Genomic DNA, 43,969 nt, shown 5'->3' with positions numbered 1-43,969 from the left:
GTCGCTTATATTAGCCAACTATATTTTCATCATTAACAGGACGTTATTTCCCAGGAGAATAAGTGGACTATTCAAGTTACTCAACCCCAGAATTACAAGAAAGTTTAAGCAACATTGATAAGCATGCCTACCCCGATAGATATAAAAAACTGCTTAATGAGTTGGAAGTAAGAAAAGAAGATGTAGAACAATACCAACAAGACGAAGAAGACAAGTTCCATATCACAGTACATAGCCGCTTAAACATTCTTGCTTGGCTTCAAATCTTCACTTGCATCGGGTTTTTATATGTTGGTGCTGCTAGTTTATTTGAGCAAGTGACATTATTGAATGTCGCAATCCTCCTAGCGGCCTCAATACTCAATGGGTTAGCGGGTTATTTGCTGCTAAAGAGGAAAAAGTCAGGGTTTCATTTGTCTTTGTTCAACCAAGTTGCTCAGTTGCTCTCATTGAATTTGGGCTTCATCTATTACTCATATTCAGGCCTTGGATACCTAGCGGTTGTTTTACAAGATGGAATATCACTGAAAGCTTCATTATTTGATCCCTCACTTCATTTGTTATGGGGGAGTCATTTAGGTTTTGGCGTTGGTTTAGACTTGGTTTCATTATTTTTTGTGGGTCTATTATGTAGCTGTAAGAATGAACAAGACACCTGGAAAAAATAACAAACTCTAACGTTCACTCGTAAACTCACAGGAACAACTACCTACCGGCTCGGTGCATAGCGCAAATATCGTCAACGAGCGATTCCCCAAAAAGAAGCGTCGGTACATCATGTCAAATTTAACGCTGTCATTTAGCAGTTATTTCAAAAAGATAAGGATATATTGTGGTTAAAAATCATTCCCTTTCAATCATATTTTGTGCGGTACTAGCCGGTTGTGGTGGTTCAAGCGATAAAGCCGAACAACAAGAAACAGTAAACGTACCACTAGATAGTAAATTTTACGGAGTATGGTCAACTGGTCCGTTGGTTCACGTGGCTATTTCAAAAGACTCTATAACAACCTTTGCCTTAGATGAAGAGCGGGGTTGTTATGAATCTGGGCTATTTCAGGTAAATAGCAGTACTGAATCATCATTAACTGCAACCGACATACAGTCAGGCGAACGAGCAACATCTAATTTTCAGTTACAAGGTTCGGATTTAATTATCGAAGAAGATGGATATATGCTCTCTTTTTCAAAAGCCAATTCCTTTAATCCGTACCCTGGGTGTGAAAATTTCTACGGTGTAGAAAATGTTGAGGTCAAGCTAGAACTTTCATATTTACCCTCTTATATAACGATTAACCGAAATGCCCAAAAATATGGGTATGTCGAATATGACTATGGAATTAATTTTGATATCAATGAAAATGGTGTGTTGGACTCTGGTGATATCTCTATAAACGTCAAGCACTACAAGGGAGCGGGTGACTATACAGATAACCATGAAATTTCGATTGCTGAATTAGGGGGTAAAATTTGGACTCTCTTACCACAGCACCAGACAGATTCTATACAGTCCACCACTGATAGTAACGAAGATAATAATACTGTGCAGTTAACTCAAACAGGTAACAGCTTAATTTTAAATTTTGATACTAACCAAAGTTCCTTGTTGGCTCACATAAGTGAGGATACTCCTGTGCAGGTAAGTACATACCTTAGTTATCCACAACCTGAGCCCGAAGTGTTAGATGGTTGGCAAGACGGACCTTGGAACTGGTCAAGTAAAACCCATCGAGATTTCCTTCCAGAGCAAGGGTTCACGCAACCTAGCCTTTACCCTGAAATGGTCATTGATGATGCAACCACAGATTTAACCGAAGGAGAGTCCATGTGGATCGACATTAAATCAGTTCAGTTTAAATTTACAAAATAACTAACGAAAGTGTGAAGGCAAAGGAGCGAATAGTGAAATCTGTAACTTTCTTAATTGTTTCATTAACCATTTGCCTTCCCGTATTTGGGAAAAACCTCTGCGAATATGACGATAAAATAGTCTTTTCTTGTGAGGTAGAGGCAAAAAACATTTCTGTGTGCTTAACCTCTACTGGCTCAGTTAAGTACCTTTTTGGAACTCGGGATAACATTGAACGCCAATTGAGTTCTCCTATTTTCAGTAGCGCGGCTTGCTCCGGAGGGGCTGTTAGTAGGGTAAGGTTTAAAACCGGAAATACCAGTTACGTTGTTTATGATGTTATGTGTAACTCATATCGGATCAACGATACCCTCTGGAGCAAATCAGAATCCGCAGGAGTGATGGTGCTCAATGGGGATAAAGTCCAAGTTAAAACTGTTTGCACTGACTTTGATGATAGTTTGTTTGGCATTAATACGGCTCTATTGCCTAAGACTATTGAAAAAGAGGACTTTGACCATGAATTTCCATAGCGCTTAAAAGCGTGCGCAATGTAAGCTCCCTTTGGTAGAAGGGTATTAAGTTTGTGGAGAGTATTGGGTTACGGTTCGCGCACTTGGGGAGCCGAAAAATGGCTTTACCGAACAGTTATTGCTACGCTCGGCTTTTATCGCCCTACTCTCCTCACCCCTTATAGCTCAGTGCTCGCAAGTATCTAAAATATCATCCACTTTACAGTGCCTGTGCTCAGAAGTTCTTTGTGTAATGCAACAATTGAAGAATACGGTCTCTAACTATACTTGCCCGATAACCACCACGAGAAATCGCTGCAGAGCTACCAAAGCTTTTACGGTTCCAAGTATTCTTAATAAACTCAAATTCCGCATCACGATACTTTACCCAATTCAGCTGTGCAGCCGTCAACTCTGAACGTCTATTATATGGCAATTTAGACGTCATTTCTTGCGCAGCTTTCTCAAGCTCTTTATTCAAGAAGTTTAGGTAATCGTTATACGCAACAAGATAGTCACCTGTACTATTTTTAGGGTTTTCAATCGCTAACAAATAGCTAGCCTCGCGTTTTACAAACTCTCCAATTAAGTCTGGTGCATCCGGATTATCGATTGCATGTGCCTTTACAACCCCCATAAACAGCCAAAATGCCAGAGCAAATTTATAAACTATTCCTTTTTTGATTTTTATCATTTTGCATAAACTCCTTTACTGTAACTTTACCATTGTACCTATCTTGTGCTTTTCAAGCCACGGTTAACTTCCCTTGATATTGATACTCGGCTTTTAAAACAATCTCTACTTTTTATAAAGCTTTCTGATAAAAATTATTCATATTCAGCCTGTTAGGCACTGCTTTATCACCTTTAATCACAACTTTGTCACTCAATTTCTCGTCTTTATCACTTTTATCTACGCTCATTCGCGCATCATCCAATGGTGTTTTACAACGAGAAGAAAAGATGAAAGACGCTCTAACCATTCAACGCTACTTTGTTAAGTTACTCATATTATTTATTTGCTTAATAGGTGCGCCAGTACAGGCAAAGTGGCAACAATTCACCCAAACCGATACGCCCATTCCCAACTTAAAAAATAAACCCAAAATCGATGGCAAATTCGCTGCGGGTGAGTGGCGAAATGCAAAACGCATAGAGGACTTTGTCGTTTTTCGCCCAAATATAGGCGAGCGCCCCGATTATCCGGTACAAGCTTATATCAGCTACGATAGCGAGTTCTTTTACGTAGCGGCGAAGATCAGCCAGCCTGAGCAAACTCTCACCGACAGGGTGCTCACTCAAGGTGAGTACATGTGGCATGAAGATTACTTCGGTTTGGTGTTAGATACCAACTTCGATAAATCTGATGCCTATCTTTTTCATGTCACCCCCTCCGGTGTAAAAGAAGACGGCCTAGTCGATGGCACCCGCTATATTGGCGAGTGGAAGACCCTTTGGTATGCCAAAACCAGCATTGAGGCACAAAGTTGGTATGTGGAAATTGCTATTCCCATGCAGTCCATCTCATTTGAAAAAGATGCCGAAAACTGGGGGCTACAGCTTCGCCATAGGGTTGCGAGCCCGAACACTCAGGTGTACTGGAACCTCAACAACCCCAGCAATTATGCCTGGCATACTAATCAATTGGCGCCCATTAGCGGTTTAACGGGCTTAAAGCAGGGACTTGGAATTGAAGCAAAGCCGAGCTTGGCCTATAAACGTAACCAAAGTGAGAGCGACTTAGCGCCATCATTAGATCTACTCTATAAACTGACCCCAAGCCTCTCGGGAATGTTAACCCTCAACACCGATTTTTCCGGCACAGAAGTGGACGAAGTGCCGCTTAATACCACGCGCTTTAGCCAGTATTTTACTGAAAAGCGCGATTTTTTCTTGCAGGATAGTCAGATCTTTCGCTTTGGCGGTATGGATGATAACTACGCGAACGGTATGGCGTTTTACTCCCGGCGCATCGGACAAGGTAAAGAGTCGAACTTACTGGATATCAATTGGGGGACCAAGCTCACAGGGCAAATCGGCGACACTCGTTTGGGGGTATTAAGCGTCAATCAAGATAGCGATACTTCGCGAGCACAACAAACGCAACTAAGTGTAGCGCGATTAACTCATCAAGTTGCCCCTGCGCATCAGCTTGGCGCCATTTTAACTCATGGTAGCCCAGATGATTCGGGGGATAGAACCCTAATAGGTGCCGATTACCGCTACCAAAGTACACTGTTTAATGACTATCCTCTAGTTGCCCATGCCTTCTACCAGCAAGCGGAGCTGGCAGATAAAGTGCAGCCTAACGATGCTGATAAAGCATCATATGGCGCCTCGCTGAGGCTGCTAAACGACGCTTTTTATTTACGCGGGCGCTTTCAATATATAGGTAAAGACTTTAACCCTGCTTTGGGGTTTGTGAATCGCAGAGATTTACGCTACTACGAGAGCGTGAGTCATTATAGGATACGGCCGAAATCGGGTTGGTTAGCTCAGCATATTAATTATTATCAGTTCACTGGTTTTTATTATCTAAGGGAGAACACTGAGGGGCACCGCCAGGGGCAAAGCGTATTTATAAGGCCGCTTCAGGTTGAAACCAAAGGTGATAACTTCTTTTTTCTCAGTCACAACCGCTATCAAAAAATACTCGAGCGACCATTTAACTTTACCGATAAATTGACCTTCACAGCCGGAGAGTATAACTACAGCCACAATGAGCTCTATTTTAGAACCGCGAACAGTAAACCTTTTTACGTCACCGCCAGACTCGCAAAAGGGATGTTTTACGATGCCGACTTTGAACGAGTCAGCACCACCCTCAATTACCGCCCAAATAGACATTTGTTTTTGGAACTGAGCCGCGATATGTATTATTACGATACCGATACCGCCGCTGATAAGCTCTTCAACACTCAATTACGCGTAAATATCGCCTTTAACACTGAATGGTCGTGGAATAATTTGCTGCAGCATAACACCCAAGCTGACAGTTTTTCGGTATTCAGTCGAGTGCGTTATGAGCCATCGCCAGACGCGGTGTACTTGCTTAGCCTTAACCGGGGCTACGATTTGCAGCAGGGCTGGCACCAACGGGAGCAAGTGTTTGACGAAACTGCTATAAAAATGGCCTACACCTACAGATGGTAGCGCCACGAAGCTAACAGCTCACCCCCTCTTAAGCCATAACCTGTTATTGCGCGTGTGTTGTATACAGATCACTGCTAAACGCACGCGTACCACCATAGACAATTTGCCCATTTTCAACATCAAAGCCATAGTAAGCATCAAGCGGTTGCTGAGTTAACAGCTGCAAAGAAGTTGGATTTATCTTGTAGGAGGAAAGTTGCGCCTCTTTATAGTTATTTAAATACAACACCCCATTATCAATAATGGCATTCGCATAGTTTGCCACTTCTCCTATCGGCTCAGCCTCGGGCAGCTGGCCATCGAGAATCTCGGAAAAGGAAAAACGATACAACTCATTGCTTTGATTTATGAGGTAAGCAAATTGTGGCTCGCTGTTATCGACGAGAATGCGTACCCAAGGAGCTTCAAGCTCAGCCAATAACTGCATCTGTCGGTTGTAAATCCTCACTCGGCGCTGATGCTGATTTTTCACCGTTAAAGAAAACAACGTCGAGTTAAGCCAAGACAGTGCAAAGCCATAGCCGTCTATGTATGCTCGTTTGGTTATACCGTGCTCTACAATATCCATCAGCCAGAGCTGACGATTATCATGATTAACCACGGCCAGTCTATCGTCTGGTGAGACCGCCAGCTCATTTAATACCATATGCTCGGACATAGGCACTATTTGCTGTGCTCTTTGTCCTGGGGCCTGAAAATAAATATGGTCGCTGCCAGCACGATTGGAAACGAAGTAAATACCGGGTTGAGTGTGAGCGAATGCCGGCAATCGCTCATTGCCATTACTGTTGTCCAGCTCAAATCCAGGGTTTTGCCAGCGAATATCTATATTTTTATCGTAGGTTGAGTAGATGTAATCTTTCTCATTGGGGTGGCGCGCCAGCGCGCAACATAGTCTATCGCCTAAACTGGCGATTACCTGAGACTCACCGCTTTGAATATTCAGCATTTGTAGTTGTGCGGGTTTTGATGCGGAAACAAAAATAAGCTGATGCTGCGCATGGCCCCAAATAGCTTGATTCAACTGCTGCGCAACATCAATCAAAGGCTCTGCCGCCCCGGTAGCAAGGTCAACCTGGTAAAGTCGACTTTGCCCTTCACTATTATTGGCAACCAATAACAAATTTTTGGCTCCAGGCTTTAAATCAAGATCAACTAAATGCCATTGCTCGGGCAACTCAACTGCCACCGGCTCAAGGCCTTGGTTAAGATTGATTCGATAGAGCCTATTTCTATGCTCATGGTTGCGGGCATGACCAAGCAGCCAAACCGACTCGGTTTGTGTATCAAAAGTGTATCGGTGCGATATTAAGCTCTCGCAATCAAGTACTTGTGCACTTGGTGCAGTCAGCGCTGCACTTTCACGACTAAACGGCACCTTGAACCAGCCACATTGGTCTTGGTAGTAGCCTTTAACAATCAGTGCGTTGGCGGTTTGGGCAATAAGGGAGTCAAAGTAATAATCTTTACTTTCAATAACCGCACCAACATCGTCATTGTTGTTGTCCAAGCGCTTGTGCCATAACTCATTACCATTGGCATAGGTATTATTGATAAAGGTTACAGTGTTCCCTTTTGGCGCCACCACTAGGCTTCTTTTAGCCCCGTCAACGCGGGTTAGTACGATATTTTCACCGTAATTTAGGCCGCCGTTCTCGCCGTTTTGCCAAAGTAATAACAATACAACCACCGCACAAATTAGTACGGGCAACGCAGCTTTAACGGCAAGGTTGCGGCTTTTGGGCCGGGTGTTGGTGTTAATTTCATCCACATGCCCGTTTGTGTTGAGACTATCTTGAGTGTGTACAGTGGCAATAAAGCGGTAGCCCTGCTTTGGCACAGTTTGAATATAACGCGGCGATTTAGGATCATCGGCCAATGTTTTTCGCAAGCTGGCAACAAGCTTATTAATAGCGTTATCGGTGACTATCACCCCCTGCCAGATGGCTTGTTGCAATTCGTCTCGGCTAATAATTCTATTTGGGTTGGCAAGAAAAAACCGCAACAGCGCAACCATTCTTGGGTCTAAGGAAACGGAATATTCTTGGTTCTTTAATTCATGGGTGCTGGTATCAAACCGATACTCGCCAAAGAAAATACATTCCATTGATGGCTCGAATTGTTCTTTTTATTGCTCCCTAGTCTATAAGGAAGGCGGTTCAATGCAAGCTTAGGTTGTAACAAAATCCTCGGTGTAATCACGCGCTTAGGTTTCAGAACTGAGAATCACGCTTTGGCCTGAAATAAGCGTGGTTACAAGCTTTAATCAGCATTGCGGCAAGGCTTTTGCTCATGGCAGTAGGGAGTTATATTGGTTTTTTAAAGTAATTAAACCCTAGCTTATTGCGATTCTTGGGTTGGTAAGTAGATAACTCCTATTTCTTTATTCCTCTCAGCAACAAGATCTTAGACCAAAATATAACCATTCCCACGAGAACTATTTACTGTTAATGTAAATAAAAAGATAACAACAAGGAATGTATAATGAAAATATGGACATATTTAGCTAAGTACTTATTCGCGACGAGCACACTTTTGGCAAGCTCACATGCGATAGCAGCGTTAACAGAGGCATATGCCTGTTCGCGCTGCGATTTAGAGACAGCCAAAAAAATAGCGATACAAGAAGCCCCTGAAAACAAGTGCGATGCTCATAATCATGCTTCGTCCTCTGCTGTTTGCGAGCCTAATAGTAAAGAAGTAATCGTTCTCTCACACAGCGATAAACGTGCTTACAAATTTATAGTGACTACCGAGCTCGACTTTAACAACCAACCCAAAGTGGTCGCAGGTAGGGAGTCTCTCACTCCAAGCGAAGAACTGGCTGCAAAAGACTATTTCACATTTCAGAAAGACTTTGCGTCAACAACAGTCAACCTCAATGAATCTAACCTTCAAGAATATAAGGAGCATACACTTCAATACAAAGATGCTGTAGACGAAATTGAAAACTCTTCGTGCATTGATCATCCCATTAATTTTTTCAGAGGTAACGCTCAGAAGAGACAAGTTAAGATGGAGTTAGCAGCCGAGCTCAATAAATTTGCAGTAGGAAAAAACTGGCAACAAGTTAAAATCGATGCAAGCGGCGATGGCATTACATTAAACAAAGCAAATAACGGCGTTGCAGTTGTCTTAAAATATTTTGAAGAAAATTTTGTAATCTCTAAGTTTTATGATGCATCAAACTATCTAGCATTTGATGTATACATGAAAACGCCAATAATCATTGACGGTCCTACTCAAATAATAGCCGACTTCAGCTTAAACAAAGGGCAGTCTAGAATCGATGGCTTTACTGTAAATGAGTTATTCCAACCTGATAATGGTGAATTCAAATTAGGCAATACGAAAATGTCTAAATGCTGGGACGATTTTATCAGCGATAAAGCAGAAGATATCACTTATTATATAGGCAAAAACTAAAGCTCAGGGACGTAATTAATGCTTTTAGGATGAGCCTAACAGGTATGGTAACCTTTCCCCCAAATTAACACCTCCCATTACACGGAAAGTATCAATGTTAGAACAGATAACCCAATGGATAGAGCATACCAACAATGAGTTTACACCGCAGAGGCAGAGTTGTTATCAGTTAATGGATAACTTTGCTGATTTTTATCCTGCGGCCTTTCTGCATAATGCCTATTTTGTTGTCGTCGATACCCTTCCTAAACCCGACTTCCCAGAGCTTCGCCAACTTGGGCTTGGCACTTTTATCGATATGGATGCCGCTGGTATCACTTATAACAACACCTATTACTTGCAGCCTCATGTGGCAAAAAACCTCCGTGTTCATTTTCACGAGTTAGTACATGTCGCCCAATGGCAGCACCTTGGTATGGCGCAATTTATTGCTCGCTATATGCAGGAAATTCAAAGTGTCGGGTATATGGATGCGCCATTAGAAAAAATGGCCTACGCCTTAGATAATCACTTTAGCCTAGATGGTGCCCCTTTCGATGTGCCGCGCTATGTAGCCCAGCACCTGTAGTGCGACAATGCAGCCCACACATCGGTAAGTGAAACGCTAGCTTCGTAAAAGCACCTCAAAGCTCGTAAAAACGATGGGCATAGAGGGAGTAAACACCTTATCACTGCCTGCGAATACCCGCTGGTAGTAGTCTTGGTGTTCGCGGCGCCAATACGCTAATGAACCATCGCCTTCGCCTTCTAAAGCAGCGTGAGCCTCAGTGACTGCAAAAAAGCTAAGCACATCCACCGCACATATGCGGATCACGCACTGCGCATGGCCCTGCCAATTGGTGACAATATGAATATCTCCAACTTGCGGCAGCGGCTCTGCGGCGGCTTCTAACTCCCACAAACTCGGAGCTGTGGCTTGTTTTCTTCCTTGTAACACCCACTGCGCACAAGCGTTAGCGTCGTGTTCGTTATCGCAAAAATGCCAAATACCCTGCAGCCGAGCCTGAGCTCGCTGCTCACCCTCAAGGGTATCCACACAGCGCAGCCATAGTTCAGTGACCGATGGGTGGGCGTGCTCAGCAACTTCGGTATTCGCGCTTTCGCTCATCACACCTCACTAAATTAACGCGCTCACAATCCGCACCTCTGTAAGAATGGAATTGGCAATAAAACACTGGCTATGGGCCTTTTCATGCAGGGCATCTAGCTGCTGCTGTGAAGGAGTCGTGTGGTCGGCAAATTTAACCTCCGGAAACAGGGTTATTTCCGTCATTGCCAATTTACCGGCCTGATTTTTTGCCATCACGCCTTGGGCATGATCATGATAAGCACTGATCTCCAACCCTGCTTTGCTTGCTAAGGCTAAAAACCACAGCATATGGCAGCTGGATACCGAAGCAACGAAGGCCTCTTCTGGGTCCACGTATTCACTGACCGAATAGGGTATGGGCACCACTTGCGGTGACGACGAGGCCATGACCTCAATTCCGCCATCAAATTGCCAACAATGGCCTCGGCTATATGTGTTATCTAAAAAGTTCTCACCCTGAGGGAGAGACCATATCACCTTAGCTGTGTATTTTGACATGACTCCCCCTATTATTAATTATGTCCGCCAGTGCGTTTAATAACTCGTGTTTTCGCTAACATATCATGCAAGCCTTGGTTCTTTTTTGAAAGAAACAGAGGCAGTAGTAGCACTACATTCAACGGAACTAACATACAAAAGAGTATCGACCTTAAAAACAACTGCCATATCGAGGCCTTTTCCTCGCTAAGCTCGTCAACAATAACTAGCTTAAATATGCGCTTGCCAAGGTTAATGTTGAGCGCCCAATAGATAAAAAAGCCAACTGGTACACAAACAAACATCACCAGTTCGACAGCCGGCGGCTCTTTTATAGTGTTGGTAAACAACAACAGTTCGAGCAGGCCAACAAGGGCTGCTACTACAAGCGCTGCATCAATAAAAAATGCCGGTATTCTCAGTGCGGCGGTTTTATTGTCTTTCATTATCACTTTTCCTTAGTGTGTCATTATTATTTTGTCCGTACCCGCTTTATCAGGGTTTGTATATGCTCCACTACCCACTGCGGCTGCTCATGGTGTATAAAGTGGTAACTTTTATCGGTCAGTATCGCCTCTCCTTGTGGGAAGGCTTGAGCCCACTGGCTATGCAGTTCGCCCCACATAGCTCGGCCTTGATCAGTAAATAATAGCAATGAGGGCTCTTCATAGGTTTTCACCGAGGCAATAACGGTTACTGGAATATCGGGTATGTCTGGGTAGTCTGGCAATGGCCGCTTGGACCAAAAGTCTAAATACTGATTAGACATGCCATTTTTCATATCATCGCGCTTAACTTGCGCGATTTGCCGCTCAGCGGTGGCTAAGTCAATTTGCCGCATAATATCAACGTCATGCTCGGAGGCCGGGTCAATAAGCATCAGTGCCGCTATTTTATCGGGGTAACGCGCAGCGAAGGTGCGCGCGATATACGCACCATAGGAATGCGCGATATAAACCACCGGCTCAGTAATAGCTAATGCTTGTAGCAGAGCCAGCGCTTCTTGCGCATACTGCTCTGAGCTATAATGTTTTTTTACCGCACTGGAGCCACCATTACCGACGCGAGAGTAGCGGATCACTCGGGCATGCTCAGCTAACGCGTAAAAGATAGGTTGCCAATCATCCAACCCGGCAGAGCCGCCGGCTTCAAGTAGTAGGGTAACATCGCCGCTCCCTGCGATTTCATATTCAACGTCATATGCGCCAATTTTCACTGTGGGGTAATCGCGCGAACCGGCATAAAGCTGGGCGCTGGTGCAAATGAGTAGCAAGCCCAGCAAGCAGTGAGTAAATCGTTTCATTGTTTCTTCCTTGAGCAGATGCCTTGTTAATCCTGCGCTTCCATGGTTAATAGCAGCTCTTTAATATCGTCTTTAGCGCCGCTGATGTGGCGATATAAAAACGCACAGGCATCGTCTACGCGTTGCGCGCGGCACAGTTTAAGTAACTCACGATGCTCCTCCGGTGCGGTATCTAACCCCCCGGCAAGAAGAATATGCATGCGCACGTAGCGCTCTGAATTTTTGCTAAATTGCTCAACTAATTCACGGGTTTGCGGGCGCTGCGCACGGCTATACAGTTTGGCGTGAAATGCGCTGTTAAGGTGCCCAGTTGCGGCTTGCGTATCCCCTGCAGCCATCGCCGCTTCTAAATCTTGTAATAGCACCTCGGCTTCGCTGAAATCAGCATCGGTGAGCTTAGTTAAAGAATGACGCAGTAGCTCGGCTTCTAACAGTGCCCGTAAGTCAAAAATTTCATCCACCTGAGATGCACTTACCTCGGTTACCGTTGCTCCTTTGTGGGCCTCAAAGTTCACTAACCCCTCAGATTCAAGCTGCAGTAGAGCCTCTCGCACGGGAATACGGCTAACATTGAGCTCTTGTGCCAACGCCGCTTGGCGCAGTGGCGCACCTGACTTTAGCTCGCCAAGTAAGATTTTTTCGCGAATTGCTTCAGCAACTAGTTGGGTACGGGTTTTATGCTCAATTGCCATATAAGAGTGTTGGTAGGTGGTCCATGGAATACAGTATACCACCCTGTATTTATCTTGCGAGTGCTATCTATGTACCTGTTTTACAATTAGAAAAATGCGGACAACAGAGGGAGTGTTGGCCGCATTGGGGGACACTTAAAACGAATACTTTATCGGCTCAGCGCTGCACACACAGTGGCCGCAAGAACCGCCGCATCGCCTCTAAACCAACCGAGGTCGAGCGCACATCGGTGGCAGCCGGGTATGGGCCGCCATGATTCATTGATTGACACACCTCTACACCGGTAGGCATTTGCCCATAAATCAATCGCCCTACCTTATAACTTAAGCGTTCAATAAGCGGCTGATGCTGTGCTTGTTCACCAAAAATTGAAGCGGTTAGCTGCCCTTCTAAGGCATCAATAACGTGCATAAGCTGTTGCTCATCATCGTAGCGAACAATAAGGGCTGCCGGACCGAACACCTCTTGATGCAACATAGGCGTATTGATAAAACGCTCAGCGCTGCAAGTAAACACCTGTGCTTGCGCGTGGAATGGCACACTTTTATGCCCTTGTGCCAACACTTGTACACCGTTGCATTGGGCTAACGCTTTGGTATCACGCTCATAGGCGTCAATAATACTCGGGCTAAGCAGGGTATCCGACGGCGCATCGCCGATGTGCTCGCGTACTGCCTCGATTAGCTCATCGCTGCCGTGTGTTGGCACTAACCATAACCCTGGGCTGGTACAGAACTGGCCATGACCCATCAGCAATGAAGCACACAGCTGTTGCCCTAAATTACGCGCACTTGCGAGTGCCTGGGGTAAAATAAGCTGTGGATTGATAGCGCCAAGCTCGCCATAGAAGGGGATCACCTCTTCCCGGCTATGTATGGTACTCATTAACGCTTTGGCCACGGTTAAAGAGCCGGTGAAACCCACCGCCTTAATTTGCTTCGCACTGACGAGTTGGTGAGCAATGCTATGATCGGTGCCCTGTAACATGGCAAAGGTTCCCTCAGGCATCTGACAGCGGCTTATTGCTTTGGCAATGGCTCGGGTCATCAACTCGCTGGTTCCCGGGTGTGCTGGATGACTTTTGACTATCACCGGGCAGCCGGCGGCTAACGCCGCTGCGGTGTCTCCCCCGAGAGTTGAAAATGCATAGGGAAAGTTAGAGGCGCCAAAAACCGCCACCGGCCCCAGGGGTAAAAAACGCAAGATGGTGTCGGGCTTAGGCAACGGGGTGCGATTTGGCTCGCCAGCATCGTGATAGTGCAAGTGCAAAGGCGCCAAATTGTCGGCTAAGGCATCAGCAAATGCGCGTAGTTGATTCATTGTCCGCCCACGCTCACCTTGTAACCGAGCCAAGGGCAAATTGGTTTCTAGATGAGTGGTATTGAGTAACTCATCGCCGAGCGCTTCAATTTCATCGGCAATAGCATGCAAAAACTCACTGCGCTGCTGATACGAGGTGCCACGATAGGCGATAAAAGCGCGCTCAGCGCTCGCGCAGGCACCCTCTACATCCTGCAAAGAGGCATTGTAAAAGGGTGTGGCCATGTCCTCATTGCGCGCTGGGCAAAAGGCATAAAATGCCTGCTGTTGCTCACTTTGCCACTGGCCAGCGATAAAGCTGAGGCCACTCAGGCCTGCTGCATAGTTATCCATCTTGGTCTCCTTATAACACTTGAAAGCCGAAGGCGTAGGGGTCGTCATCATCAACCACAATGCAATTGTGACCGGTGACGCGGGCCCAGCCCTCGATACTAGGAACAATGGCGGTGCGCCCTGCGATTTCGGTCACCGCCTCGATGCAGCCAATAAACTGGCTGCCGATGTAGCTTTCATGAACAAAGGCTTGCCCGATAGGCAAGCGCCCCTGCGCATATAACTGTGCCATGCGCGCGCTGGTCCCGGTGCCACAGGGCGAACGATCGATGGCCTTGTCACCATAAAACACTGCATTGGCGGCATCGGAGCTGGCCTGTTTGGGCTGTCCGGTCCACAGCACGTGAGATGCCCCGCGCATGGTGGGGTCTTGTGGGTGGATACACTCGACTTGGGCGTTGACAATATCGCGGATCAACGGGCTGTAGCGCAGTAAAAACGAAGCATTGCAATGCTCTATACCAGCAAAATTAGCTTGCGGCTCAACAATGATGTAAAAGTTGCCACCAAAACTAATATCTACGGTTAGCGCCCCCAGCTCAGGCACCTCAATAGTAAGTTGCTCAAAGGCCAAAAAGGCAGGCACGTTATAAAGCTTGATTGCTTCGACCTTGTCGCCACTACGACGCACATGAGCATCCACTCGCCCGGCCGGCGTATCTAAGCGCACCCGATGTGGGTCTTGCGGTGTCAGCAGACCATTTTCCAATGCAAATGTCAGGGCGCCTATGGTGCCGTGGCCGCACATAGGCAAACAGCCCGAAGTTTCAATAAATAAAATCCCGGCATCACCATCTGCCGTGGTCGGCGGATACAAAAAAGCCCCGGACATCATGTCATGCCCGCGCGGCTCGAACATGAGCGCTTGACGTATCCAGTCGTAATGCTGCAAAAAGTGTTGTCGTTTCGCACTCATACTCTGGCCGCGCAGCGGTGGGTGGGCGCTTGTTACCAAGCGCACCGGGTTACCACAAGTATGGCCGTCAATACAGAAAAAGGTCCCCCGGTTCATAGGCTAGTCCAGGTTGTACTTGCTTAAGTCGATACGATTGGCAATGGCCGTGTTATAAAGGCGCTCCACTTCAGCTTTTTGCTCTGTGGTTAGTGGCAAGCGCGGTGCGCGCGTGCGCTCACTACCTCGTCCAGCCAGTTGCTCAGCGTATTTAATGCATTGCACTAAGGTGGGGATGGTGTCTAGACGCAGCAGTGGCAAGAACCATTGCCAAAGCTCCCGCGCCTCCTCATAGCGCCCCTGTTGAGCCAACTGGTATATGGCCACAGACTCACGGGGAAAGACATTGGTAAGCCCGGATATCCAACCGGTGGCGCCGAGCATCAAGGACTCAAGAGCAATGTCATCAACACCACCAAACACCACAAAACGCTCACCAAACGCACTAAGCAACTCGGTGATACGGCGTGTATCTTCGGTCGCCTCTTTCACCGAAACGATGTTTTGCTCAAGCGCTAAGGTGTGCATGCCGGCAATAGACACATCGACGCCATAGGTCACCGGGTTGTTGTAAATCATAATAGGTAACTGGGTCGACCTAGCAATACGCTGATAGTGATCAATGGCCTCGCGCTCAGTGCTGCGGTACACCATGCCCGGCAATACCATTAACCCATCCACTCCTGCAGCTTGCGCATCAGCGACAAATTCAATAGCAAATTGCGTGGTTGTTTCCGCCACCCCGGTTAATAGCGGCACACGTGTACCAACCACCTCTTTTGCCATTGCCAACACTTGACGCTTTTCTTCACTGCGCAGCGAGCAGTTCTCACCGACGGTGCCAAGCACAATAATGCCATGCACTCCCTCGTTAATAAGGTTATCAATCATCGCTGCGGTGGCTTTAAAGTTGATGCTGTCGTCATCATGGAATTGCGTGGTGACTGCCGGATAAACACCCTGCCAATTTACGTTCATATTAGTTCCTCTGTTGTCGTTATGCTTGCCATCATAGATATATTGTATACAATATTCAACATGCAAAATTAACAAAACCAGCTAAACGAGCGCACTCATAAACGTAATAGCATGAGTTATAAGCAGTTTAATTTTATAAAAAGAAATATCTAAGAGGTGAAAACGAGGAATGCAAAGTCAGGCTCAACATCATGCTGCTAACAACCGCGTTGCGGTGCTCGGTGCCGGCGTTATTGGCTTGAGCTGTGCGTATCAATTGCAGCGCCAAGGCTATCAAGTCACCTTGTATGACCCTGAGCCGCCGGGTAGCCAATGCTCTTTTGGCAATGCCGGCCACTTTGCCACCGAACAAGTGTTCCCCATGGCCTGCTCTTCATTACTCCCTAAGCTGCCGAAAATGCTGCTCAGCCAGCGCTCTGCCCTGCGTATTGCGCCCACATACCTACCACAGCTACTACCATGGCTTGCTCGTTTTGGGGCCAATATGATGCCGCATCGTTATCGTCGTCATACTGAAGTCTTGAGCACGTTAAACAGCCATGCCCTCGGCGCGTGGCAGCGCTTACTCGAAAATGATTACCACCAGTACGTACAACACCAAGGTTCGCTGTTAACCTTCGAGAGCACGGCAACAAAAAAAATTAACGCAGTGGCTGCGCATTACTCGCACCAAGGCGTGGAGGTTTCGATACTCAAGCGCGCTCAGGTAAAAGAGCTAGAGCCGGCTTTAACTGCCCATATCGACGGCGCGCTTTATTTTAAAGCCGTGGGCCACAGCACCGACCCTGGCGCATTAAGCCAATACTTATTCAGCCAGTTTTGTGCTTTAGGCGGGCACTACTGCGCCGAGAAAGTCACTTCCTTGACCTGTGCGCATTCACATTGCCGGGTGAGTAGCGCACACAGCCGCGAGCTTTATCGCAAAGCGGTTGTTTGTACCGGCGCATGGAGTAAAGTACTGTGTCAGCAATTAGGCTATGCCCTGCCGCTAGAGGCAGAGCGCGGCTATCATTACCAGTTATCCGAACACCTCGGGCTCAAACGCCCGGTGGCCAGCTTTGAGCGACAGTTTATTATGACGCCCATGAGTGCAGGCCTGCGACTGGCCGGTACGGTTGAATTTGCCGGTTTGCAAGCGCCTGCAAATATGACGCGCGCTCACGCTCTATTAGCTCATGCGCGGGAGTTGCTGCCGCAACTAGGCACTGAGTTTGACGAGCAGGCCTGTTGGCAAGGGGCGCGACCCTCTTTGCCAGATTCATTACCGGTCATTGGCGCAGCCCCTAGGCATCCAAGTCTATTGCTGGCGCTGGGCCATCAACATTTGGGGTTAACCCAAGCGGCCATCACCAGTGAGTTGATCGCTGCACTCATTAATCAACAACCCACCGCGATGAATATCGATGCCTTGAGCATCGCGCGGTTTCAAGGTAACAGGAGCAAAGCGTTATGAAAGGCATTGGCTATCAAAACCAACAACAAGCCTTAGCACAATTGAGCGATATGACCGGCGATATCAGCGCCATTGATGAACACGAATATCGCCAGCGCATCGCCAAAGCCCAGGCTTTTATGCAGGAAAATAGCATTGATGCCCTTTATTTGAATGCTGGTACTAACATGACCTATTTCACGGGACTAAAGTGGTATGCCAGTGAGCGCTTGGTGGGCGCGTTACTGCCTGCCCAAGGCGAGCTGGCCTTCGTGGCGCCTTTTTTCGAAATAGGCTCGTTGCGAGACTACCAGGTGATTGATGCCGAAATTCATGGTTGGCAAGAAGAGCAAAACCCTTATGCATTGATTGCCGAGGTGCTAAAAGGCATGGGTTGTGGCGACGATGCGGTGCTGGGCATTGACGAAAGCGCGCAATTTTTCATCGCCGACGGTATCACTAAAGCGGCGCCACAATTAACGCTGGTCAATGCTGACGAAGTCACAGCCCATTGTCGCATGCACAAATCCACTCACGAGCTTGCCCTTATTCAGCGGGCAATGGACATGACCTTAGAAGTGCACAAAGCCACGGCGTCGATGTTATATGAGGGGATCACCACAACTGAGGTCGAGGCGTTTATTAATGCAGCGCATAAAAAAGTCGGTGCCAGCGGCAACTACTTTTGTATTGTGCTCTTTGGCCAAGCCACCAGCTTCCCCCACGGAGTGAAAGACCCACAAACACTGAAACAAGGGGATATGGTGTTAATTGATACCGGCTGCCAATTACACGGTTATCTCAGCGATATCACCCGTACCTATGTGTTTGGTGAGGCAAGCGCTCGACAACAACAGTTTTGGCAGTATGAGAAAAACGCCCAGTTAAAAGCGTTTGCTGCCGCCCAAGTTGGCAACACCTGTGGCGATGTAGATAAGGCCGCACGCGATTATCTCAGCGCCCAAAGTCTGGGGCCAGACTACCAATTACCTGGTTGCCCCCACCGCACAGGGCACGGCATTGGTTTGGATATCCATGAATGGCCTTATTTAGTCAAAGACAACCCGCAGGTGTTGGCAGAACATATGTGTTTTTCTAATGAGCCAATGCTGGTGGTTCCCGGCGAGTTCGGCATCCGCTTGGAAGATCACTTTTACACCACGGCTGAAGGGCCAAAATGGTTTACTGAGCCAGCACACAGCATTGATAACCCATTTGGGCTGTAACAAAAAGGTCGCAGCCGATGTCAAATTGATATCAGCTGCGACTTCATTCTACTTTGTTGCTATGTATCCGACTTTTTAATAAAAACTACGTTCATCAGGGTCCCCTACACTTGCTGTTTAAGCCACGCTCTGGCCTCATTAATATCGGTAAAAAAGGCCACTTTTTGGGTCGCTAATGCGGGCGTGCGCTGCATCAAAATATGCCTATTCATGGTGCTTTGAATGACAAAGGCTTTGGCTATCAGTGCTTGCGAGTTCAACCAGTCATTGTAACTATCGAGGGTTTGATAAGCTTCTGGAGTGCCTCCTTCGAAGCCCGTGTTATCAATTAGCATCGAGAACTTCGCACCGTCAAAACCGGCAACAAGCGCTTTTACTTTACGTGCATATTCTTGTACGCCGAGCGCGTTAAAGCTGCCAATAAAGCGCGCCTCTATTACCCCATCCTGGGCGCTAACTTGCGATGTACCATGGGACAAACTTGTCATTATTATATTATTTGCCAATGAAACCTGAGCAATTATTAACACTCTTTTAATAGATAAACAATGACTCAGATCACTGCTCCAACCATTGCCTTCGATAACCACTGACCTTTGTAGCCTGTGCAGGTGAGCAGCACTACTTAGGGTGTATATAAATAGATTGAGCCTTTAAACTTAGTGATAAGGCTACTTGTGTTATTGCTGCTTTGCCGAGCTATGAAAGCAAATAAGTGCGATTGCCGTGAGCGCAGCTATCCCGGCGAACACCCCCCACATTAGTTCTGGACGCCCGAGCACTAAGGTAAGCTGCGAATAACTCCACCCTGATAAAAAGCCGGCAAACAAAAAGCCCAGAGCCATGGAAACAAAGTAGTAACCCATGTAGAGCGCCGCTTGCTGCTTTGGGGCAATGCTGGCTACGTATTCTTGGCTTTTTGGTGAAGTGAGCATCTCTGCCAAGGCGATAAGCAAAATAACGCACACCACAGCCCAACCACTGGCATGCATATCCATCGTTATGAGGTAGCAAAACGCGGTGGCCATCACTACCAACCCTGCGCTTAATACATAAAATGTTTTAAAGCGCTGACACAGTGCGCTTAGCGCGATTTGCAGCAACACGATGGCGGCAAAATCTAAATTAATAAGGTACTCTGGATTGACTTGCCGATACGCCGAAAGCGCATCGACCATGGCCGTAAGTTGCACCGTATTGAGCTGCGCTTGTTGCTGAGCCAACAGTGACAGGCGCTCCACCAGCACCGCCAGCTCTGCGTTGGGAACATTGACTTTGTAATGCACCCACTGCAACCGTAACGCCTCTAAATCGATATTGCTTGGGCCTTGTTGCAGCTGCAAAAATAATGCATTAACGGCTTGTGCTAAGGCATCTTGGTCGACATGGGCAAAAAAGTTCACCGCCGAGTCACCAAATACTGCCAGTAGCGCCAGCACATCGCCGGTATCAACGTAGTCGCGAATATACAAAGGTAGGGTATAAAAAAGCTGGTTATAGACGGTCCAAAACCCCGTCAGAATCAACAAGTACAAGGCAAAACGCGGGTTACTTATACGGATAGGTTGTCGCCACCAAGCCTTGGCGCTCATTGTCGCAACGGGTAGCCTATCCCAGAGCAAATTGGCCCCCACCCAAAGAGCAATCAAGAGAAATGCACTGCCATAGCTGAGCCATTGTACACCGGCGCTCATCAGCACGATTACACTCAGGGCGATGAGCAAAGCAAATCGGGCATTGCCCAGGACCTGCTGCGCCTGCTTGAATATCAAACTGAGTGAGGCGTGTTGTTGACGCAAAGCAGGCGGATCACGATAAAACAACAACACCGGAATAAAGTTCAGCACTATCCATGCTGCCGACATAAGAAAAACCGCATCCCAGCTAATCGCTCGCATCGCTCCAGCAACCATAGGGCCTATAAAACCGCCAATATTAACCATGGTATAAAAAACGCCAAAGCCCACGCCCCGGTTATGATCATTGGTGCTGTGAGAAATGGTGCCAACCACCACAGGCTTAAAACAGGCCGCTCCCAATGCCACCAACGACAGCGCAGCAAAAAACGGCCAAAAGCTACGCGCCTCCCCTAACAGGTAATACCCTGGCGCCATCAGCATAAATGACACGATAAACATCTTGCGATAGCCCACTCGATCGCCCAAGGCCCCTGTTAACACCGGCAATAAATACAAGAAGAAGGGAATAATGCCTTGAACGGCACCGCGTTGACTATCGCTAAAGCCGACTCCTCCATGACTTTGTGGTGTAGTCATATACACCGATGAAACCGCGAAAAAGCCATACCAAGCGAGGCGTTCAAATACCTCCATTAAGTTAGCAATGTAGAATCGAGCACCGAAGCGCCAGTGTTTGGTTGCGGGTTGTTGAGCTTGCTGCGAAGTAGTCATAATGATGTCTTTTTATTATTGTATACAATATACATATCATACTTGTAGTGTGCTTCTCAACCACAACCAGCGCCCTTGACCAGCGAAGCAAATATCCAGCGACTAACACCCTGTCTTACTGGCGCTTACAGGCATAAAAAAACCCGAGATAAACTCGGGCTTTTAGCATGGTTTCAGTTATTCGCTAGGGGTATTGAGCAGATACTTATCTAGCCACTGCTCTTGCTCCCATAAAACATGAAGCAGGCTCTTACGAGCACGGTAGCCGTGGGCCTCGTAAGGCAGCATTACCAAACGTGCATCCTTACCTAGGCCCTTCATCGCCGCGTACATACGTTCACTTTGCATGGGGAAGGTACCGCTGTTGGGATCTTCTTTGCCGTGGATCATCAACATCGGTTCGTTAATCTTATCGACATGGAAAAATGGCGACATGTTGGCATACACGTCTTGCCCTTCCCAGAAATTGCGCTCCTCACCTTGGAAGCCGAATGGCGTTAAGGTGCGGTTATAAGCGCCACTGCGGGCAATTCCTGTTTTGAACAAGTCGCTATGGGCCAGCAAGTTAGCCACCATAAAGGCGCCATAAGAGTGCCCGGCGATAGCGATGTTGTCTTTATCGGCGACGCCTTTTTCTACCAGTACATCCACCGCTGCTTGGGCGCTGGCTACTAACTGTTTACGGAAGGTGTCGTTCGGCTCTTGGCCATCCACGCCGACAATGGGCATTTTCGGGTCATCAAACACGGCAATACCTTTAGCGAGATATGGCATTGGGCCCCAATAGCCGATATAGGTAAATTCATAGGGCGACTCCCGCACCTGAGAAGCCACGTCTTTATCTTTATACTCGAGTGGATAGGCCCACATCAGCACCGGAATGCTGCCCTGTGAAGGGTCATAACCTGGAGGTAGATACAAGGTGCCCGAGAGCTCAACACCGTCATCGCGCTGATAACGCAGTTGCTCTTTTTGCACCCCTTTAAATGCTGGGTACGGGTGCGGGAACTCGGTCAGCTGAGTTAACGCATTATTGTCTAAGTCACGAATAAATAAATTAGGCTGCTCGGTTTTTGACTCACGCACAGTGATAAAACGGCGCCCTTCATCATCAAGCATCCCCACCACGCGCTCATAATAAGGCGCTTCACTTTGCCATAACCGCTGGGTGCTGTTGGTTTTTACATCATAGCGGTCTAAAAACGGAATATTGCCCTTTTCTGAAGCGCCATTACCGCGTAAAAACACATAACGGTCGCCGATGACTTTCATTACTCGAGTGCCGAGGTCGTTGGTGGTGTAAATCGGATTACCGGGGTCTTTGTAGGCGTCGTTGTAGCTACGCTCTGAGAAGAGCACCGGGGAGCTGGATGCATTGTCAGGTTGAATAACCCAAGTACGTAACATGCGATCGCTAAAGCGCCATTCACTGAGAGTGGCCACCGTATCGTTACCCCAAGTAATACCAGCGAAACGACGCTCTACTTTGGCAAATAGCTTAGGCTTACGCTTAAAGGGTGCACTCAAGCTGTAAACGTAATCATGGTGCGGCACATCGGTTTTCATATCGCCGCCATCTTGAGCCTCAGCCCAGATCACCGTCGCCCCTTTATCAGCACGCCATTCAAAGTCACGAGGGCCGGTGCGCACACTGTCAAAGCCTTGGGGAATATTATCCGCCAGTGGCTGTTGCGCCAGCTGTTTACGCTCATAGCCACTCATACCCCAGATAGACCAAGTCGCAGCGAAACGGTAATACGGCACCTGATAAGAAAACGGTTCATTCAATGCGCCAATCAGGAGGTTGGTGCTATCGGGTGAAACACTAAAGCGACGAAATAACGCGGGGTTTCCTACTTTTTTCGCCTTGCCATCGAGGCTAACGCGATACAATTGCCCTTGCCCGTAAAACTTGAATAACGCTTCGTCATGTGGGCTGGTGAGCAAGTTTTGATAGGTACGGGCCGGTGCTTTTTCCCCTGTGGTTTGCTGGATCACCGGCACCACGGTACTGGCATCATCTTCAGGGGCTTGTTTATCGGCATTGATAGCATGGTTGATAATCACCCCGCTGGCATCGGGTAGCCACTGATAGGGTTTAGCTGCCACCACTGAGTTCAGGGCTAAATCTGAAAGCTGCTGCAGTGCCTGGTTTTCAATATCATAAAACCACAATGTGGCGCTATCTGGAGTTTCCCACACAAAACTAAGGTAGCGACTATCACTGGACCATTGTGGTGAGCGCATAATACCCTCACCTAAACCGTCGACTTCGATGCTCTGGCTGCCATCCACTGCCTTAAAGCTTAACGCCGTGTATTTATTACGCACGCGAGAGCGAGAGAAGTTCTTTGGATTTAGCTTAATCCCAGCGAGCTTGAGCTCCGGTTTAGCCAACGCTTGCAAGCTTTCAACTCGACGACGTTCAAGTAAGGCCACATATTGGCCATCGGGAGATAACATCGACCGGGGTGCAAGTTTCGCTTCCACGACTTGCGCCAGCTCTGGCGAGGGCATTTGATAGCCCGGTTGTGCCGCAGCCTGTGAAGGGGCCGCATGAGTGTTGAGGCTTAGCGTACAAGCTAAGCCCAACACACTGGCAATAAAGCGTTTTTTCATTATTTTTCCTTTATTGTTATGGATTCCTGTTAATGTCTTAAAGGTATTCTAATGCCTAAGTGTTGCTGAGCAACTTTTTAGGTCCAATGCCCGATTACCAAGGTAATTGCTCTGCGCGATAGTTATAAAAACCGCCGCTTTGCGACATCTGCAACGAGTCGATGACCTGTTTTAGGCCACGCGCCGACTCACTGGCATCAATAAGCGCATGGGGTCCGCCCATTTGTGTACGCACCCAACCCGGATGTAAGGACACCGTTTTAATGCCGTGCTCGCGCCAGTCGTTACTCAGGCTTTTCACCACTGAGTTCAACGCGGCTTTAGAGCTGCGGTAAATATAGCCACCGCCTTTAGTGTTCTCGGTGTGACTCCCCACTTTTGATGACAACGCAGCAAACACGCCGCTGTCGGCGCGCGCTAAATGCGGGAAAAAGGCTTGTGCAAGTTTAGCCGGTGCTAACACATTAATGTCCATGACCTGTTGCCAAGCAGCAAAGTCGAGATTAGCTAGGCTGTAGCCTTTAGGGCCATAGATACCGGCGTTACTGATCAGCACATCAATAGCAAGGTCACGGTAGTGCTCTGCAAGCGCCGCGATTTGCTCATTATCGCCGATATCTAACGCCTCAATGTTGATGTTACTGTGCGCTTGTGCCAGTTGTTGTAAGGCCTGCGCCTGCTCTGGATGGCGGCAGGTTGCGATTATTTGCCACTGCTGCTGACAATACTCTTGTACTAAGGCTAAGCCAATGCCGCGATTGGCACCAGTGATTAAAACCTGAGGCATAAATGTCTCCTTGCACGTCTGTCTTAAGTATGAGCCCAGCCTAACAAAGTCATCATCACAAGGCTGCTATTTAGGTCAATTTAAGCTAGTATGGCCCGTCATATTGCAGCTGTATTACGCCATGATAAAAAAGCATCCCAACGATAAAATCACCATATTTGATGTCGCCGAGCACGCTGGTGTATCAAAATCAACGGTCTCCTTAGTGCTCACCCACAGTGACAAGGTCAGTGACAAAAGTAAGGCAAAAGTCGAGCGCGCCATTGCCGAGTTGGGCTACGTATACAACCGCGATGCGGCGTCGCTGCGCTCAAGGCGTTCTCGTTTAGTGGCTTTGGTAATAAATGATTTAACTAATCCGTATTCGGCGCAGTTAGCGGTGGGCTTGGAGCAATATATTTATGATTTAGGGCTCGTTCCCATGCTGGTTAACACCGGCGAGAGTTTTGCTCGCCAGCAACAAGTGGTCAACACCCTAAAAGAGTACAATGTCGCCGCATTTGTAATGTGCCCTGCGCCGGCAACGGATAAGCAATGGCAGAATGAGCTGATCCAAAGCGGCTTCCCAGTTATTAATATTATGCGCGAAATTAGCTTAAGCAGCGCGCCGTGTATTTTGCCTGACAATCGCAAAGGCACATTTTTAGCCGCCGAACACCTCCTCAGCCAAGCGGTGCAGGAGCTAGCATTTATCGGCGGCAATAGTGATATTTCTGATTATCATGAGCGTCTAGCGGGGTTTGAACAAGCGCTCAGTGAGCACCCCAACGCTGTACACAGTCACATCATTAACTCTGCGACGACACGCCAAGGCGGGCATCAAGCCTTTCAGAAACTGCGCCGCCAGGCACCCTCGGTGCAAGCAGTGGTGTGCTTTTCCGATGTCATCGCCTACGGTTTTATTGAGGCTATGCGCGAGGTTGGTTTGACCCCAGGGAAAGACATTAAAGTGGTGGGCTTTGATGATTTGGATGATTCGGCGTTGATGACCCCAGCGCTGAGCTCAGTGCGCATTGACGCTGCAGAAATCGGGCGGCGCACCACAGCGGTATTAAAAGAAATCATGGCGGGTAATAAAGCCCCAGTACGCACCTTGATAGATGTTGAATTACAAGTTCGGGAGTCAAGCCTATGACCCAAGTGTTAGTGATTGGCTACGTGTGGCCAGAGCCGAACTCATCGGCGGCGGGCAGCCACATGATGTCGTTATTAAAGCTGTTTCGCAGCCAAGGGTGGCAGGTGGAGTTTGCCTCTCCTGCACAACGCTCCGAACACATGCAAGATTTAACCGAATATGGTATCACCTGCCGCGATATCGCCCTTAATTGCAGTAGCTTTGATGCCTATATCAGCGAGTTGCAGCCGGATATTGTTATGTTCGACCGGTTTATGATGGAAGAGCAATTTGGCTGGCGCGTGGATAAGTTTGCCCCCGAGGCACTGAAACTGCTCGATACCGAGGACTTGCAATGCCTGCGCGGCGCTCGCCATGAGGCGCACAAAGCGGGCCGTGAGTTTAGTCATAACGACCTACACGGTGATCTAGCAAAAAGAGAAATCGCCGCTATTTTGCGCTGCGATTTGAGCTTGATTATCTCCAGCTACGAAATACAGCTGTTAGAGCAGGTATTCAAGGTTGATAACGCTTTAGTGCATCATTTGCCGTTTATGGTTGATACCGCCGCGCTGCATTCGCATTGGCCGAGTTTCGATCAGCGCCAACACTTTATGACCATAGGTAATTTTCGTCACGCGCCGAATTGGGATGCGGTGCTGTATTTACAACAGATTTGGCCTCTTATTCGCAAACAGCTACCTAAGGCTGAGTTACATATCTACGGCTCATACCCGCCGCCTAAGGCCACTGCATTACATAACCCGAAAACCGGCTTTATCATCAAGGGCTGGGCCGAAGATGCGCATCAGGCCATGAGCTCGGCACGGGTATGTCTTGCGCCGCTGCGCTTTGGTGCAGGCATTAAAGGCAAATTACTCGAAGCCATGATCACCCGTACGCCTTCGGTTACCACCGCTATTGGCGCTGAGGGCATGCATGGGGATTTGCCTTGGAATGGCGCCATTTGCAATGACGCGCAGCTATTTGCCGATGCCGCAGTTAAGCTTTATCAACAACCCAGTGAATTTACTGCTGCACAACGTCATGGCGATGAGTTGCTGCAACGCTTTTATAACGGCGAGGCACTCGGTAAGCAACTGATCACAGCTCTTGAAGGGATACGCTCCGATTTAGCTGGCCATCGCCGCAATAACTTCACCGGGCAAATGCTCAAACATCACACCATGCGCAGCACCCAATATATGGCGCAGTGGATTGAAGCGAAAAATTCATTTAAACCTTGATAGAAATCAGTAGACAGTTAACCTTAGATCAATAAAATGCGCGAGCGCCTGCGATGCAAGGTGCTGTTTTATTTTAAAGATTTGAGGTTACTGCGTGGAAGACGCCCAATTTAAAGAAAAGCGTAAATTTATCGTTAAGCTCGGTAAAATGCTGCATAAGTATGGCACCCCAGCCTACCGCCTAGAAGCGCACTTGATGGAGGTGGCGACCTACTTGGAACTCAAATCCTCGTTTGTAATGTCGCCCACCTCGGTGACCTTTGTGATTTGGACAGAAGGCCATGAGAATGAATACACTCATGTTGCCCGCGTCGACCCAGGCGATCACGACCTTGGCTCCCTCGCCAATACCGATGAAGTGGTGAACTTGTTGCTTAATGGCGAGCTCAGCATTAGTGAGGCCGATCAGCGCCTTGACGACATAGCCGTGATGCCCGCGCCTTATAATAAACTCACCACCGCAGGCGCCTTTGCCATGACCGGCGGTGCCTTTGCCATGCTGATGGGCACAAGCTGGAACGATGTGCTGTGGTCAGCATTGCTGACCTTGGTGGTGTATCTGTTTGTATTATGGTCCGGGCGCTCAAAGCGCGTGGCTCACATGCTAGAGCCTTTAGTGGCGGTAGTCTCGGCGCTTATCGCGTGCGCCGTCAGTGTCTATCTCGACCCTTACATCAATATCCGCTTGGTGGTGCTCTCCAGCATTATTGTGTTTATTCCCGGTCTCGCCCTGGCACTCGGGCTCGCCGAGCTGGCGGCACGGCATCTGGTATCGGGCACGGCACGGGTTATGGACTCTTTCATGCTGCTGTTTAAGCTGTATTTTGGTGCTTTTATCGGCATTGGCCTGGGCTTTGCGCTGTTTGGTCAGGCTGACTTTGTGGCCCCCCAACCGCTGCCGAAATGGACTGCCTGGCTCGCAATTTTACTGTTATGCTTATCTTTGGTGGTTATTTTTCGCACCAAAACAAAACATGCACTGTGGTCTATTGCCTCGGGGTTTATTGCCTATGGTGCCAGCATTGGCTCCGCCGCCTACCTAGATTACACCCTCGGCACCTTTGTCGGCGCCCTAGCCGTAGGCATTTTCAGTAATCTGTTTAATCGCATTGCCAACGCCCCCGCTTCCATTGTGGCTATGCAAGGGCTAATCGTACTGGTGCCGGGATCAAAAACCTATATTGGCTTGAACTCTCTGATTGAAGGACAGGACTTCGTCTATGCCGATCACATCGGCCAACAAACCTTTTTGATTTTTATGTCGCTGGTCGCCGGACTTATCTTCGCCAATGTAGTCCTGCCACCGAAAAAGAGTCTATAGCATCAATGACTAGGCTGAAATAAAGCCCACCACTAACAACACAAGGAGTGTGAGATGATAGTAAATATAGAAGGCTTAATAAACGTACTCTTTATAGTTTTTATGCCGCTGTTTTTGTTAATAACGGCACTATTCCATCGGGTCTCTGCCGCTCATATTAGTAAAGGCATGGAGTCTGAAGGGGTGCCACCACCGAGCTGGGATAAAGGCGTGGGTGCTAGCGCTCCGTGCTATGCCATGGCCATTTTCTTCAAGCGCTGGCGCGGCCCAACATTTATGTTTGATGGTCGACTTGTTCCCAAATATGCTAGAACTGTAGATAAAGTGCTGGCATGTATTTATCTTTTTTCCACGATAGGTTTGGGTATCACATTGATATTGGCTGCCTATTTCGACCCATACTAGTTATAGATACCTATGGCGACCATTACAAAGGGCTATAGAATTGCCGACACAGTCTTAGGGGCCTTGGAAATCTAGCTAACCCAAACAAAACTCTTTTTACTCACCACTTTGTGACGCAGAGTAATTTTCTACTGCTGTTTATATCAGCAATGTGAGATTACGCTTCCAAGAATTACCATTCATCTGTATTCAGGGTCTCTAAAAGAGAGTTGAAATCAAAAACGGTGGTACCTATTTGCTTTTCTAATTCATCTCGAAAAGGTTTGCTTTGACTTTCATAGTGAGCCCTCACTTTTAAGAAGTTTGTAGATTCATATAAAAGCTCAGCGCTTGCTTTAGAATAATCTGAAACAGCCAGCCCTAGTTCGTTGCGCGTATAAGCTAATTGGCCAATAGCATACGCAAGCGATTCTCGAAGGCCATCTTCACAAAGGTTTTTATTTCGTATGTTTAAGTAGTAGAGTGCTTTTAAAAGATCTTCTCTGTTGACCTTAAACTTTTTAAATACGTTTGTTTCAAGTACCAAAGATGATGATTGAGCTTGCTGTTTGCACTTTGTAATCTTGGCAGATAAAAGTACAATTTTCGCTTTCACATCTTCGTCTAGCAATTTCAGTATTGCGTTATTATTGGCAAAGCTTTTCGTTGTCGCCACTAATAAAAAAACGAGTAAAAGGGAGTAAATTTCACTCACCCTCATCTAAAACTCCTAATAAAATATGAGTGAATCAGGGTTGTTGTGCACTTTTTAGTGCCCCCCTAAAATTCAGAATTTCTCACTAAATCTTCTTATTAACTGCGCAATCAATGACTTAGTATATAGCTTTCCATCTATCTTACTGACTTGATATGCCGCCACGAAATACTCTCAGTCAATATAACTTAGAACATACCGACCGTTGAAGAAGCTGACAGTGCTAACTGACTTTTATTCACGCAATAAATTTTGACTCTTTGAATCGACAATCAAATTTCAACAACTCTGACCCCTTGATCCAGGGATCCAGGGATCCAGGTATACGGTGTAATCCTGTTCCGTAAAGAAGGTGACTTGACGGTTATTTCCACGCTGAACAACATGTTGCGGAATATGGGGTAAGTTTAATCTCGGCCGACGCGCCATGGCCTTTCCTCCCTGAAATAGCCAATTGCACTAAAAATTTAGCGCAACTCAGCAACTTCAACAACTCTGACCCCTTGATCCTTGTAACCACTAACAAAGTCAAAAATAGGACTACAGGTTTTCTCCAAGAAATATCTATTTTTTTCACTTTTATTATCTTCAAACTTTTTAGTTGCATCTAATAGGTTGTCAATTGCAAATTTCTTGAATCCTAAACTTGCCGAATAGGAAACTCTATCACCTCTATTCCTATTGTAATAATGCATTTCAAACTCTTTTTCATTGAAATTATATGTGAAGTCCAGATTTTTGACATTAGAAGAAAGATATTCGTTACAAAAATCTATTGTATAAGCAAGAAACTCTTCATCATAATGATCAACCACCCACTTATTTCCAAAAATATAAACATGAAAAAGCTCATGAACAATTACTCTTACAGCCTTAACAAACGTTTCGTATATTGATGGTAGATCACAATACTTTAAAGGCATTGACATTATAATTGCAATTGGTTCATTAGAATTTATTTTACGCTCTATTGTAACATCAAAACCCACTTCTGGTACAATGTAAACTTCGAAATCAATTCTTGGAAAAAACTCAGTGAAACCATGATAAAAGTAATTTTCATCATATATCAAATCCACATTATTTGAATCAAAGCAACTCATTAATGAATTAGAAGCATAGAATGAAATTGAACGTTCACCAAAACTTATAGATGAAACATGTGTACTATTAAAATCATCTAGCATTTTTATATAGATATTCTTTCCACTTGGCCTGTAATATGAACGAACAAAATAAGCCGAACTATTCATATTAACCAAATGTATGGACTTATTATCTGGTATATTAATAACAGAAGAGCAAGAAGTTAGCAGACCAAAAGCTACGTAAAGAAAAAACTTTAACCGATACATAGGTGTTCGTATGAATAAAAAGGGGGGAGAAATCCCCCTTACTGTTGTTAATCGAAACTACATTCCGATACAGGCGTCAGGGCCTGTTTCATGGAAATCATCATCCGGATCGGCTGAACACCCAGTGTTCCCTGGAACCGAATAGGTTACAGTTGCAAGGATTTCACTTTGTTCCTTTACCTGTTGCTGGACACTAACCGGCGTCGCAAGGCGATTTTTTTACTGTAGTATCATATTCAATTTCGACATTATCCGCGATATCTACAAATTGCAATGACCAATTCTTTATATTTTCAGGGTTGAAAAATTTTGCGATATTCCCGACTTTGACTACGGGGAAAGCACGAGAGCTTATTTCCTGACCACTAGAAAATACCTTTACTGTTGCTTCATTTCTATCGATTGTCGCGGTAGCACCAAATGAGGGATTGATATGAATCTCATATTCTGCGACATCTAGCCCCTGCCAATCTGAATATGTAAAGCCTGTTACGCTAGCAACCATTTCTGCTATACTTATCGGTTTGCCCCGTACATAGACTCGTGTGTGTTGCTGCACAAGCACTAACTGTAGTCTTATCAGTTGAGCCATCTCCATTGTCTCTTGTCCTTTCATGCGTGGCTTTTAGAGATGCTTGACACCTCGCGAGTCCAACACATCCTACAACCACCAAAGATATAGCTAAACAACCACCAAAGATATAGCTAAATTTTTCATGTGTTTATATCCTTATATATCTATTCTTATCATTTCCAAATAAACAACACAAATAATGTGTCGAATAAATAAGCTAGAAAAAAACAAGCCAGTGTCAAGATTCTCATTTTTAATTTTAACCTTAATTAATCGATTTAAGGTATTAATGGTAGGCATTGGCAAAAGCAAATAGGTTTATTCGTTCACTCACGGCTTATACTCATGGCCTTTATTCATATTTTCTATTGCCAAGTCTCTGCTTGGCTCGTTCCTACCTGTACACCTCTGAGCGTTCGATCACTTCAATATCGTAGCCGTCGGGATCTTTGATAAAGAAAAACTTAGCGACTAAGTCATCACCATTGTAAAAGGACTTAATTTCTTTGGGTTGATAGCCTGCGGCGATGGCTTTGCCGTGTAGCGACTCGAGATGCTCCTCGGCAAAAGCGAGGTGGCCATAGCCGTTACCTAGGTCATAATCGCTATCACTGTGATGATTCCAGGTCAGCTCTAGTTCAAAGCTGCTGTGTTCATTAGCTAAATAGATAAGTGAAAAATCAGCAAAATCGACCCTTCTTTTCACCTGCAATGCGAATACATCGTGGTAAAATTGAATCGAACGTTGCGCGTCTTTCACGCGGATCATGGAATGAATCATTTTGGCCATTATTTACCCCTGAGAAATCTATGTGTGAACTCTATGCATCAACTCCCCCTGAGCGCTACAGTGTTAAAAAGCGCTCTATTCGTATTCAAGGTGTAGTCACCAGCCTCGCTTTAGAAAATGAAATTTGGCATACCTTGGAGCGCATTGCTGCCCAAGAGCAGCTGCCCTTAGCGGAATTTATTTCCACCTTGTATCAGGAGGTGATTGAGCGTCATGGCAGCATAACCAACCTCGCCTCAATGCTAAGAGTCACGTGTTTAACGTACTTAGACCAGTGTAAACAAAGCTGAGTCGCTAAGGGTAGTAAAGGAATACTACATTAATAATAAAAAGCGGGTGAGCGCCTCATCGGGAGCCTCATGGGTAAAAGGCTACTCGCTCACCCCAAAGGGAAGGGATTAACTTTTCGCTGAGAGCTCTTGATTGACCTGGTCAATACCCACTTCGCTAATACGTGCAATGATCTCTTTTTGCTTCGCGTTGAGTAATGAGATGCCCTCAGCCACGAGGTCGTACACACGCCAGGTGCCAGATTTATCGCGGCGCAGCTTAAACACAATATCTATGGTTGGCTTACCGGGCTCAACAATTTCGGTTTTTACCGAGGCATAGCCATTGTCACCGTGGCCGTTAGGTTTAATAAAACGCACTTCTTGGCCTTTATAACTCATCAATGCATCGGCATACGTCACCGTTAAGTACGACTCCACCGCATCAATAAACGCCAGCGCCTGCCCCTTATTAATCTCGCGCACGTGTTTACCCAATAACTTAAACGACACAAACTTGGTATCAATGTGCGGTATTAACCGTGTTTTCACGACTTCTTTAAGTTTGGCTTTTTTGTCATCACCTTGAGCATCGACTGCGGCGATATCGACAAAGAGCTTATCGCCCACTTGCTTGAGCAGAGAAAACGGCGTATTGGTTTGCGCAGCATGAGCTGAGCCAAACGCAACAGCAAAAAAGAGTAATAAAAAATAACGATATGCTTTCATAGTGCATTCCAATGAGCTGTGAATGGTGAAATTCTAGCGCAGCGGCCTTCGCAAAGTAAGAAACAATAATGCACAGCATTGGTTCCAAAAATGCACATATCAATAACACCAGTAAAATCAGCTAATTAAGGTTTTTGTGCCATAAAGGCACAGTTGTTGTGCACGGGTGCGCATTGAAACTAAAGGGGTGGATATAGATATTACCGCTACTTTTTAGCAGCTAAACACAGACGTATGAAAGCAGTAATCATCCCATTAACCTTAGCGCTAAGTTCGCTCGTTATCACGCCTGCTCAGGCAGGGCCTCGCCATGGTGTTGCCAGTCACTACATTCAAGGTGAAGGTGATGTTAAAGGCATAAAATTGGCCTATCAGTACTACGTCAACGACTATTTACCCGAGCAATTCTCCCAGTTTGATGTGTACTTCGAGAGCAGCATCAATTTTTGGCGTTACGGCAAGGACAATCAACACGATCAAAATGTGGTGGTGGCACTATCACCGGTGTTTCAATACCCGATGACCACATTCAAAGGACGACCCTTGGTGCTGGAGTTTGGTATTGGTGTATCACTACTTGACGACACCCAGTTTGCTGGCAAAAACGTAAGCACTCACTACCAATTTGAAGACAGAGTTGGGGTGGTTTATAAAATGGAAAATGCCGATATTGGTGTGCGCTATATGCATTATTCGAATGCGGGGTTTAAAAGCCCGAATCCTGGCCTGGATTTTATCTCTGTTTCTTACACGCATTTCTTCTAACAGCAAAAAGGGCGCTAAGCGCCCTTTTATAAAACAATGTGCCACACCCGCATTAAGGCTGAATTTTGACCACTCGGCGCAATCGCGCACTGTGATTGTATAAGGTCGTCAGCGCATCTCGCACTGCCGCTTCGGTAAATGGGATCACTTCCAGATCCGGCGCAATAATCGCTCCCGATTGCACGTCTCCAATCAACTGTTGCCCCATAAAGCTAAGCTTTTGCTGTGCGCATAAGCTGTTCGCCAACCAAGCACCACCGAGCGACACCACAGAAATGTTCGGTGCGCGGCGGAATAACAGTTCTTGGGGAATACTAGGAAAGCCATTTAAACAGGCGATACGGCCACAAAAGCGCAAATGCTCTAGGTCACATAAGAATGAATCACCACCACAGGTGTTAAGGATGGCATCAAAGCCGCCCGGACCTAGCTCATGTTTAATATTGCACTCCAGCCCTTCGCAATTGGCATCAAATACCACGTCGGCCCCCAAGGCTTTCAGCCGCTCATGCTCCCCTGCTTCACTGTAAACGAACACCATAGCTCCGCGCAGCTTGGCATACTGAATAGCAAAATGCGCCACCGCCCCGCAGCCAGAGTCAATCAGCAGACTGTCTCCTTCTTCAAGCTGCAGCTTGTCGAGCGCTGCTAAGGCCGTCATACCAGCATTAGGCAAGGTGGCCGCAACCTCACTCGGTACCTCAGCGGGCACTTCCGATACCGCATAGTTAGGAACGGTGGCATACTCTTTGAGCATGCCTTGCGAGCCGAGGCTGGCGTTAAACATCACCCGTGCGCCCTTGGCGGGAAACACGCCTGTGGGCGCGTTCAGTACCGTTCCCACCGCATCTAGGCCCAGCACATGAGGATATTGCCAATGGCAAAAGCCTTCTGCTGCCAGCTTGGCGTCGATGTGGTTTAACGCCACATATTCAATCGCCACTAACAACTCATTGTCATCAGCGACGGGAACGCTCTGCTTATTCATGCAAAGGGCAAATTGCGGCGACGGTTCATTGATCACCATCGTTGTCATTTGCTGTGCTGACTCTGCCATAACTCTGACTCACCTCTTAAATACTGTTCATGCGCAGAACCCCTAGATGACCGGCACCTTGTGCAGTGCGCGACTCCACCGTCCACTGAGCTCGGAATATACGCCAACCTGGGCATTGAGCCAAGTGTCACGCGTGATCAGGGTATCCTGCTGTGCTATTAAAACATCTTGACGGGCGTCCAACAACTCAAGGTATGGCAACTGCCCTTCCTCGTATGCAGCACGCGCTTGTGCATAAGCCTGTTGCGACGCTTGTAAGCGCGATTGCGCCAAGTTCAATGTTTGCTGTTGTTGGAAAACGGTTTGCAGCGAAAGTTCCGCACCGGCTATGACATTACTCAAGGTTTGCCGATAGCTGTGATACTGCGCCTGCGATAAGGCTTTTTGTTGCTGCAATTGTGCCAATAGCTCGGGGTAGCTAAACAGCGACCATTGCACTTGCGGCGTAACCTGCCACTGCCCCTGAGTCTGTTGAAAATGACTGCCACCTACGCCCAACACACCGGCAAACGCACTAAGGCTAACATCGGGGTACAACGCACGTTGAGCGCTGGTGCTCAACGCCGCCTGTTCGGTTAATTGGGCAACACTGCGGCGTACATCGGGGCGTTGCATAAGCGCTTGTTGTGGGTCTAACAAGGCGAGGTTGAGCGCCCACTGTTGATATTGCGCCTCGCTTAGCGCCGTTAGCTGCAACTGCTGCGCGCTGCTATCGAGAATCATCGCTAAGGTGGCACGCTCGGCCAGCATCAAGGCTTGTAGCTGTGGCAGGCGTTGTTTTAGCTGGAAGTACTGTGAGCGGGTGCGATTGAGTTCAAACTCGGTCGCTACGCCCTCTTCGACTTGTACCGCCAGTATATCCATACTTTGCGATAACGCCTCAAGTTGCCGCTCGGTCAGCTGCTGTTGTTGGGCAAACCCTTGCCAACGCATATAGCTGCGCACCGTGGTAACCACCAGCTCTTTACTGAGCTGTTGATGTGCCGCAAGTTGGGCATGGGTGCGGGCACTGGCAGCATCGGCAAGCGCGCGCAGACGTCCTGATAAATCCAGCTGCCAATTGAGCACACCGCGCGCACTGGCCTGTTCCTGCACGCCACTATATGCAGTTTGAACGTTCTTACCACGCTGCGCTTGAGCATTCAGGCCACCATTGGGCCAGTAGGCAAACTCACTGACATCCAAATTGGCCAATGCCGCCTTAATACGTGCGCTGGCGGCTTGTAAGTCTTGGTTGCGCACCAACACGCTATCCACCAGCTGGTTTAGCTCATCACTGTGCAGTTGCTGCCACCAACCGATTTCATCCGCACTGCGCTGCGCCATCAGCACCTGATTGCGCTCAAGGCGCTGCTGCGTTTGTTTGTCTGCCTGTTGCGCCTGAGCAATAACACGCTCGCCGGGAGCAGCGCAGCCTGCTAAGGCTGCGATACTCAGGGCGATGATACTCATTTTAGTTGTGTTCATGATGCGCTCCTTTTTGCCCTAAGGTCACCACATAGTAAAATACCGGCGTAAATAGTAGCCCAAATACAGTCACGCCAATCATGCCAAAGAACACCGCATTCCCCATGGCATGGCGCATTTCTGCACCGGCCCCAGAGGCCAGTACCAAAGGCACAACCCCTGCTGTAAAGGCGATAGAGGTCATAAGAATCGGGCGTAAGCGCAAGCGGCATGCTTCAATAATGGCCTGCCAATGACTGCGCCCTTGTTTGTGACTATCGCGGGCAAACTCCACCATCAAAATGGCATTCTTAGAGGCCAACGCCACCAACACAATTAAGGCGATTTGCGTGAAGATATTATTGTCGCCACCAAGTAACCACACTCCCAGTAATGCCGAGAAAATCGTCATCGGTACAATCATAATAATCGCCAGCGGCAAGCGTAAACTTTCGTACTGCGCTGCCAACACCATAAATACCAACAGCACCACTAAAGGGAATACGTAGACCATGGTATTACCGGCAAGAATTTGCTGATAGGTGACTTCGGTCCACTCATAGGCGATACCGTTAGGCAAGGTGTCGCTGAGCACCTGCTCAATGGCCAACTTCGCTTGATCTGAGCTGTAACCCGGCGCCGGACTGCCGTTTAGCTCGGCACTAGGATAGCCGTTATAATGCATGACACGATCAGGACCGGTAGTAGGCGTGACCTTTAATACTGAGCCTAGGGGCACCATGTCGCCACTGCGATTACGCACTTTAAGCTGGGCAATTTGCTCGCGTTGCTGGCGATAATCAGCATCGGCTTGGGCTGTCACCTGATAGGTGCGACCAAAGACATTAAAGTCATTCACATACAGTGAGCCCAAATACACTTGCAGCGCATCAAACACCTCATTAAGCGGGATCCCCTGCAGCAGTGCTTGCTCGCGGTCGATATCAATATTCATTTGCGGAACTTGAATACGGAAGCTGGAGTATAAACCCGTTAACTCCGGTTGCTGGCGCGCCTCGGCGATGACTTTTTGCAGCGCTAAAAAGAGCGCCTCAAAGCCTTTATTTGCTCTGTCTTCAAGCTGTAATTTAAAACCACCTGTGGTGCCTAGGCCTTGAATGGGCGGCGGTGGAAACACTGCAACATAGGCTTCATCAATAGCAGCAAAACGCTGATTAAGCTGGGCTGCGATAGCGTGCGCCGACATGCTCGGATCGCTGCGCTTATCAAAGTCATCAAGGGGCGTGAACACAATGCCGCTGTTGGTGCTATTGGTAAACCCGTTCACCGATAACCCAGGGAAAGACACGGTATTAGCCACACCGGGAACTTGCAGCGCAATTTTCTCCATTTGCTGCACCACTTTGTGGGTACGCTCTAAACTGGCCGCATCGGGCAATTGCGCCACCGCAACCAAATATTGCTTATCTTGCGCCGGAATAAACCCACCCGGGACCTGTTGAAATAACCCCACGGTGGAGCCCACCAATACCACGTACACGGCACCGACGAGCACACTCATGCGCAATAGCTTTTTCACCAGTCGCTCATAGCCGTTGGCGCCTTTGTCGAAGAGGCGATTAAAAGGTTTAAATAGCCAAGTTCCAAATAACCGCTCCAACAGCTGTGTTAGCTTATCAGGCTTGGCATCATGGGGCTTAAGCAATAAAGCAGACAACGCTGGCGATAAGGTTAAGGAATTAAACGCCGAGATAAGCGTGGAGATAGTAATGGTCAACGCGAACTGCTTATAAAACTGACCCGATAGCCCGGTGATAAACGCCGTGGGAATAAATACCGCACATAACACCAAGGCAATGGCGATAATGGGCCCGGTGACCTCGGTCATGGCAATGCGCGTGGCCGCCAATGGGCTATGGCCATTTTCAATATTACGCTCGACATTTTCGACCACCACAATGGCATCATCGACAACAATGCCGATGGCCAGTACCAGCCCAAATAACGACAAGGTGTTAATCGATACACCGAGCCACTGCATCACCGCGAAAGTACCAATGAGCGAGACCGGCACCGCAATAAGCGGAATAATGGATGCACGCCAGGTTTGCAGGAATAAGATCACCACCACCACAACCAGCAGAATCGCCTCAAGCAAGGTTTTGATCACCGCATCAATCGAGCCGCGCACAAACACGGTAGGGTCGTAGGCAATATCGTATTCGACGCCAGCAGGAAAGTCTTGTGACAGGCGCGCCATGGTTGCACGAACATTATCGGAAAGTTCAATGGCGTTCGAACCCGGACGCTGAAAAATCGGAATGGCTAACGCCGGTTGCCCGTCTAGCATCGCCCGCAGAGCGTAATTGTCTTGCCCTAACTCGATACGAGCAACATCAGCTAAGCGGGTAATTGCGCCGTTATCATCAACACGCACCACCACTTGCTCAAATTCGTCAACGCTGGATAACCGCCCTTTGACGTTTAACAGCACTTGAAACTGACTGCTTGTTGGTGAAGGCTGAGCGCCCAGACTGCCCGCTGCGACTTGCTGGTTTTGCTCACGCAGCGCCGCAACTACATCCATTGCCGTGAGCTGACGCTCGGCCAGCGCACTGGGGTTGAGCCACACGCGCATAGCGTATTTACCGCCGCCAAACATCTGCACATCGCCAACACTGCTCAGACGTGCCAACTCATCCTTGATATACAAATCGGCATAGTTCGACATATACGAGGTATCGTGAGTCTTTTCAGGAGAATAGAGGTGAACCACCATAGCCAAATTCGGCGAGGACTTTTGCGCCACCACACCTAAGCGCTGCACTTCTTGCGGCAATCGCGGTAAAGCGCTATTCACTCGGTTTTGGACCTGTACCTGAGCGCGATCTAGGTCTGTTCCCAAGGCAAATGTCACCGTCAGGGTAAGGCGGCCATCACTGGTGGCTTGAGAAGACATGTACAACATGTTCTCAAGGCCATTTATTTCCTGTTCTAGTGGCGTGGCAACAGTTTCAGCGATCACCTTAGGGTTAGCACCGGGGTAAGTGGCATTGACCACCACCGTAGGCGGCACTACCTCAGGGTATTCACTGACCGGTAACTGGAATAATGAAATAGCCCCAGCGATCACAAACACCAAAGACAACATGGCCGCAAAAATCGGCCGGTTTATAAAAAAGTGTGAAAAATTCATACGCTCCCCTAACGCGCTGCGCTTAATGCATTATCAGCGTCCTGCGCCGGTGCCATAACAAAGCGCGTGTCGCTAAAGTTAAGCGGGATTTCGTTCACCGACACCGTCATACCAGGGCCGACACGCGCAGGACCATTGGCAACCACCAATTCACCCGGTTCAAGTCCTGATTGAATAGCGCGAAACTCACCATAACGCTCACCGAGCTGCACTCGGCGGTATTGCAAGGTGTTATCACCATCAACGGTCAGCACAAAACGGTTTTTCAAATCGGTGCCAATGGCACGCTCCGGAACAATGGCTGTTGGGCTGGCCCCTTGTGCCGCTAAATTAATGCGCGCAAAAGCACCGGGCTTTAACTGATGAGCGACAGCGTCAAATACCGCACGGATGCGCAAGGTCCCGGTTCTGGCATTAATTTCATTGTCGATAAAATCAATGCGCCCGGTGATAGCCTCGCCCTCTGCACTTTTACGCAAGTTTTGTAGAATAACGCGCGCCTGAGATTGCGCATTAATACCGGCAAAATCTTGATACCAAGTGCGCTCGTCAACATTAAAGTAAGCGTAAACACGGTCGTTAGAGACAATACGCGTTAACACATCTTGCCCTGCGGTGATGTGGTTGCCGGCTGTGATTTCGGCACGGGAGATAACGCCATTAATCGGCGAGCGTATGGTCGCAAACGCTAAATCGAGTTCGGCGGCTTGCAGCTCAGCTTTAAGGGCACTGCGCTCGGCTTGGCGCTGCTTTAAAATCGCATCGCGCTGCCCTGCTTGTTCCGTGGACATGGCATTTTTCGCCAGTAGACGCTGCGCCCGCTGCGCCTCACGCTCGGCCTGTGCCAATGCTGCTGAGTTGCTGATCAATTGCGCTTTTAAACGGTCCACTTGAGCGGCAAAAGGACGTGGGTCAATTTGAAATAACGGCTGACCTTTCTGTACCTGCTCACCCTCACTAAAAAAGGTTTGCGTAATTTGCCCAGATACCCGGCTTTTCAGCGCCACTTTGCTTGGCGCCTCCAACCGCGTAGTGAAACTGTGCCAACGCTGCGCGGGTTGCATTTGCACGCTGGCCACATCGATGGTCATCATTGGCCCTTGAGGGGTTGCTTGCTGGCTGGCTTGCTCCGAGCAGCCTGCTAGTATCAATGCAGCACTTAATAGTACCGCTGTTGTTTGCGCCAATCGCATAGTTTATCTCCTTGTTCGAAAGTACTGTCGATCCTAAGGAAAGCGATTGATGATAAAAATAGTGGTTTTATAAAAACATTAATGCCAGAATGGCACCAATAAATCATCGCACTGTCATGCAGGCCGCACTATGGATACCACAAGCCGTTTAATTATGCTGCTCGAAGTGGTTGAGCAAGGCTCTTTTTCTAAAGCCGCCGAGATGCGCAATATCGATCGCTCGGTGATCTCAAAGCAAATTAGTAAGCTCGAAGATGAGCTCGGTGTGCGATTGCTCAATAGAACCACTCGTTCATTTTCGCTTACGGCAGCGGGCGCAGAAATGGTGAAAAAAGCCAAAGAACTGCGCTTGCTGCTCAATGACACCGTGCAATTGGCGGAAAACTACCACCAAGAGCCACGCGGTTTGCTGCGTATCACTACCTCCACTATTTTGGGCCGGCGCTACATACAGCCGGTGATCAATGATTTTCAAAAGCGCTTTCCGCAGGTGAGCATTGATATGCGTTTGGACGATCGCCTAGTGGACATGGTTTCTGAAGGCTTTGATTTGGCCTTTCGCGTAGGTGAGCCCCGCGATTCATCTTTGATTGCACGAAAGCTGGCTCGTAACCGCGTGCTACTGCTGGCTACTCCGCAGTTTGTCAATGCCTATGGCGAGCCGCAAAGTATGGAGGAGTTGGGTAAACTGCCTGCGGCCACTTATCATAGCGCGCACAAGCGCGTCGATACTATTGGCTACATCAATGATCAGGGTGAGCAGTGTGAACAAGGGATCAATGCGGTCTACAGCGCCAATGATGGCGAAGTATTGCTGGACAAAGTGCTCTCGCATACGGCCTACGTGTTAGCGCCTGCTTTTTTAATTAACGACGAGATTAAAAGCGGTAAATTGGTGCCGTTGCTGCCCCATATTACTCTACCCGATTACAGTGCCATGTACGCCTTGTACCCACACCGTGATTTACCGGTGCGAACACGGCTTTTCCTTGATGCTGTGCGCCATTACATTGGTGAAGGGGTGCCACGTTGGGAGCGTAATATTCCCGGCTTAGATAGCTTGTATCAGGGCCGTTAACGCCCTCTTAGTACCTCACTAAGCTGACTAAAACCAACCGGTTTCGCAATAAAGCTATTCATTCCGGCTTCTAAGCAACGCTTTTTATCGAGCTCGGAAGTATTGGCGGTAAGGGCAATAATATGTGGTTGCCTAATACTTTTGAGCGAGCGTATTTTCTCTGTTGCGCCGAAACCATCTAGTATTGGCATCACGCAGTCCATAAAGACCACGTCATAACCGTCCTGCGTGTTACCCACCAACTCCACCGCTTGCTCGCCATGTTCGGCATATTCAGCCTCTAAGCCTAGCTTCTCCAGCAAGGCTTTCATAACCACTCGATTCATATGGTTATCATCCACAACAAGAATTCGCAAATTCTTATTGATACCTTGAGTATTAGGAACGTTTTTTAGTTGCGCTTTTATCGGTTGACCCGGAGCTAGATTAACCGAAAATGTAAAGACACTTCCTTGGCTCACCTTACTACTCACACCCACACGTCCCCCCATCAGTTTGCATAACTCGTAAACGATGGACAGACCCAAGCCTGTACCTCCATATTCTCGGGCGATATGACTTCCACCTTGCGTGAAAGGAGTAAACAAAGCGTCTAGTACTTGCTTATCCATACCTACGCCTGTGTCTATCACTCGGGCCTGTAATTCATAACAGCGTTCAACTTTTCTCAAAACCACATTAAGAGTGATACAACCTTTTGCCGTGAACTTGAGGGCGTTACTAAGAAGGTTAACTAAAATTTGCTTTATACGAGTACCATCTGCTTTTACCCAAACATTATTATCAACTTCGAAGTAGTGCTTTAGAACGATGCCTTTTTGTGCACACAAGGGCTGATATATGGAAATGACGTCGTTGAGCATAAGACTTACGTTGAGATTTTGCTCATCAAGCTGCATCTGTCCAGCGTCTATTTTTGAGTAATCGAGTACGTCATTAACCAAACGCACTAACGTTTCAGAACTACTAAGCGCGAGTTCAACACGTTGGGAAATAACGTCTAAGTCCTCTTCTCCTTGCAAAGCAAGCAACATACCGTTAATACCATTGATAGGAGTTCGCAGTTCATGACTAATTTTTGCTAAAAAAGCACTACGGGTGTTTAAGAGGTGCTCAGCTTGTTCACGTTGTTGCGCGAGGGCTTGGCGTGTGTTGACAATATCTGTGATATCTTGAATCGCACCATTTATACGCACGCATTGACCCTGTTCACACTCTGGTTTGCCCTTAATCGCCACCCATTTTTGTTGGCCATCTCGGGCAGTCAACGCAACTTCACAGCTCCAAGGTTGGTGCTCAGCAATTGCATGATTGATGTGCTGTTCAACCTTGTCCCGCTCAGTTGGCACGTAGAATGATAGCGCTTCACTTAAGGTCGGTTGAAAATCATCCGCGACACCATGAATGGCCTTGGTTTGTTTTGACCAATATAAGCTATCGCGCACTAAGTCGACTTCCCAAGCACCGATTAGCGCCAGCTCACTCATGGCTTTAAGGGATTGATGTTGCAGTCTAAGTGCTTGAATGTCTTGGTACCTAGCTATCTCAATGCCTATCCACTGCCCGAGTAAGGTCACATAATCAAGTTGCTCACGGGTGAACGCTTGGTGGTGTATATTCGGCGAGGAAAAGTTAATGGTGCCATAGACTCGACCGGCCACCTCGATAGGCGCACCAATGTAACTTTCCAGTTGGAAGTTGATGTAACAAGGGTGAGTCGCAATATCGCTATTTCCTGCGTGCTCAAACGCCAAAGCGGACTTGGCATGCAGTGTATGCGTGCAGTACGTTTCACCAAGGTTAAAGTGTGTTCCTACAGTCAGGGAGTCATCAGGAGTGATAACATGCTCGACTACATAATCTTGCCCTTCAATACGACTGACAATGGCTATGTCTAGTGCAAATTCATCAAGGCCAAAGCGCATTAAATGATGCACTTTTTCGTGAAAGCTGAGATGTTGATCTGAGGTGATCTGATGTAGTCGAGCCAGTGAACTCACACTAATCCTTAGCTGTATTTAGTCTTAAACAGAAAAACGTATTATGTAACTGCTTATCCAGTATTACGTATAACAGCTTGATTTTCCACTCTAACCATTGAATTCAGCCTTTGTTCGCAGCTAGATACGAAAAAACGCTCAAATCACGAATAAGTAAACTTAATTTATTTACCCGACCACAAAATAAGCTTCAACTAAAAACAATTAATAATCA

Annotated in this window: 39 protein-coding genes; 15 read left to right on the top strand and 24 right to left on the bottom strand. The window is 47.5% G+C overall.

Annotated elements, in window-relative coordinates; genetic code table 11:
* Window positions 1-62: 62 nt before the first annotated feature.
* From W04_RS02550 to W04_RS02540, 3 genes are all read left to right on the top strand, one after another.
* A complete protein-coding gene (locus W04_RS02550; RefSeq protein ID WP_053909683.1) occupies window positions 63-668 on the top strand; it encodes a hypothetical protein in 606 nt (201 codons plus the stop codon).
* Between the two features lie 164 nt (window positions 669-832).
* Window positions 833-1,870, top strand: coding sequence for a hypothetical protein (locus W04_RS02545; protein ID WP_053909682.1), 1,038 nt, complete (start codon window positions 833-835; stop codon window positions 1,868-1,870).
* Between the two features lie 32 nt (window positions 1,871-1,902).
* Window positions 1,903-2,382, top strand: coding sequence for a hypothetical protein (locus W04_RS02540; RefSeq protein ID WP_157576243.1), 480 nt, complete (start codon window positions 1,903-1,905; stop codon window positions 2,380-2,382).
* Between the two features lie 214 nt (window positions 2,383-2,596).
* Here the strand turns inward: W04_RS02540 and W04_RS02535 are convergent, their stop codons facing one another.
* Complete coding sequence (locus W04_RS02535; protein ID WP_053909681.1) at window positions 2,597-3,055, bottom strand: lysozyme inhibitor LprI family protein; 459 nt, start codon at window positions 3,053-3,055, stop codon at window positions 2,597-2,599.
* 269 nt (window positions 3,056-3,324) lie between these two features.
* Here W04_RS02535 and W04_RS02530 point away from each other — a divergent pair, with 269 nt between their 5' ends.
* Window positions 3,325-5,514 carry a DUF5916 domain-containing protein gene (locus W04_RS02530; protein WP_053909680.1) on the top strand — a complete coding sequence of 730 codons (2,190 nt, stop codon included), beginning with the start codon at window positions 3,325-3,327 and terminating at the stop codon, window positions 5,512-5,514.
* A 43-nt stretch (window positions 5,515-5,557) separates the two neighbouring features.
* Here W04_RS02530 and W04_RS02525 read toward each other — a convergent pair whose 3' ends face one another.
* Window positions 5,558-7,621 (bottom strand): winged helix-turn-helix domain-containing protein, encoded by a 2,064-nt coding sequence (locus W04_RS02525; protein ID WP_082342091.1) that lies wholly within the window; start codon window positions 7,619-7,621, stop codon window positions 5,558-5,560.
* 377 nt (window positions 7,622-7,998) lie between these two features.
* On the opposite strand from W04_RS02525, the gene W04_RS02520 reads away from it, so the two are divergent.
* Together W04_RS02520 and W04_RS02515 are read left to right on the top strand one after the other, a co-directional pair.
* Window positions 7,999-8,940, top strand: a complete 942-nt coding sequence (locus W04_RS02520) for a hypothetical protein (protein WP_053909678.1) — start codon at window positions 7,999-8,001, stop codon at window positions 8,938-8,940.
* 94 nt (window positions 8,941-9,034) lie between these two features.
* The gene (locus tag W04_RS02515; RefSeq protein ID WP_053909677.1) at window positions 9,035-9,508 is read left to right on the top strand and encodes a hypothetical protein; all 474 of its coding nucleotides are present in this window, start codon (window positions 9,035-9,037) and stop codon (window positions 9,506-9,508) included.
* 36 nt (window positions 9,509-9,544) lie between these two features.
* On the opposite strand, the gene W04_RS02510 is transcribed toward W04_RS02515, so the two are convergent.
* The 8 genes from W04_RS02510 to W04_RS02475 all read right to left on the bottom strand — a co-directional run bounded on the left by W04_RS02510 (window position 9,545) and on the right by W04_RS02475 (window position 16,086).
* Complete coding sequence (locus W04_RS02510; protein ID WP_053909676.1) at window positions 9,545-10,048, bottom strand: ASCH domain-containing protein; 504 nt, start codon at window positions 10,046-10,048, stop codon at window positions 9,545-9,547.
* Between the two features lie 9 nt (window positions 10,049-10,057).
* Window positions 10,058-10,528, bottom strand: coding sequence for an OsmC family protein (locus W04_RS02505; protein WP_053909675.1), 471 nt, complete (start codon window positions 10,526-10,528; stop codon window positions 10,058-10,060).
* Between the two features lie 14 nt (window positions 10,529-10,542).
* Window positions 10,543-10,953, bottom strand: coding sequence for an RDD family protein (locus W04_RS02500; RefSeq protein ID WP_053909674.1), 411 nt, complete (start codon window positions 10,951-10,953; stop codon window positions 10,543-10,545).
* A 26-nt stretch (window positions 10,954-10,979) separates the two neighbouring features.
* Window positions 10,980-11,810 carry an alpha/beta fold hydrolase gene (locus W04_RS02495; protein WP_053909673.1) on the bottom strand — a complete coding sequence of 277 codons (831 nt, stop codon included), beginning with the start codon at window positions 11,808-11,810 and terminating at the stop codon, window positions 10,980-10,982.
* 26 nt (window positions 11,811-11,836) lie between these two features.
* Window positions 11,837-12,502, bottom strand: coding sequence for a GntR family transcriptional regulator (locus tag W04_RS02490; RefSeq protein ID WP_045978931.1), 666 nt, complete (start codon window positions 12,500-12,502; stop codon window positions 11,837-11,839).
* A 157-nt stretch (window positions 12,503-12,659) separates the two neighbouring features.
* Entirely contained in the window at window positions 12,660-14,156 is a 1,497-nt protein-coding gene (locus tag W04_RS02485; protein ID WP_053909672.1) for an aldehyde dehydrogenase (NADP(+)), read from the bottom strand.
* 10 nt (window positions 14,157-14,166) lie between these two features.
* Window positions 14,167-15,168, bottom strand: a complete 1,002-nt coding sequence (locus W04_RS02480) for a 4-hydroxyproline epimerase (RefSeq protein ID WP_053909671.1) — start codon at window positions 15,166-15,168, stop codon at window positions 14,167-14,169.
* A 3-nt stretch (window positions 15,169-15,171) separates the two neighbouring features.
* The gene (locus W04_RS02475; protein WP_045978928.1) at window positions 15,172-16,086 is read right to left on the bottom strand and encodes a dihydrodipicolinate synthase family protein; all 915 of its coding nucleotides are present in this window, start codon (window positions 16,084-16,086) and stop codon (window positions 15,172-15,174) included.
* A 169-nt stretch (window positions 16,087-16,255) separates the two neighbouring features.
* Here W04_RS02475 and W04_RS02470 point away from each other — a divergent pair, with 169 nt between their 5' ends.
* Window positions 16,256-17,539 carry an FAD-binding oxidoreductase gene (locus W04_RS02470; RefSeq protein ID WP_053909670.1) on the top strand — a complete coding sequence of 428 codons (1,284 nt, stop codon included), beginning with the start codon at window positions 16,256-16,258 and terminating at the stop codon, window positions 17,537-17,539.
* Complete coding sequence (locus W04_RS02465; RefSeq protein WP_053909669.1) at window positions 17,536-18,744, top strand: Xaa-Pro peptidase family protein; 1,209 nt, start codon at window positions 17,536-17,538, stop codon at window positions 18,742-18,744. Before W04_RS02470 ends, W04_RS02465 begins: the two co-directional genes overlap by 4 nt.
* 104 nt (window positions 18,745-18,848) lie before the next feature.
* Here W04_RS02465 and W04_RS02460 read toward each other — a convergent pair whose 3' ends face one another.
* The 4 genes from W04_RS02460 to W04_RS02445 all read right to left on the bottom strand — a co-directional run bounded on the left by W04_RS02460 (window position 18,849) and on the right by W04_RS02445 (window position 24,561).
* Window positions 18,849-19,232: an STAS/SEC14 domain-containing protein gene (locus W04_RS02460; RefSeq protein WP_053909668.1), complete on the bottom strand. Its 384-nt coding sequence runs from the start codon at window positions 19,230-19,232 to the stop codon at window positions 18,849-18,851.
* A 192-nt stretch (window positions 19,233-19,424) separates the two neighbouring features.
* Window positions 19,425-21,155, bottom strand: a complete 1,731-nt coding sequence (locus tag W04_RS02455; RefSeq protein WP_053909667.1) for an MFS transporter — start codon at window positions 21,153-21,155, stop codon at window positions 19,425-19,427.
* Between the two features lie 177 nt (window positions 21,156-21,332).
* Window positions 21,333-23,774 (bottom strand): S9 family peptidase, encoded by a 2,442-nt coding sequence (locus W04_RS02450; protein WP_082342090.1) that lies wholly within the window; start codon window positions 23,772-23,774, stop codon window positions 21,333-21,335.
* A 94-nt stretch (window positions 23,775-23,868) separates the two neighbouring features.
* Window positions 23,869-24,561 carry an SDR family oxidoreductase gene (locus W04_RS02445; RefSeq protein ID WP_053909666.1) on the bottom strand — a complete coding sequence of 231 codons (693 nt, stop codon included), beginning with the start codon at window positions 24,559-24,561 and terminating at the stop codon, window positions 23,869-23,871.
* A gap of 121 nt (window positions 24,562-24,682) precedes the next feature.
* Here W04_RS02445 and W04_RS02440 point away from each other — a divergent pair, with 121 nt between their 5' ends.
* From W04_RS02440 to W04_RS02425, 4 genes are all read left to right on the top strand, one after another.
* Complete coding sequence (locus tag W04_RS02440) at window positions 24,683-25,696, top strand: LacI family DNA-binding transcriptional regulator (RefSeq protein ID WP_053909665.1); 1,014 nt, start codon at window positions 24,683-24,685, stop codon at window positions 25,694-25,696.
* On the top strand, window positions 25,693-26,922 hold the full coding sequence (locus W04_RS02435) for a glycosyltransferase (RefSeq protein ID WP_053909664.1): 1,230 nt from the start codon (window positions 25,693-25,695) through the stop codon (window positions 26,920-26,922). Before W04_RS02440 ends, W04_RS02435 begins: the two co-directional genes overlap by 4 nt.
* A gap of 94 nt (window positions 26,923-27,016) precedes the next feature.
* Window positions 27,017-28,243 (top strand): threonine/serine exporter ThrE family protein, encoded by a 1,227-nt coding sequence (locus W04_RS02430; RefSeq protein ID WP_022946616.1) that lies wholly within the window; start codon window positions 27,017-27,019, stop codon window positions 28,241-28,243.
* A 54-nt stretch (window positions 28,244-28,297) separates the two neighbouring features.
* Window positions 28,298-28,648 (top strand): hypothetical protein, encoded by a 351-nt coding sequence (locus W04_RS02425; protein WP_053909663.1) that lies wholly within the window; start codon window positions 28,298-28,300, stop codon window positions 28,646-28,648.
* Between the two features lie 172 nt (window positions 28,649-28,820).
* Here the strand turns inward: W04_RS02425 and W04_RS02420 are convergent, their stop codons facing one another.
* From W04_RS02420 to W04_RS02405, 4 genes are all read right to left on the bottom strand, one after another.
* Window positions 28,821-29,342, bottom strand: a complete 522-nt coding sequence (locus tag W04_RS02420) for a hypothetical protein (RefSeq protein WP_151173968.1) — start codon at window positions 29,340-29,342, stop codon at window positions 28,821-28,823.
* 467 nt (window positions 29,343-29,809) lie between these two features.
* Complete coding sequence (locus W04_RS02415) at window positions 29,810-30,697, bottom strand: hypothetical protein (RefSeq protein ID WP_053909661.1); 888 nt, start codon at window positions 30,695-30,697, stop codon at window positions 29,810-29,812.
* Between the two features lie 193 nt (window positions 30,698-30,890).
* Window positions 30,891-31,313, bottom strand: coding sequence for a hypothetical protein (locus W04_RS02410; protein ID WP_053909660.1), 423 nt, complete (start codon window positions 31,311-31,313; stop codon window positions 30,891-30,893).
* 352 nt (window positions 31,314-31,665) lie between these two features.
* A complete protein-coding gene (locus W04_RS02405) occupies window positions 31,666-32,061 on the bottom strand; it encodes a VOC family protein (RefSeq protein WP_022946614.1) in 396 nt (131 codons plus the stop codon).
* 20 nt (window positions 32,062-32,081) lie between these two features.
* Between W04_RS02405 and W04_RS02400 the strand changes: the two genes are divergently transcribed.
* Complete coding sequence (locus tag W04_RS02400; RefSeq protein ID WP_053909659.1) at window positions 32,082-32,351, top strand: ribbon-helix-helix domain-containing protein; 270 nt, start codon at window positions 32,082-32,084, stop codon at window positions 32,349-32,351.
* A 108-nt stretch (window positions 32,352-32,459) separates the two neighbouring features.
* Here W04_RS02400 and W04_RS02395 read toward each other — a convergent pair whose 3' ends face one another.
* On the bottom strand, window positions 32,460-33,059 hold the full coding sequence (locus W04_RS02395; protein ID WP_022946612.1) for a phospholipid-binding protein MlaC: 600 nt from the start codon (window positions 33,057-33,059) through the stop codon (window positions 32,460-32,462).
* A gap of 234 nt (window positions 33,060-33,293) precedes the next feature.
* Here W04_RS02395 and W04_RS02390 point away from each other — a divergent pair, with 234 nt between their 5' ends.
* Complete coding sequence (locus W04_RS02390; RefSeq protein WP_053909658.1) at window positions 33,294-33,824, top strand: acyloxyacyl hydrolase; 531 nt, start codon at window positions 33,294-33,296, stop codon at window positions 33,822-33,824.
* A 52-nt stretch (window positions 33,825-33,876) separates the two neighbouring features.
* Here the strand turns inward: W04_RS02390 and W04_RS02385 are convergent, their stop codons facing one another.
* From W04_RS02385 to W04_RS02370, 4 genes are read right to left on the bottom strand one after another with little or no spacing between them, the layout of a single operon-like run.
* Window positions 33,877-34,881, bottom strand: coding sequence for a zinc-binding dehydrogenase (locus W04_RS02385; protein ID WP_053909657.1), 1,005 nt, complete (start codon window positions 34,879-34,881; stop codon window positions 33,877-33,879).
* A gap of 42 nt (window positions 34,882-34,923) precedes the next feature.
* A complete protein-coding gene (locus tag W04_RS02380; RefSeq protein ID WP_053909656.1) occupies window positions 34,924-36,348 on the bottom strand; it encodes a TolC family protein in 1,425 nt (474 codons plus the stop codon).
* Entirely contained in the window at window positions 36,335-39,484 is a 3,150-nt protein-coding gene (locus tag W04_RS02375; protein ID WP_053909655.1) for an efflux RND transporter permease subunit, read from the bottom strand. Before W04_RS02375 ends, W04_RS02380 begins: the two co-directional genes overlap by 14 nt.
* A gap of 8 nt (window positions 39,485-39,492) precedes the next feature.
* A complete protein-coding gene (locus W04_RS02370) occupies window positions 39,493-40,677 on the bottom strand; it encodes an efflux RND transporter periplasmic adaptor subunit (protein ID WP_053909654.1) in 1,185 nt (394 codons plus the stop codon).
* A 130-nt stretch (window positions 40,678-40,807) separates the two neighbouring features.
* On the opposite strand from W04_RS02370, the gene W04_RS02365 reads away from it, so the two are divergent.
* Window positions 40,808-41,755, top strand: a complete 948-nt coding sequence (locus W04_RS02365; protein WP_053909653.1) for a LysR family transcriptional regulator — start codon at window positions 40,808-40,810, stop codon at window positions 41,753-41,755.
* Here the strand turns inward: W04_RS02365 and W04_RS02360 are convergent.
* Window positions 41,752-43,755, bottom strand: coding sequence for an ATP-binding protein (locus tag W04_RS02360; protein ID WP_053909652.1), 2,004 nt, complete (start codon window positions 43,753-43,755; stop codon window positions 41,752-41,754). The two genes, W04_RS02365 and W04_RS02360, sit on opposite strands and share 4 nt — an antisense overlap.
* Window positions 43,756-43,969 lie beyond the last annotated feature (214 nt).

Origin of the sequence: Pseudoalteromonas sp. SW0106-04 (assembly GCF_001293805.1) — a bacterium.
Taxonomy (GTDB): Bacteria; Pseudomonadota; Gammaproteobacteria; order Enterobacterales; family Alteromonadaceae; genus Pseudoalteromonas; species Pseudoalteromonas ruthenica.
The sequence above is the reverse complement of the archived record's forward strand: the minus strand, read 5'-3'. Positions and strand labels throughout refer to the sequence as shown.

Bases quoted from the DNA above. Each gene is read 5' to 3' on its own strand.
- W04_RS02370 (WP_053909654.1), bottom strand. From the start codon at position 40,677: ATGCGATTGGCGCAAACAACAGCGGTACTATTAAGTGCTGCATTGATA.
- W04_RS02465 (WP_053909669.1), top strand. From the start codon at position 17,536: ATGAAAGGCATTGGCTATCAAAACCAACAACAAGCCTTAGCACAATTG.
- W04_RS02520 (WP_053909678.1), top strand. From the start codon at position 7,999: ATGAAAATATGGACATATTTAGCTAAGTACTTATTCGCGACGAGCACA.
- W04_RS02400 (WP_053909659.1), top strand. From the start codon at position 32,082: ATGTGTGAACTCTATGCATCAACTCCCCCTGAGCGCTACAGTGTTAAA.
- W04_RS02485 (WP_053909672.1), bottom strand. From the start codon at position 14,156: ATGGATAACTATGCAGCAGGCCTGAGTGGCCTCAGCTTTATCGCTGGC.
- W04_RS02410 (WP_053909660.1), bottom strand. From the start codon at position 31,313: ATGAAAGGACAAGAGACAATGGAGATGGCTCAACTGATAAGACTACAG.
- W04_RS02535 (WP_053909681.1), bottom strand. From the start codon at position 3,055: ATGATAAAAATCAAAAAAGGAATAGTTTATAAATTTGCTCTGGCATTT.
- W04_RS02390 (WP_053909658.1), top strand. From the start codon at position 33,294: ATGAAAGCAGTAATCATCCCATTAACCTTAGCGCTAAGTTCGCTCGTT.
- W04_RS02455 (WP_053909667.1), bottom strand. From the start codon at position 21,155: ATGACTACTTCGCAGCAAGCTCAACAACCCGCAACCAAACACTGGCGC.
- W04_RS02495 (WP_053909673.1), bottom strand. From the start codon at position 11,810: ATGAAACGATTTACTCACTGCTTGCTGGGCTTGCTACTCATTTGCACC.
- W04_RS02500 (WP_053909674.1), bottom strand. From the start codon at position 10,953: ATGAAAGACAATAAAACCGCCGCACTGAGAATACCGGCATTTTTTATT.
- W04_RS02435 (WP_053909664.1), top strand. From the start codon at position 25,693: ATGACCCAAGTGTTAGTGATTGGCTACGTGTGGCCAGAGCCGAACTCA.
- W04_RS02490 (WP_045978931.1), bottom strand. From the start codon at position 12,502: ATGGCAATTGAGCATAAAACCCGTACCCAACTAGTTGCTGAAGCAATT.
- W04_RS02365 (WP_053909653.1), top strand. From the start codon at position 40,808: ATGGATACCACAAGCCGTTTAATTATGCTGCTCGAAGTGGTTGAGCAA.
- W04_RS02440 (WP_053909665.1), top strand. From the start codon at position 24,683: ATGATAAAAAAGCATCCCAACGATAAAATCACCATATTTGATGTCGCC.
- W04_RS02510 (WP_053909676.1), bottom strand. From the start codon at position 10,048: ATGAGCGAAAGCGCGAATACCGAAGTTGCTGAGCACGCCCACCCATCG.
- W04_RS02530 (WP_053909680.1), top strand. From the start codon at position 3,325: ATGAAAGACGCTCTAACCATTCAACGCTACTTTGTTAAGTTACTCATA.
- W04_RS02480 (WP_053909671.1), bottom strand. From the start codon at position 15,168: ATGAACCGGGGGACCTTTTTCTGTATTGACGGCCATACTTGTGGTAAC.
- W04_RS02415 (WP_053909661.1), bottom strand. From the start codon at position 30,697: ATGTATCGGTTAAAGTTTTTTCTTTACGTAGCTTTTGGTCTGCTAACT.
- W04_RS02405 (WP_022946614.1), bottom strand. From the start codon at position 32,061: ATGGCCAAAATGATTCATTCCATGATCCGCGTGAAAGACGCGCAACGT.
- W04_RS02380 (WP_053909656.1), bottom strand. From the start codon at position 36,348: ATGAACACAACTAAAATGAGTATCATCGCCCTGAGTATCGCAGCCTTA.
- W04_RS02515 (WP_053909677.1), top strand. From the start codon at position 9,035: ATGTTAGAACAGATAACCCAATGGATAGAGCATACCAACAATGAGTTT.
- W04_RS02505 (WP_053909675.1), bottom strand. From the start codon at position 10,528: ATGTCAAAATACACAGCTAAGGTGATATGGTCTCTCCCTCAGGGTGAG.
- W04_RS02395 (WP_022946612.1), bottom strand. From the start codon at position 33,059: ATGAAAGCATATCGTTATTTTTTATTACTCTTTTTTGCTGTTGCGTTT.
- W04_RS02450 (WP_082342090.1), bottom strand. From the start codon at position 23,774: ATGAAAAAACGCTTTATTGCCAGTGTGTTGGGCTTAGCTTGTACGCTA.
- W04_RS02375 (WP_053909655.1), bottom strand. From the start codon at position 39,484: ATGAATTTTTCACACTTTTTTATAAACCGGCCGATTTTTGCGGCCATG.
- W04_RS02445 (WP_053909666.1), bottom strand. From the start codon at position 24,561: ATGCCTCAGGTTTTAATCACTGGTGCCAATCGCGGCATTGGCTTAGCC.
- W04_RS02385 (WP_053909657.1), bottom strand. From the start codon at position 34,881: ATGGCAGAGTCAGCACAGCAAATGACAACGATGGTGATCAATGAACCG.
- W04_RS02470 (WP_053909670.1), top strand. From the start codon at position 16,256: ATGCAAAGTCAGGCTCAACATCATGCTGCTAACAACCGCGTTGCGGTG.
- W04_RS02460 (WP_053909668.1), bottom strand. From the start codon at position 19,232: ATGACAAGTTTGTCCCATGGTACATCGCAAGTTAGCGCCCAGGATGGG.
- W04_RS02525 (WP_082342091.1), bottom strand. From the start codon at position 7,621: ATGGAATGTATTTTCTTTGGCGAGTATCGGTTTGATACCAGCACCCAT.
- W04_RS02425 (WP_053909663.1), top strand. From the start codon at position 28,298: ATGATAGTAAATATAGAAGGCTTAATAAACGTACTCTTTATAGTTTTT.
- W04_RS02475 (WP_045978928.1), bottom strand. From the start codon at position 16,086: ATGAACGTAAATTGGCAGGGTGTTTATCCGGCAGTCACCACGCAATTC.